The following is a 54,424-nucleotide window of genomic DNA, read 5'->3' as shown; positions in this document are numbered from 1 at the left end:
CGACGCCGTACGACCCGCGGTCGGTGGCCAGACCGGGCAGCGCGCGGGCGGGTCCGGCGGCCACGGGCGGGTGCGGCGGCCGCGGGCGGCTGCGCGGGGCGTCAGCGGGCGGCCGCGGGCGGCTGCGCGGGGCGTCAGCGGGCGGCCGCAGGCGGCTGCGCGGGGCGTCAGCGGGCGGCCGCGCGGGGCACCGGGCGGACCGAGCAGCCCGCGAACGCCGGCATCCCCGAGGGGGTGCCGTTCGGTCGCGCTGGCGCGGCTGGTCGCCGAGCGCGGGTCCCGCGACGCGGGCGCGCGTCGCGCGCGGCCCGCGCCGGCGCCGTGCGACCCGCGGTCGGCGGTCGGAACGGACGCACCGGTGCGGGTGCAGCGCGCAGACGGTGCGGGCACCGCGCGGGCGTCAGCGGGCGGCCGAGCCCTCGACGTAGTCCGAGTCGGACGGCTTGACCCACGCGAAGAGCTTGCGCAGCTCGCGGCCGACGGGCTCGATGGGGTGGTTCTGGCCCTTCTCGCGCAGCTCCTTGAACTCCGGCGCGCCGGCGTCCTGGTCGTTGATGAACCGCTCGGCGAAGGCGCCGTTCTGGATGTCGGCGAGAACCGCACCCATGTTGGCCTTGACGTCGGGCGTGATCACGCGGGGGCCAGACACGTAGTCGCCGTACTCGGCGGTGTCGGAGACGGACCAGCGCTGCTTGGTGATGCCGCCCTCGAAGATGAGGTCGACGATGAGCTTGAGCTCGTGCAGCACCTCGAAGTACGCGACCTCGGGCTGGTAACCCGCCTCGGTCAGGGTCTCGAAGCCGTACTGGATGAGCTGCGAGACGCCACCGCACAGGACGGCCTGCTCGCCGAACAGGTCGGTCTCGGTCTCCTCGGTGAACGTCGTCTTGATGCCGGCGGCGCGCAGGCCCCCGATCGCCTTGGCGTAGGAGAGCGCGAGCGCCCACGCGGAGCCCGAGGCGTCCTGCTCGACGGCGACGATCACGGGCACGCCGCGACCGTCCACGTACTCGCGGCGCACCAGGTGGCCGGGGCCCTTGGGGGCGACCATGAACACGTCGTGCTCGGCGGCCGGCTTGATGTAGCCGAAGCGGATGTTGAAGCCGTGGCCGAACACCAGCGCGGCGCCGGGCTGCAGGTTGGGCTCGATCTCGTCGCGGTAGACGATGCGCTGCACCTGGTCGGGCGCGAGGATCACGACGACCTCGGCGCCGGCGACGGCCTCGGCCACCGTGGCGACCTTGAGGCCCTCGTTCTCGGCCTTGGTGCGCGAGGCGGAGCCCTCGCGCAGGCCGACGGTCACGTCGACACCGGAGTCGCGCAGGTTGAGCGAGTGCGCGTGCCCCTGGCTGCCGTAGCCGATGACGGCGACCTTCTTGGACTGGATCAGCGACAGGTCGGCATCGTCGTCGTAGAACAGCTCAGCCACGGTGGAACTCCTTAGGTGATGTGGGTGTGCGAGACAAGGGGTATCAGGCGGAGCGCGTGACGCGCTCGAGCGCCCGGTCCGTGATCGAGCGGGAGCCGCGACCGATGGCGACCGTGCCGGACTGCACGATCTCACGGACGCCGAACGGCTCAAGGGCCGCGAGCAGGGCCTCGAGCTTGCCCGGGGAGCCGGTCGCCTCGATGACGACCGAGTCGGGGACCACGTCGACGACGTGCGCCCGGAACAGGTTGACGATCTCCAGGACGCCGGTGCGCTGCGACGCGTCGGCGCGCACCTTCACCAGCAGCAGCTCGCGCTGCACGGAGGCGCTGTCCTCGAGCTCGACGATCTTGATGACGTTGATCAGCTTGTTCAGCTGCTTGGTCACCTGCTCGAGGGGCAGCTCGTCGACGTCCACGACGACCGTGATCCGGGAGATCTCGTCGTGCTCCGTCGGACCGACCGCCAGGGAGTGGATGTTGAACGAGCGCCGGGCGAACAGGCCGGCGACGCGCGTGAGCACGCCGGGCTTGTTCTCGACGAGCACCGACAGTGTGTGACGGCTCATCTGGATCAGTCCTCCCGGTCCCACGCCGGGCTGATGCCCCGGGCGTACTCGATCTTGTCGTTGCTGCCGCCCGCGGCGATCATCGGCCAGACCATGGCGTCGCGCGAGACCGTGAAGTCCACGACGACCGGCTGGTCGTCGATCTCCAGGGCGCGCTTGATGGTGGCGTCGACGTCCGCCTTGCTCTCGCACCGCAGCCCGACGGCCCCGTACGCGTCCGCGAGCTTGACGAAGTCGGGCACCCGCCGCGTCCCGTGCCCCGTGTGCAGGTCGGTGTTCGAGTAGCGCTCCTCGTAGAAGAGGGTCTGCCACTGCCGGACCATGCCGAGCGAGGAGTTGTTGATCACCGCGACCTTGATCGGGATGTCGTTGATCGTGCAGGTGGCGAGCTCCTGGTTGGTCATCTGGAAGCAGCCGTCACCGTCGATCGCCCACACCGTGCGGTCCGGCTCGCCCACCTTCGCGCCCATGGCGGCAGGGACCGAGTAGCCCATGGTGCCCAGGCCGCCGGAGTTGAGCCACGCGTTGGGGCGCTCGTACCGGATGAACTGCGCAGCCCACATCTGGTGCTGGCCGACGCCCGCGACGTAGGTGGCGTCGGGTCCGCTGAGCGCGCCGATCCGCGAGATGACGTGCTGCGGGGCGAGCAGGCCGTCGGACGGCTCGTCGAAGCCCAGCGGGAAGGCCTCGCGCAGGTCGTCGAGCATCCGCCACCAGCCCTCGAGGTCGGGCTTGCCGTGCTGCCCGTGCTCGCGCGCGAGCTCCGGCAGCAGGTCGGCCAGGACCTCGCGCAGGTCACCGACGATCGGCACGTCCGCCGTGCGGTTCTTGCTGATCTCCGCCGGGTCGATGTCGGCGTGGACGATCGCGGCGTCGGGAGCGAAGCTCGACAGCAGGCCGGTGACACGGTCGTCGAACCGCGCGCCCAGCGCGACCACGAGGTCGGCCTTCTGCAGCGCGGCCACGGCCGGCACGGTCCCGTGCATGCCCGGCATCCCCAGGTGCTGCGGGTGGGAGTCGGGCAGCGCGCCGCGCGCCATGAGCGTGGTGACGACGGGAGCGCCGGACGCGTCGACGAGCGCGCGCAGCTGCGCGGAGGCGCGGGCGCGGATCACGCCGCCGCCCACGTACAGGACGGGCCGACGGGCCGTCGCGAGCAGCCGCGCCGCCTCGCGGATCTGCTTGGCGTGCGGCTTGGTGACCGGGTGGTAGCCCGGGAGCGCGATCTCCTGCGGCCAGGTGAACGTGGTCTGCGACTGCATGGCGGACTTCGCGATGTCTACGAGCACCGGGCCGGGACGGCCGGTCGAGGCGATGTGGAACGCCTCGGCGATCACGCGCGGGATGTCGTCGGGGTTCGTCACCAGGTAGTTGTGCTTGGTCACCGGCAGCGTGATGCCGACGATGTCGGCCTCCTGGAACGCGTCCGTGCCGATGAGCGACGCGCCCACCTGGCCGGTGATGGCGACGAGCGGCACCGAGTCCATGTGCGCGTCCGCGATCGGGGTCACCAGGTTGGTCGCCCCCGGACCCGAGGTGGCCATGCAGACGCCGACCCTGCCGGTCGCGGCGGCGTAGCCAGCGGCGGCGTGCCCGCCGCCCTGCTCGTGCCGCACCAGGATGTGGCGCACCCGGGTGGAGTCCATGAGCGGGTCGTACGTGGGCAGGATGGCGCCGCCCGGGATGCCGAAGACGACCTCGGCACCGACCTCCTCGAGCGAGCGGACGATCGACTGCGCGCCGGTGACCTGCTCACTGACGGAGCTGGTGACGGGGGCGGCGACGGAGCGCGAGCCGACTGCGGCGGGACCGTGGGCGGGCGGCGCGGGCGTGCGCGGCGGTGCCGGGTGGGGACCGGTAGCCATCGTTGTTCTCTCCCTGCGTGCGGTGGTGCTGCGGGGTCATGCATGTGCCGGACAACAGAAAACCCCTCGAGGCCGCATGGCCTGACGAGGGGTGAGCGCGCTGACGAGGCCTGTGCGGATGGCCTCAGCCGGCGCGCTCAGGAAGTACTACGAGGAGGATCGTCTGCACGTGAGCGAGGTTACGCCTCCGTAGGCTGGGTGTCACGCCGTCTCACATCGTGGTTCACACGCCCATCCTGTGGAACGCGCACGCGTCAGGAGACGTCGCGGCGCCGGAACACGACGAGCCCGACCCCGGCCACGACGGCCGCGACGACGAGCAGGACGACCCCGCCCTGCGCCGCGCCCACGACGTGCTCGACGGAGCGGCAGTCGTCGACGGCGATGCACTCGTCGACCACGTAGGAGGCGTGGCCGTGCACCCACGCTTGGGCGTTGAAGCCCAGGCTCACCGGCCGGAGCGTCGGGGAGACCTCGCCCAGCACCAGCTCGATCGAGACGACCCACCACACGAGCACGCCGAAGACCGCCGCGGCATGACGCAGGGAGAACGCGAGGGCGGCGGCGATCGATGCGACCACGACGGCGAGCGCCACCTGCCGCGCTCCCGTTGCCAGCAGGTCGCCCCACAGGACCACGTCGCCGACGGACTGGCCCGAGGCGGCGTGCACGGCCGTGATCGCGAGGACCACCGCGACCCAGCCGCCGGCGGCGAACACCGCCGCCGCGGCCATCGCGGCGATCGTCTTGCTCGCGAACACCGCGCTGCGCCGCGGCACGAAGGTGAGCCACAGACCCATCGAGCCGGTGGAGAACTCTGCCGTCACGAAGCTCGTGGCCGCCATGATCGCCGCGACGACCAGCGCGCCGGTCAGACCGTCGACGGCCGAGGTGACCGCGTCCGCGAAGGTCCGCGGCGGCACGAGGTACTCCTCGAGCCGAGGCGTCGGCAGCGCGTGGCACGTCAGCGTCGAGTCCGGATCCTTCTCGAGCACCTTCGCCAGCGCCTCGCGGCACTGCGTCTGGATCGGCCCGTCCGGGGCGTACGCCTCGACGTCGGACTCGTAGGCCTCCCTCGCCGCGGCGACCGTGGCGGCCGACGGCGGGCGGGTGTCGTGCCACGCCTCGATCGCGAAGCCGACGGCCACCAGCAGCAGCAGGCCCGCGACCAGCCACGAGAAGGCGCGGCTGCGGAACCGGAACAGCTCGACGCCGACGAGCCTCACGGCGCGACCACAGCGCCGCGGTCCGAGCCGGTGAGCTGCAGGAACACGGACTCCAGGTCGGGTCGGACCAGCGCGAGCTCCGACGGGTGCACGCCGCCGGCGGCGAGCACCTGACTGACCACGGAGGGGTCGGGCGCGCCGTCCACGACCAGCACGTCACCGTCCTGGCGGACGCCCCATCCCTGCGCGCTCAGCAGCCCGACGGCGACCGCCGGCTGCGACACACGCACCCGCACGCTGGATGCCGCGGAGGCGCCGACGAGCTCGGCGACCGGTCCCGACGCCACCAGCCGCCCGCGCACCACGATCGACGCGGTGTCGGCCACCTGCTCGACCTCGCCCAGCGCGTGGCTGGAGACGAGCACGGTCCGGCCCTGGTCCGCGAGGTCCCGCATCGTCCGGCGCACGTCGTGGATGCCCTCGGGGTCGAGGCCGTTCGTCGGCTCGTCGAAGATGAGCAGACGGGGGTCCTTCAGCAGCGTGGCCGCGATCGCGAGGCGCTGCCGCATCCCCAGCGCGTACTTGCGCACGGCGTCACCGCCGCGTGCACCGAGACCCACCTGGTCGAGCAGCGCATCCACCGCTCGCTCGCTCCCCCCGATCCCACGGGCGAGCAGGAGAAGGTTGCGGCGCCCGGAGAAGGCGGGGAAGAAGCGGGGCTGCTCGACGATCGCCCCGACGCCGGCCACGGCACGCTCGAGCCCGTCCGGGAAGTCGTGCCCGAGCACGCGGATGCTGCCCGAGTCCGGGCGCACGAGGCCGAGGAGCATCCGGATGGTCGTCGTCTTGCCGGCGCCGTTGGGGCCGAGGAAGGCGTGCACACCACCGACGGGCACGTCGAGGTCGAGACCCTCGACCGCGACGACCTCACGGAGCGTGAACGACCGGTACGTCTTGCGCAGCGCTCGCGTGCGGATCGCAGGCTCTGTCGTCACGCGCGCGGGCTCCTTCGGCAGCGCGGTCGCCGGACGCTCCCGCCTGCACCAGCCATCGGCACGCGGCCGGGTGAGGTTGAGCAGACGTGCTGATCAGCGCCCTTCGACCGGGTCCATGTCGAAGCCGGGCAGCCCGTCGATGCTCACGCGGTTCTTCTGCCGCCGGTAGTCGGCCCGGCCCTCGACGCCCTTGCGCTCCATGTACGGCGGGAGCAGGTCCCGCTCCCCCTCGTAGCTCATGAGCGGCACGCCGTAGCCGCAGGAGTCCGACACGCGTTCGACGTCGACGGCGATCACCGCGCGCGTGCCCTTGTTCTCGGGGAGTTCGGCCGGGAACAGCTCCAGCAGGTCGTCAAAGCCCTCGTCGTACAGCGTCACGAACCGTCCACGCCCGTGCAGCCGCACGATGTTCGGCGGGCCGTCGAAGGCGCAGAACATGATCGTGATGCGGCCGTTGTCCCGCAGGTGGGCGATGGTCTCCGAGCCGCTCGCGGTGAGGTCGACGTAGGCGACCGTGTGCTCGTCGATCACGACGAACGACCCCGGGATGCCCTTGGGTGACACGTTGACATGGCCGTCGGCGCCGCTCGGTGCGGTCGCGACGAAGAACATCGGCTGCTTCTCGACGAAGGCCCGCAGGCGACCGTCGATCGACTCGTGCACCTTTCCCATGCGTCGCACGCTAGCCCTGCATCGCCCGGTCCGGCTCGGTGATTCGCAGCGTGGGCAGGTGGCGTCGCCGGATCAGCCATTCGGCGACCACCAGGTTGGGGAGCCAGCACAGGAACGGCACCGCGGCGTAGGCGTTGTCGAACGCCGTGTCCACCCCGGACGGCCCCGACGTGAACGGCGCCTGCACGGCGACCAGCACTCCCGTCCATGCGCGCAGCGTCACGGCGGCGTACGTCAGCGCGAAGCTGCGGATCATCCACGCCTGGTGGCCCGCGGCGTCGCCGGCGCGGATGGCGCGGTATCCGCGCCAGGACGTGGCGAGCCACAGCACCGCGAGCGTGCCGAACCCGAAGAGGCCGACCATGCCCGCGGTGTTCACGGGCGCGAGCGCAAGCGCCCCCACCCCCGCGACGCCGACCGCCCCGAGGTAGGTGCGGCCGATCGCGCGGTGCACGGCGGGCCGACGACGACGCAGCCCCGCCCAGAACGAGAACGGCCCCACGAGCAGCGCGACGCCGCCCGCCGCGACGTGCAGGGAGAACGCCAGCAGCACGGGCGCCGGACGCCCTGCGTAGCCGGTCGCGAGCCCGACGTCGTCGGCCGCCAGGGCCCGCAGCGAGCGCATCAGGTAGGGGCTCACGGCGTAGGTGGCGACGGCCAGCGAGGTCAGCGTGACCACGGTCCAGCTGACCCGGTGCCCTCGTCGTCGGGTGCGCTCGGGCGTGGTCCGTGCAGCCGTGGTGGTCATGCGCCCGACGCTAGGGACGGGCGACGAGCTGGTCAGTGCGGCTGCCCCACCGACCTCGCCGTGGGGCAGCCCTACCTCGGCGGAGGCCGTCAGCGCGGACGGATCACGTCAGCACGGCCCCCTTGGAGGCCGACTGGACCAGCTTCGCGTACTTGGCCAGCACGCCGCGGGTGTAGGTGGGCGGCAGCGGTGCCCAGCCCGCGCGGCGGGCGTCGAGCTCGTCGGCCGGCACCAGGATGTCGAGCGTCGCGTTCGCCACGTCGAGGCGGATGCGGTCCCCGTCGCGCACGAACGCGATGGGGCCGGCGTCCACCGCCTCGGGTGCGACGTGCCCGACGCACAGCCCGGTGGTGCCGCCCGAGAAGCGGCCGTCGGTGAGGAGCAGGACGTCCTTGCCGAGCCCCGCGCCCTTGATCGCACCGGTGATCGCGAGCATCTCGCGCATGCCCGGGCCGCCCTTGGGGCCCTCGTAGCGGATGACGACCACGTCGCCCGCGACGATCGTGCCGTCCTCGAGCGCGTCCATCGCCGCGCGCTCCCGGTCGAACACGCGCGCGGTGCCCTCGAAGACGTCGCTGTCGAACCCCGCCGACTTCACCACGGCGCCCTCGGGCGCCAGAGACCCGTGCAGGATCGTGATCCCGCCCGTGCGGTGGATGGGGTTGTCCAGGGCCCGCAGGATCTTGCCGTCCGGGTCGGGGGGGTTCACGTCCGCGAGGTTCTCGGCGATCGTCTTGCCCGTGACCGTGAGGCAGTCACCGTGCAGGAGCCCGGCGTCGAGCAGCGCCTTCATGACCACCGGCACGCCGCCGATGCGGTCGATGTCGTTCATGACGTACCGGCCGAACGGCTTGAGGTCGCCCAGGTGCGGGACCCGCGCCGCGACGCGGGAGAAGTCGGCCAGCGTGAGGTCCACCTCGGCCTCGTGCGCGATGGCGAGCAGGTGCAGCACGGCGTTGGTCGACCCGCCGAACGCCATGACCACGGCGATCGCGTTCTCGAACGCCTCCTTGGTCATGATCTGGCGCGCCGTGATGCCCCGCCGCAGCATCTCCACGACGGCCTCGCCCGACTTGTGCGCGAAGGCGTCGCGGCGGCGGTCGGCCGACGGCGGTGCCGCGGAGCCGGGGATCGACATGCCGATCGCCTCGGCGACCGACGCCATGGTGTTGGCGGTGTACATGCCGCCGCAGGCACCCTCGCCCGGGCAGATCGCGCGCTCGATCCGGTCGACGTCCTCGCGGCTCATGAGCCCGCGCGCGCACGCGCCGACCGCCTCGAACGCGTCGATGATCGTGACGTCCTTCTCGGTGCCGTCCTCGAGCTTGACCCAGCCGGGCGCGATCGAGCCCGCGTAGAGGAACACGCTCGCGAGGTCGAGCCGCGCCGCGGCCATGAGCATGCCGGGCAGGGACTTGTCGCAGCCCGCCAGCAGCACCGACCCGTCGAGCCGCTCCGCCTGCATGACCGTCTCGACCGAGTCGGCGATGATGTCGCGGCTCACGAGCGAGAAGTGCATGCCCTCGTGGCCCATCGAGATGCCGTCGGACACGGAGATGGTGCCGAACTCGAGCGGGTACCCGCCCGCGGCGTGCACGCCGGCCTTCGCGGCCTGCGCGAGGCGCTGCAGCGACAGGTTGCACGGCGTGATCTCGTTCCAGGAGCTCGCGACGCCCACCTGCGGCTTCGCGAAGTCGTCGTCGCCCAGACCGACCGCCCGGAGCATGCCGCGGGACGCGGTCGCCTCCAGGCCGTCGGTGACCGTGCGCGAGCGAGGCTTGATGTCGGGAGTGCGAGCTTCGGTCATGCCCGGAGTCTAGGACCGGGCCAGGTCGCCTGCTCGGCCCGGGCGCAGGTCAGACCGGGCATGATGGCGACACCTACGACGATGTCAGGGAGAGAACCGTGCACGTGCAGATCGACGATGGACCAGCCTTCGCGTTCGCGGAGATCACCTTGGAGCCGGGCGGGTCCGTCCGTGTCGAGTCGGGGGCGATGGCGAGCCAGCGCGGCGACGTCAGGGTCGAGACCTCCACCCGAGGCGGGTTCATGACGGGGCTGCGCCGCGCGTTCGGCGGCGAGAGCTTCTTCGTCAACGACTTCTCGAGCAAGGCGGGCGGGAGCATCGGCGTCGCACCGGCCCTGCCGGGAGACATCGCCCTGGTGAGTCTCCCGGGCGGCGACGAGCTGCTCGTGCAGTCGGGCGGGTGGCTCGCGTCCGACCTGAGCGTCGAGGTCGACTCGTCGTGGGGCGGCGCGAGGGGCTTCTTCTCCGGGGCCGGCCTGATCCTGCTGCGCTGCTCCGGCCAGGGCGACCTGCTGGTCGCCGCGTACGGCGGCATCCGCGGTGCGAGCCTGGCGCCGGGCGAGCGGATGGTGGTCGACACCGGACACGTGGTCGCGTTCGAGAGCACCGTGCAGTACTCGATCCGCAAGGCCGGCACGTGGAAGACGACGTTCCTGGGCGGTGAGGGGCTGGTGGCCGAGTTCGTCGGCCCCGGGCAGGTGTTCATGCAGACGCGCAGCACCGGCGACCTGATCAGCTGGCTGGACGCCCGGCTGCCGCGGCACAGCTCGTCGAACGGCTGACCGCCCGCGCCCCCTGGGAGAGACCCGTCAGCGTCGGCGCAGGAGGGACACGTCGCGCACCGCGCCGCGGTCGGCGGACGTGGCCATCGCGGCGTAGGCCTGCAGCGCCGGGGACACGTAGCGGTCGCGATTCAGCGGCTGCCACGGGTTCTCCGACGCCTCCATCTTGGCCCGACGCTCGGCGAGCACCTCGTCCGGCACGTTGACCCGGATGAGCCGGGTGTCCACGTCGATCTCGATCTCGTCGCCGTCCTCGACGAGGCCGATCGTGCCGCCGGCCGCAGCCTCGGGCGAGATGTGGCCCACGGAGATGCCGCTCGACCCGCCCGAGAACCGGCCGTCGGTGATGAGCGCGCAGACCTTGCCCAGCCCGCGGCCCTTGATGAAGGACGTCGGGTAGAGCATCTCCTGCATGCCGGGACCGCCCGCGGGGCCCTCGTAGCGGACCACGACGACGTGCCCCGGCTGCACCTGCTTGGTCAGGATCTTCTCGACGGCCTCGTCCTGCGACTCGCAGACGAGGGCACGACCCACGAAGTGGAAGACGTCCGGGTCGATGCCCGCCGTCTTGAGCACGGCACCGTCCTCCGCGAGGTTGCCGCGTAGCACGGCGAGCCCGCCCTCGACGGTGTAGGCGTGCGCGAGGTCGCGGATGCACCCGTTCGCGGCGTCCGTGTCCAGGCGGTCCCAGCGGTTCTGCGTCGAGAACGCCTCCGTGGTGCGCACGCCCCCGGGTGCGGCGTGGAACAGCTCGACGGCCCGCTCCGTCGCCTTGCCGCCGCGCACGTCCCAGTCGTCCAGCCAGGCGCGCAGCGTCGGCGTGTGCACGGAGGTCACGTCGTGGTCGAGCAGCCCGGCCCGGTCCAGCTCACCGAGCAGCGCGGGGATGCCGCCCGCGCGGTGCACGTCCTCCATGTGGAAGCTGGGGTGGTTGGGGGCGACCTTGGACAGGCACGGAACCCGGCGCGACAGGTCCTCGATGTCGCTGAGGTCGAAGTCGACCTCGGCCTCCTGGGCCGCGGCGAGGATGTGCAGGACCGTGTTGGTGGAGCCGCCCATGGCCACGTCGAGCGTCATGGCGTTGGCGAAGGCGGCCTTCGTCGCGATGCCGCGCGGTGCCGCCGTGTCGTCCTCGTCCTCGTAGTACCGGCGGGCGAGGTCCACGATCGTGCGGCCGGCCTCGAGGAACAGCTCGCGGCGGGCGGCGTGGGTGGCCAGGGTCGAGCCGTTGCCCGGCAGCGAGAGGCCGAGCGCCTCGGTGAGGCAGTTCATCGAGTTGGCGGTGAACATGCCGGAGCACGACCCGCACGTCGGGCACGCCGACTCCTCGACGGCGGCGAGGGCCTCGTCGCTCACGTTGTCGTCCGCCGAGTAGTTGATGGCGTTGATGAGGTTGAGCGGGGTGGATGCGACGCCGTTCGCGACGATCGCCTTGCCCGCCTCCATGGGCCCGCCGGAGACGAACACCACGGGGATGTTCAGCCGCAGGGCCGCGTTGAGCATGCCCGGCGTGATCTTGTCGCAGTTGGAGATGCAGACCAGGGCGTCCGCGCAGTGCGCGTTGACCATGTACTCGACCGAGTCGGCGATGAGGTCGCGGCTGGGCAGCGAGTAGAGCATCCCCGCATGGCCCATCGCGATGCCGTCGTCGACCGCGATGGTGTTGAACTCCTTGGAGACGCCACCCGCCTCGCGGATGGCCGACGCCACGAGGTCGCCCATGTCCTTGAGGTGCACGTGGCCCGGGACGAACTGCGTGTAGGAGTTCGCGATGGCGATGATCGGCTTGCCGAAGTCCTCCGAGCCCATGCCCGTCGCACGCCACAGGGCACGCGCCCCGGACATGTTGCGGCCATGGGTGGACGTCCGAGAGCGCAGGGGGCGGCTCATACCGGTCAGCTCCTTCGACACGGGAGCAGCCGCACCGCGCGGCTGCCGAGCCAGGCTACGTCCGCGTCCGCGCAGGTCCAGGAGGCGTCCGCCTCTTGGTCCACGGCGCCGCTAGGCGGTGCTCCGCCCCTGCCAGGTGCAGATGCACACCTCGTTGCCCTCGGGGTCGGCCACGATCCAGAACGACGGCGCGGCCTCGTCGCTGACGAGATGCCCGCCGGCCTCGATGACCGCCCGGATCCGGGCCTGGGCGAGGTCGTGCGGAACGGTGATGTCGAAGTGGATCCTGTTGCGCTGCGGGCGCGGCTCGTCCATCTGCTGGAACCACACGGTCGGCCCCACGCCCGCGGGGTCGGACACCTCGCTGCCGTCCGACGAGACGTCGTAGCCGAACACGGCGGCCCAGAACGGCCGCACCGCGGGGATGTCGAGGGCGTCGACCGCGATCTCGAGCATCTCCGAACGCTGCACCGCCGGCTCCATGCCGAGCTCGTCCGCGATCGCCGAGACGGCGCGCGCCAGGTCGATGTCGCGCTGGGTCAGCCGTCCGACGTCATGGCTCGACGTCGTCACGGTGACCTGCCCCCACCGCAGCAGCACGTCCGGGTGGTGGTTGGCCTCGTCAGCCACCTCCGCGATCCGCGCCACGAACGCCGCACCCGTCGCGAAGTCGGGTCCCGTGAACGTCGCCCGCAGCGTGCGCAGCAGCACGCGCCAGTGTCGCGGGTCGACCGCGGCGGTCACGTCGGAGTCGGACAGCGTCTGCTCGGCCATGCGCCCCAGCCTGGCACCGGCGTCCGCGGCCCGCCCGTCAGGCGAGGTGCGCCTTCTCGCCCGCACTCTCCGCGCCCTCGCGGATGTGTCGCGTGACCCACGGCGCGAGAGCGAACATCACGAGCGCGAACAGGAGCGCGACGATACCGATCCCGCCGAAGTACGCGGCGTCGTCCACGTCCTCCGTGGCCTGCACCAGCTGCGCCGTGATGGCGTTGCCCGCACTCGTGGCCAGGAACCACAGCGCCATGGCCTGGCCGCGGAACGCCTTGGGCGCGAGCAGCGTGGTCGCCGCCAGCCCCACGGGCGACAGGCACAGCTCGCCGAGCGTCTGGACCAGGTAGACCACGACGAGCACCCACCAGGGCGACTTGCCGTCGCCCGCGTGCCAGGCGGCAGCGCCGAGGAACACGAAGCTCAGCGCCACCAGGGTCAGGCCGATCGCGAACTTCACCGCGGTGGGCGGACGGTCGTCGAGCCGCAGCCAGAGCCACGCGAACACCGGCGCGAGCAGGATGATGAACGCCGGGTTGAGCGACTGGTAGAAGACCGTCGAGATGGTGATCCCGCCGACCGTGCGGTCCGTGCTGTCCTCGGCGAACGAGGTGAGCGTGCTGCCCGCCTGCTCGAAGATCATCCAGAACAGCATCGCGGCCACGAACAGGGGGATGTACGCGCGCAGGCGTGAGCGCTCCCGCGCGGTCACGTTCGGCGAGCGGAACATGACCCAGAAGGTCGCCACGGGGGCGGCGAGCGCGATGTAGGACAGCGCGTCGACGACCGTGTCCGCCGAGAACCCGCCCTCGACCCAGATCGCGACGAGCAGCGCCACCAGGCAGCCGGCGCCCACCAGGGCGAACAGGCGCCGCACCGGCCCGCGGTCGGCGGGCGTCAGCGGGTTGGGCGGCACGTCCCCCGCGCCGCCCAGGAGCGAGCGGCCGAGGACGAAGAAGACGAGGGCGATGCCCATGCCGATCGCCGCGACGAGGAACCCGGCGTGGTACCCCCACGCCTCCCGCACGGCCCCCACGGCGAACGGGGCCGCGAGCGAGCCGATGTTGATGCCCATGTAGAAGATCGAGAAGGCCGAGTCGCGGCGCGGGTCGTCGCGCGCGTACAGCTCGCCCACCATCGAGGACACGTTGGGCTTGAGCAGCCCGGTGCCGAGCGCCACGAGCACGATGCCCGCGAACGAGAACCCGGCACTCGGGATCGACAGGAGCACGTGGCCCGCGGCGATCACCACGCCGCCGTAGAGGACCGAGCGCCGCGCGCCGATCACCCGGTCGGCGAGCCAGCCACCCAGCACCGAGACCAGGTAGACCGAGGCGCCGTACGCGGCGACGAGCGCCTCGCCGGTCGTCGTGCCGAAACCGAGCCCGCCGTTCGCCACCGTGTCCGTGATGTACAGCAGCAGGATGGCGCGCATGCCGTAGTAGCTGAACCGCTCCCACAGCTCGGTGCCGGAGAGCGTGAACAGCCCGAGCGGGTGCCCGAAGAAGGCGTGGTCGCGGGGCACCACGGAGCCGGTCATCACCCCTGCGGCACGGTCCGACTCGTCAGGTGGGGCCATCGCCCCATCGTGGCCGGTCGTGGCTCGCTCCGCCACCACGAGTCGCCGGGCCCCGACGGACCACCTACCGTGACGCCGTGACGAGCGTGCACTGGTTCCGCCGCGACCTGCGGCTCGCGGACAACCCCGCGCTGGTCGCGGCCGTCCAGCGCGCCCGCGCCGCCGACGACGAGGTGGTCGCCCTGTTCGTCGTCGACCCGCTGCTCTGGCGCAGCGCGGGCGGGCCGCGGCTCGCCTACCTCGCGGCCTCCCTGCGCGCCCTGGACGCCGAGCTCGGCGGCCGGCTCGTCGTGCGGACCGGCGCAGCGGCCGACGTGGTCCCGCGCCTCGCGGCCGAGGTGGGCGCCGACTCGGTGCACGTCACGGCGGCCACCGAGCCGTACGGCCGCCGACGGGACGCCGCGGTGGCCCGAGCGCTCGGCGACGTCGACCTGGTACCCACGGGCTCGCCGTACGCGGTGGCGCCCGGCCGGCTGACGAGCGGCGCCGGTACGCCCTTCCAGGTGTTCACGCCGTTCCGCCGGGCGTGGCTCGACCACGGCTGGGCCGCACCCGCGCCGCGGCCGCGCTCCGTCCCGTGGGCCACGCTGCCCTCGGACGGCGTGCCCGCGGCGCCGCACACCGACGTCGACCTGCCCGCGGCCGGCGAGCACGCCGCGCGAGACCGGTGGCGGCGCTTCGTCGACGACGACCTGGCCCGCTACGGCACGGACCGCGACCGCCCCGACCTCGACGGCACGTCCGCCATGTCGATCCCGCTCAAGTACGGCGAGGTCCACCCGCGCACCCTGCTCGCGGACCTCAGCAGCCACCGCCACGACTCGGCGGGGACGTTCCGCTCGGAGCTCGCGTGGCGGGAGTTCCATGCCGACGTTCTCTGGCACCACCCCGGGGCCGCGCGGACGTCCCTGCGACCGGTGGTGCCCGACGACTCGTGGGCGCGCGGCGCGGCGGCGGACGCCGCGTTCGACGCCTGGCGGGACGGCCGCACCGGCTACCCCCTCGTCGACGCGGGCATGCGCCAGCTGCGCGCGATCGGCTGGATGCACAACCGGGTGCGCATGGTGGTCGCGTCGTTCCTGGTCAAGGACCTGCACCTCGAGTGGCAGCGAGGCGCGGCGCACTTCATGGAGTGGCTGGTGGACGGCGACGTGCCGCAGAACCAGCTGAACTGGCAGTGGGTGGCCGGTACCGGACGCGACGCCGCGCCCTACTTCCGCGTCTTCAACCCGGTGCTGCAGGGCGAGAAGTTCGACCCCGAGGGCTCCTACGTGCGGCGGTGGGTGCCGGAGCTGCGCTCGGTACCCGGCCGAGCCGTGCACCAGCCGTGGCGCCTCGGTGCGGACGCGGCTCCGGGGTATCCCGCGCGCATCGTCGACCACAAGGCCGAGCGGACCGCTGCTCTCGAGGCGTACCAGCGCGGCAGGTGAGAACGGGACGAACGTCCCTGGGGTCTTCACCAAACGCGCACAAAGGTGGAACCACGACGTCGACGACGACGCCGCACCGCCCTCGAAGAAAGTGCGACCATGACCGCCGTCCTTGCTCCCGAAAGCACCGCCACCACCGCATCGTCCGTCGTGACGTCGAGCCGGGCGCGGATCGCGCTCGCGCTCGCCCGCCTGGCCACGGGATTCATCTTCCTGTGGGCCTTCCTCGACAAGACCTTCGGCCTCCACTACAGCACCGGCGCCGCCGTGGCCGAGGGCGAGCCGAGCCTCTCGTGGATCGACGGCGGCACGCCGAGCCAGGGCTTCCTGAAGTTCGGCACCACCGGCCCCCTCAAGGACTTCTTCGGCGACATCGCCAGCCCCGCCACCGACTGGCTGTTCATGCTGGGCATGCTGGGCGTGGGCCTCGCGGTGATGCTCGGCATCGGCCTGCGCGTGTCTGCCGTGGCCGGCTCGCTCATCATGGCGCTCATGTGGCTCGCCGAGTGGCCCCTGCAGCAGGGCTCGACCAACCCGCTGATCGACTACCACGTGATCTACGCGCTGGTGCTGATCATCGCCGCGCTGACCTTCGCCGGTGACACGTGGGGGCTGGGCAAGTGGTGGGCGAACCTGCCCATCGTGCAGAAGTACACCTGGCTCCGCTGACCAGCGACCTCGACGAACGGCGCGTGACCCGCTGCGGGCCACGCGCCGTTCGTCGAGCACGCGCGGCTCAGGTCAGCTGGCCGGCGCGGTACTCGTCCTCGAGGATCGCCATGATGATGGCGTCGCAGTAGCCGTCCCCGTCCCGGTACGCGTCCCGCTTGCGGCCCTCCACGCGGAAGCCGAGGTTCTCGTAGAGGGACTTCGCCCGCGCGTTGATGCTCAGCACGTCCAGCTCGACGCGGTGCAGGCCGATGCCGTCGAACGCGAAGCCCAGCACGAGCTGGATCCCCTCGGTTCCGTATCCGCGCCCGCGGTACGTCGGCCCCATGGAGAGCCTGAGGTTCGCCGAGCGGACCACCTCGTCGACCTCGTTGAGCACGATCTCGCCCCGGAACGCGTCGTCACCGTTGGCGGTGACCGCGAAGTCGTAGCGGCCCTCGGCCGTCGCCAGGCCGGCGCACCAGGCGTCGACCTCCTCGCGCGTGAACGTCCTGGTCGTGCCCGTCAGGCGGTTGCCCTCGGGGTCCGCGAGCATCTCCCACATGGCCTGCGCGTCGTCGGGCCGGATGGGGCGCAGCGTGATCATCTCGCCCTGCAGCGTCGGCTTCTCCACCGGCGTCTCCTCTCGTCCCCACGGACGGTACGGCGCGCGTGTGGCCCCGACGTTACCCGGACGTGTCGGCCGGCCCGCGCCCCCACGCCGCCCCGCCGCCGCCCCGCCGTTGCGCTGCTGGCGGCCCGGCGGGGCCGGGCCGCCAGCGAGCGTCAGCCCTGGGTGCGCTCGAGCACCAGCTCGCGCACGCGGCCGGCGTCCGCCTGCCCGCGCGTGGCCTTCATGACGGCGCCGATGATGGCGCCCACCGGGCCCAGGTTCCCGGAGCGGATCTTGTCCGCCGCGTCGGGCTGCGACGCCAGCGCGGCGTCGATGGCCTCCAGGAGCGGACCGTCGTCGGAGACGACCTCGAGCCCGCGAGCGACCACGACGGCCTCGGGCTCACCCTCCCCGGCGAGCACGCCCTCGAGCACCTGGCGCGCGAGCTTGTCGTTGATCCGGCCGCTGTCCACGAGCGACTGCAGCGCAGCGATCTGCGCGGGAGTGATCGGCAGGTCGCCCAGCTCGACCTCCTGCTGCTTGGCCGTGCGGGCCAGCTCGCCCATCCACCACTTGCGCGCCGCAGCGGGCGAGGCGCCCGCCGCGACGGTGGCCTCGATGAGCTCCACCGCGCCGGCGTTGACGACGTCGCGCATCTCGGCGTCCGCGTAACCCCACTCGCCCTGCAGGCGACGACGGCGGGCGGCCGGGAGCTCGGGGAGCGCCGCGCGGATCTCCTCGATCCATGCCCGGTCGGGGACGATCGGCGCGAGATCGGGCTCGGGGAAGTAGCGGTAGTCCTCCGCGTCGGACTTCACGCGCCCGGCCGTCGTGGTGCCCGTGTCCTCGTGCCAGTGCCGGGTCTCCTGCGTGACCGAGCCGCCCGCGTCGAGCACGGCCGCCTGACGGCTGATCTCGTAGCGGACCGCGCGCTCGACCGAACGGAACGAGTTGACGTTCTTGGTCTCGGTGCGGGTGCCCAGCGGGGACTCCGGCGTGTCCCGCAGCGAGACGTTCACGTCGGCGCGCACGTTGCCCCGCTCCATGCGGGCCTCGGACACCTCGAGCGCCCGGAACAGGTCGCGCAGCGTCTGGACGTAGGCGCGTGCGACCTCCGGTGCCCGCTCCCCCGCACCCAGGATGGGGCGCGTGACGATCTCCACGAGCGGGATGCCGGCGCGGTTGTAGTCCACCAGCGAGTACTCCGCGCCGTGGATGCGGCCCGTCGAGCCGCCCACGTGGGTGTTCTTGCCCGCGTCCTCCTCCATGTGCGCGCGCTCGATGTCGACGCGGAACACGGTGCCGTCCTCGAGCTCCACGTCCACGTACCCGTCGTACGCGATGGGCTCGTCGTACTGCGACGTCTGGAAGTTCTTCGGTACGTCCGGGTAGAAGTAGTTCTTGCGCGCGAACCGGCAGCTCTCCGCGATGGAGCAGTTGAGCGCGAGCCCGATGCGGATCGCGTACTCCACCGCCCGCTCGTTGACGACGGGCAGCGCCCCGGGCAGGCCCAGGGAGACCGGCGTGACCGAGGTGTTGGGCTCCTCGCCGAAGCCCGCGGGGGCGCCGTCGAACATCTTCGTGGCGGTGCCGAGCTCGACGTGCACCTCGATCCCGATCACCGGGTCGAAGCGGGCGACGGCCTCGTCGTAGTCCACGAGGTCCACCAGGGCGGCGCTCATCGGGTCTCCAGTTCCGGGGCGCGGCCCAGCAGCGGGCCGCCCCACTCGTTCTCCAGCAGGGCCTCGAGCGCGGCGCCCACCCGGTAGAGGCGGTCGTCCGCCTTCGCCGGGGCCAGCACCTGGAAGCCGACGGGCAGGCCGTCGTCGGACAGGCCGCTCGGCAGCGACAGGCCGGGGACGCCGGCCAGGTTGGCGGGGATCGTCGCGACGTCGTTGAGGTACATCGCGAGCGGGTCGTCGAGCTTCTCGCCGAGCTTGAACGCCGTGGTCGGCGCGGTGGGCGACACGAGCACGTCGGCCTTCTCGAATGCGGCGGCGAAGTCGCGCTGGATGAGCGTGCGGACCTTCTGGGCCGAGCCGTAGTAGGCGTCGTAGTAGCCGGCCGACAGCGCGTACGTGCCGAGGATGATGCGGCGCTTGACCTCGTCGCCGAAGCCCTGGCCACGCGTCGCGGACATCACGCGCTCGGCCGTCGGGTTGTCGTCGGGGATGACCCGCAGGCCGAACCGCATGCCGTCGAACTTGGCGAGGTTGCTCGACGCCTCCGCGGGGAGGATCAGGTAGTACGCCGCGAGCGCGTAGGTGAAGCGCGGGCAGGAGACCTCGACGATCTCTGCGCCGGCGCCGCGGAGCAGCTCGAGCGACTCCTCGAAGCGGGCCAGCACGCCCGGCTGGTAGCCCTCCCCCTGCAGCTCGGTGATCACGCCGACGCGCACGCCCGAGAGGTCCGCGGCCGCACCCAGGCGGGCCGCTGCCACGAGCGCGGGCAGCGGCTCGGCGAGGCTCGTCGAGTCGCGGGGGTCGTGGCCGCCGATCAGCTCGTGCAGCAGCGCGGAGTCGAGCACCGTACGGGTGACGGGTCCCGCCTGGTCGAGCGACGAGGCGAGGGCGATGAGCCCGTACCGGGAGACGCCGCCGTACGTGGGCTTGACGCCGACCGTGCCGGTGACGGCCGCGGGCTGGCGGATCGAGCCGCCGGTGTCCGTGCCGATCGCCAGAGGGGCCTCGTACGCGGCCACGGCCGCGGCCGAACCACCGCCGGACCCACCGGGGATGCGGTCGAGGTCCCACGGGTTGTGGGTGTTGCCGTACGCCGAGTGCTCGGTGCTCGACCCCATGGCGAACTCGTCCATGTTGGTCTTGCCGAGGATGGGCAGACCAGCCGCCTTGATCTTCTCGACGAGCGTCGCGTCGTACGGCGGCACCCAGCCCTCGAGGATCTTCGAGCCGGCCGTGGTGGGCAGGCCCTGCGTCACGACGACGTCCTTGACGGCGATCGGCACGCCGGCGAGCGCGTGCAGCTGCTCGCCCGCGGCGCGGCGCGCGTCGACGTCCGCGGCGGTCGCGAGCGCCTCGTCCGTGCTGACGTGCAGGAACGCGTGCACCGCACCCTCGACGGCCGCGATGCGGTCCAGGTGGGCCTGCGTCGCCTCGACGCTCGACGTCTCGCCCGAGCTCAGCGCGTCCGCGAGCGCGGCGGCGCTCAGCCGCGTCAGGTCGCTCACGAGTCCTCCCCCAGGATCTGCGGCACCAGGAACTTGCCGTCCTGCGCCGCGGGGGCCGAGGCGAGCACGGCGTCACGGTCCACCGGCGCCACGGGCACGTCGGTGCGGAAGACGTTCGACAGGGGCAGGGGGTGGCTGGTGGCCGGCACGTCCGGCGTGGCGATCTCGCTCACGCGCGCGACCGACTCGACGATGACGTCGAGCTCACCGGCGAGCCGGTCCAGCTCGGCGGAGGTCAGGTCGATCCGGGCCAGCCCCGCCACGCGCGCGACCTCGTCGCGGGAGAGGGAGGACATGCGCCCGAGTCTAGTGCGGTGCCCGCACCGCCTCGTCGACCGCCGCGGTGACGAGCGACAGCAGCGCCAGGGCGTACGCGTCCTCGGCCGTGTCGGAGCCGAACGCCTGCGCCGGCCGGCCCGCGACCTCGATCACCACCTGGAACGAGCCGTCGAGGGACCGGGCGAGCGACCGGAACGTCCCTCCGAGCTTCTCGCGCAGCTGGTCTTCGCGCGGCAGCCACAGGGCGTCCTCCTGCGCGACCGAGTCCAGCGCCCACTCGGTGGTCCCGTTGAAGCCGAGGACCGTGCCCGTGTCGTAGGCGTGCGCCTCGATGGTCATCTCGCTGATCGTGAAGACGTCGTCGTCGAGCCCGTCGACGAGCACCCGGAACCGGTCCCCGGACGCCGGGGTCCACCGCAGACCGGCGGACCGCAGCAGCAGGGCCAGGTCGGTGGAGATCATCGCGTCAGTATCCCCCCGCTCCACCTCAGCGGCACATGCCGGGTGTTGCGGGGGAAGCTCCGGTGGCCGGCCGCGCCGCGGGTCCGGCGCCCCCTCAAGCGCTCCCTGCGGCGCGGCCGGCCACCGGCGTTCAGCGCGCGCTGAACGCCGCGTCGAACGCCGCGGCCGGGGCCGCGAACGCGTTGCGACGCACGAACTCCAGCGCCTCGGCCGCGCCCAGCAGCCGGTCCATCCCGGCGTCCTCCCACTCCACCGAGATGGGGCCGTCGTACCCGATGGCGTTCAGCGCCCGGAACGACGCCTCCCACGGCACGTCCCCGCGACCGGTCGACACGAAGTCCCACCCGCGGTGTTGGTCGGCCCAGGCCAGGTGCGAGGAGAGCCGCCCGTTGCGTCCGTTGCCCAGCCGCAGCTTCACGTCCTTGCAGTCCACGTGGTAGATCCGGTCCGCGAAGTCGCCGATGAAGTCCACCGGGTCCAGCTGCTGCCAGATGAAGTGGCTCGGGTCCCAGTTCAGGCCGAAGGCCTCGCGGTGCCCGATCGCCTCGAGCGTGCGCACCGTGGTCCAGTAGTCGTACGCGATCTCGCTCGGGTGCACCTCGTGCGCGAACCGCACGCCCACCTCGTCGAAGACGTCCAGGATGGGGTTCCACCGGGCGGCGAAGTCCTGGTAGCCCGCGTCCACCGCGGCCTGCGAGACGGGCGGGAACATCGCGACGTACTTCCAGATGCTCGACCCGGTGAAGCCCACGACGGTCTTCACGCCGAGCTTGGCCGCGAGCCGGGCGGTGTGCTGCATCTCGGTCGCGGCGCGCTGCCGGACGCCTTCGGGGTCGCCGTCGCCCCAGACCACGTCGGGGAGGATGTCGCGGTGCCGCTGGTCGATCGGGTCGTCGCACACCGCCTGGCCCTTGAGGTGGTTGGAGATCGCCCAGACCTTGAGGCCGTGGCGCTCCAGGATCTCGAGCCGGCCGGCCACGTACTCCTCGTCGTCCCAGCGCCACGGGTCCAGGTGGTCGCCCCAGCAGGCGATCTCCAGGCCGTCGTAGCCCCAGCCCGCCGCGAGCCGCGCGACCTCCTCGAACGGCAGGTCCGCCCACTGGCCGGTGAACAGGGTGATGGGTCGTGCCATGGTCAGCTCTCCTTGCCGGTGGGGGTCCAGGTGGACTGCGCCTGCGCCGAGCGTTCCACGGCGTCGAGCACGCGCTGCACGGCGAGCCCGTCCGCGAACGTCGGCGTGGGCGCGACGCCCGAGGCGATGCCGCCCACGAGGTCGACGACCTGGTGCGTGAACGCGTGCTCGTAGCCGAGGCCGTGCCCCGCGGGCCACCACGCGCCCACGTACGGGTGCTCGGGCTCGGTCACCACGATGCGGCGGAACCCGGCGGTGCCGGCCGGCTCGGCGGCGTCGAAGAAGTGCAGGACGTTCATGTCCTCGAAGTCGAAGGCCAGCGAGCCCGCCGAGCCGTTGATCTCGAGCCGGATCGCGTTCTTGCGGCCGTACGCGAACCGGGTGGCCTCGAACGTCGCGAGCGCGCCGCCCGACATCCGGCCCAGGAAGATCGCGGCGTCGTCGACCGTCACGGGCCCGGTGCGCTCGGCGTCACCCGACCCGCTCAGCCCGCTGAAGGACGAGGCCACGGGCCGCTCGTGCACGAACGTCTCGAGCACCGCCGACACGCCCGTGACGTGCTCGCCCGTGATGAACTGCGCGAGGTCGACGATGTGCGCGCCGATGTCCCCGAGCGCACCCGAGCCCGCCTTCTGCTTGTCGAGCCGCCACGACAGCGGCGCCTGCGGGTCGGCGATCCAGTCCTGCAGGTACTGCGCGCGCACGTGCCGCACGATGCCGATGCGGCCGTCGGCCACGAGCTGGCGAGCCAGCTGGATGGCGGGCACGCGCCGGTAGGTGAAGCCGACCATCGCGATGCCCGACGCCTGCTCCGCGGCAGCGACCATCGCCTCGGCCTCGGCCACCGAGTTGGCGAGCGGCTTCTCGCACAGCACGTGGCGGCCCGCCTCGAGCGCCGCGATGGCGATCTCGGCGTGCGTGTCGCCGGGGGTGCAGATGTCCACCAGGTCGACGTCGTCGCGGACGACGAGCGCCTTCCAGTCCGTCTCGACGTCCCGCCACCCCTGCACGTCGGCTGCGGCGCGGACGGCGGACTCGGTGCGGCCGGCGACGACGGCCATGTCGACCGTCATCGGCAGGTCGAAGAAGCGGGGCGCGTTGCGCCAGGCCTGGGCGTGCGCGACGCCCATGAAGGCGTAGCCCACCATCCCCACGCCGAGGCGCGGGCGGTCGTTCGTTGTGGTCATCGGGTGCCTCCTCGTGGTGACCGGACCGGACGGGCCGCAGGGCTGCGGCGGCCCGTCCGGCGGGGGTGTCAGGACACGAAGGCCGTCGGCAGGTACTTGTCGACGTTCTCCTTGGTCACCACGGGGGCGTACAGCTGGACCTTGCGCGGCACCTCGACCTCGACCAGGTCGCTCATCGCCTTGCCCTGCACGAGCAGTCGGGCGAGCTTGATGCCGTCGGCGGCCTGGGTGGAGGGGTAGATGACCGTGGCCTTCAGGACGGTGTTGTCCGCCTTGATCGCGTCCATGACGTTCTTGGAGCCGGCGCCGCCGACCATGAAGAACTCGTCACGCCCCGCCTCCTCGATGGCGGCGAGGACGCCGACGCCCTGGTCGTCGTCGTGGTTCCAGATGGCGTCGAGCTTGGGCGCCGCCTGCAGCAGGCTCGCGGCCGCGTCGTTGCCACCCTGGACCGTGAAGTTGGCGGCCACGCGGTTGGAGACCTTCAGGCCGCACTGACCGAGCGCGTCCGCGAAGCCCTTGCTGCGGTCCTGCGTCAGCGGCAGCGAGTCGATGCCGGCGATCTCGGCGACCTTCGCGTCCGTCTTGCCGCCCAGCTGGTCGCAGATGTAGGCGCCGGCGCTGACGCCCATGCCGTAGTTGTCACCGAGCACGGTCGTGCGGGCGGCGTTCGGGTCCGAGAACTCACGGTCCACGTTGACGACGACGATGCCGGCCTTCATCGCCTTGTTGGCGACCTCGGTGAGCGCCGCGCCGTCGAACGGCAGCAGCACGATGGCGTCGACCTTGTCGTTGATGAACTGCTCGATCTGGCTGATCTGCACGTTGACGTCGTTGGTGCCCTCGGCCTGCTTGAGCTCGACGTCGGAGTACTTCTTCGCCTCGGCGACGGCGCCCTTGGTGATGGCACCCATCCAGCCGTGGTCGGCGGCCGGGGCCGAGAAGCCGATGACGACCTTGTCGCCGGGCTCGTCGTTGCCCGAGGTGCCACCGGGCTGGGCCGCGGGGGCCGAGGTGCTGGGCTCGTCCTCGGGGGCGTTCGACGTGCAGCCGGTGAGGACGAGGGTGAAGGCGGCGGCGGTACCGGCGATGGCGAGCCAGCGACGGCGCAGGGGTGCTGCGGACATGGCGATCCTCCTTGATCGGGTGGAGCTGAGCGGGTGGAGCCGGGTGGGGTTGTGAAGCCTGGTGAGCCGGGTCAGGTGCCCGCGCGGGAGCGCTCGGCGATGCGCTGCTGGAGCATCACGGCGACGACGATGATCACGCCCTTGGCCACGTTCTGCGCCGAGCTGGAGACGTTGTTCTGCGTGAACACGTTGTTGAGCGTGGTGAAGATCAGCACGCCGAGGACGGTGCCGACGATGGTGCCGCGGCCACCCGCCAGGAGCGTGCCGCCGACGACGACCGCCGCGATGGCGTCGAGCTCGTAGAACTGGCCGTTGGTGGAGCTGCCGGCCGTGGTGCGAGCGAGCATCAGGACACCGGCGATACCGGCCGCGAGGCCCGCGAGCGCGTACAGGTACATCGTGTGGCGCTTGACGTTGATGCCGGCCAGACGGGCGGCCTCTGGGTTGCCGCCCACCGCGATGGTCCGGCGCCCGAACGTGGTGCGGTTGAGCAGGATCCAGCCGAGGACGGCGACGATCGCGAACGTCCACACGATCTTCGGCACGCCCAGCACGTCGGCGCGGAAGAACGCGATGAACTCCGGGACCTTGACGGTCTGCGTCTGGCGGTTCGCGATGATCTCGGCCAGACCTCGCGCCGCGACCAGCATGGCCAGCGTGGCGATGAACGCCACGACCTTGCCGTACGCGATCAGCACGCCGTTGACGACGCCCGCGACCAGGCCGACCGCGAGCGCGGTGAAGACCATGACGATCCAGTGCGTGTCCTGGGCCATGGTCTGCGTCGCGACCGTGGTGGCCCACACGGAGGCGAGGCCGAGCACCGAGCCGACGGACAGGTCGATGCCGCCGCCGGTGATGACGAAGGTCATCCCGATGCTCAGCACGCCGAGCACGGCGGCCAGGCGCAGGATCGTGAGCGTGTTGTCGATGCTCAGGAACCGGTCGCCGGCGGTGATGACGCCGACGACGCCCAGCAGGACCAGCGCGATCACGAGGCCGAGGTTGCGGCCCGAGGACCCCTTCAGGGGCGACCAGCGGTTGCCTCCGCCCTCAGCGGCCGCGGCCGACGCCTTCTCGACCCGGGCGGACTCGTCCGCGTCGGGCACAGGGGCGGTGACGTCATGCTCGCTCACGCGGCACTTCCTTCCATGACGAGGTCGAGCACGCGGTGCTCGTCGATCTCGGACGACGGTCCCTCGTGGACCACGCGCCCTTCGGACACCACGAGGACGCGGTCGGCCAGGCCGAGCACCTCCTCGATCTCGCTCGAGACCACGACGACGGCCGTGCCCTTCGCGGTCAGCTCGGCGATGAGGGCGTAGATCTCGGCGCGCGCGCCGACGTCGACGCCACGGGTCGGCTCGTCGACCAGCAGCACGCGGCAGCCGTGCACCAGCCACCGCGCCAGCAGCACCTTCTGCTGGTTCCCGCCGGACAGCGTGCGCGCGGCGCGGTTGGCGTCGGCGGGCCGCACGTCCAGCGCGGTGATCTGCTCGCGCGCCTCGCGCTTCTCGGCGCCCTCGTCGAGGAACCCCCCGTTGGCCGTGCGTGCGAACGTGGACAGCGTGATGTTGCGGTAGACCGGCTCGTCGAGCAGCAGGCCCTGGCTCTTGCGCTCCTCGGGGCACAGCCCGACGCCCGCGCGCACGGCGTCCGGCACCGATCCCGCCCGCAGCGTCCTGCCCGCGATCTCGACGCTGCCCGCGGTGGCCTTGCGCGCGCCGAAGATCGTCTCGACGATCTCCGAGCGCCCCGAGCCCACCAGCCCGGCGAGCCCGACCACCTCGCCCGCCCGCACCTCGAAGCTCACGTCCTCGAACGAGCCGCGCAGGCCCAGCTTGTCGACGCGCACCAGCGTGGGCGCGTCGGCCGGCACGGCCGGACGCCTCGGAATCGCGAACTCCACGTTGCGACCGGTCATGAGGCGGATCAGCTCGGCGGTCGGGGTGTCGGCGACGGCGAGCCCGCTCGCGACGGTCCGGCCGTCCTTGAGCACCGTGATGCGGTCGCCGATCTGGCGGATCTCCTCGAGGCGGTGGGAGATGTAGACCACCGCGACGCCCTGCGCCGTGAGGTCGCGGACCACCCGGAAGAGGTTGGCGACCTCCTCGGAGTCGAGGACGGCCGACGGCTCGTCCATGACGATCACCCGGGCGTCGTGCGACAGGGCCCTCGCCATGCTGACGATCTGCTTGCCCGCGGCGGACAGCGTCCCCACCTCGCGGTGCGGGGAGATGCCGCCGTGGCCGAGGCGGGCGAGCAGCTTGCGCGTGTTCTGCGTGGCCGCGCGGCGCTGGGAGAAGCCGCCCTTGGCGAGCTCGTGGCCGAGGTAGATGTTCTCCGCGACCGACAGGCCGTCGACGACGTCGAGCTCCTGGTACATCGTGGCGACGCCGAGCTTGAGGCCGGCCACCGGGCTCGCGATGGTCACGGGCTCGCCGTCGATGAGGATCTGGCCCTCGTCGGGCTGGTGGGCACCGGCGAGGACCTTGATGAGCGTGGACTTGCCGGCGCCGTTCTGCCCGAGCAGGCAGTGCACCTCGCCCGCGCGGACGTCGAGGTCCACGCCGTCGAGGGCTCGTGCGCCGGGGAACTGCTTGACGATGCCGTGCATCGTGAGCAGAGCGGCGGGTGTCTGGGGGTCGTCACTGACCATGCGAACGAAACTAGGACGACTTATGTCGAGCGTCAAGCAAAAGTTGCCACGGATATGGCAGAGTTATGCGAACGTGATCTGCACAAGCCTGCTGCCGGCACGGACGAGCGTCGTGCAGGGGACGCCGGAACGGGGTGGTTCACTGTGCGCATGGACGAGCTGACCAAGTTCGCCCCGAAGCCGACGGGTGCCGGGGAGATGTTCCAGCTCCTCCGGGACGGCACGCCGCGCACGCGTGCCGACCTCGCCACGCTCACCGGCCAGGCGCGCTCCACGATCGCCGCCCGCGTGGACCTGCTGCTCGCCTCGGGTTTCGTGACCCCTGCCGGCGAGGCCAACTCGACCGGGGGCCGCCCGCCGGCGACGTTCCGGTTCAACCCGGCCGCGCGCGTGGTGCTGGCCGTCGACCTCGGCGCCACCCACTCGCGCCTCGCGCTGACCGACCTCGCCGGCGAGGTCCTCGCGGAGCATGCGGAGCAGATCGCGATCGCGGAGGGGCCCGAGCCCGTCCTCGACCGCGTGGTGGAGCTCGCGCACCAGCTCCTGGCCTCGGCCGACCGGCCCGAGTCCGACCTGGTCAGCGTCGGCATGGGGCTGCCCGGACCGGTCGAGCACTCCACCGGGCGACCCATCAACCCGCCGATCATGCCGGGCTGGGACGACGCCGACGTGCCGGGCCTCCTCAGCCGGCGGCTGCACGTCCCGGTGCTGGTGGACAACGACGTCAACATCATGGCGCTGGGCGAGCACACGTCGCAGTGGCCCGAGGTCGACCACCTGCTGTTCGTCAAGGTCGCCACGGGGATCGGCGCGGGCATCATCTCCGACGGCGCCATCCGGCGCGGCGCCCAAGGCTCGGCGGGCGACCTCGGCCACATCGCGGTACCGGGCGGCCTGGACCTGCCGTGCCGCTGCGGCAACACCGGGTGCCTCGAGGCCGTCGCCTCGGGTCCCGCGATCGCGTCGGCACTCAGCGCGCTCGGCACGGACGCGAGCACGGGAGCGGACGTCGTCGCGCTGGTGCGGGCCGGCGACCTGGACGCGAGCCGCGAGGTGCGCGAGGCCGGGCGGCACATCGGTGGCGTGCTGGCCGCGTGCGTGAGCATGCTCAACCCGTCGGTCATCGTCATCGGCGGTCAGGTCGCCGAGGCCGGCGAGCACCTCATCGCCGGGATCCGCGAGGTGGTCTACCGCCGGTCGCTACCGTTGGCCACGCAGCACCTGCGCATCGTCGCGTCCAGGACCAAGGGGCGCGCCGGCGTGCTCGGGGCGAGCGCCATGGCGGCGGAGCACGTGCTCTCCGCGGCGGCGATCGACGCCCACATCGCTTGACCCCGCCCGGCCCGACCCGTGCCAGACCATCCAGGAGGACACCGTGACCCGTCGAGCACTCGTGGTGCGCGGAGGTTGGGACGGCCACGCCCCGGAAGAGGCGGCCGACCTGTTCGTCCCGTTCCTGCGCGAGCACGACTTCGACGTGACCGTCGAGGGGTCGCTGGAGGTCTACGCCGACGCCGAGTTCATGGCGGCGACCGACCTCGTCGTCCAGTGCTGGACGATGGGCGACATCCTGGCCGACGAGCTGCGCGGGCTGCGCACGGCCGTCGCCGCCGGCACGGGCCTCGCGGGCTGGCACGGCGGCATCGTGGACTCCTTCCGCATCGCCACCGACTACCTGCAGCTGGTGGGCGCGCAGTTCGTCGCGCACCCACGCGGGATCGTCGACCACACGATCACGGTCACGCGTCCGGACCACTCGATCGTCGAGGGCATCCACGACTTCGCGCTCCACTCGGAGCAGTACTGGCTGCTCACCGACCCGCTCAACGAGGTGCTCGCCACCACCACGATCACCCCCGGTCCCGGCGACGAGTGGCACGCGCCCGTCACCTCGCCCGCGGTGTGGACGCGGCGCTGGGGGTCCGGGCGCGTGTTCGTCGCGACGCCGGGGCACCAGCTCGCCGACCTGGAGGTCCCGCAGGTGCGCACGATCGTGGAGCGCGGGATGCTCTGGGCCGCCCGCTAGGACGGCGCCACGTCGGCGCTGCCGATCGTCGTCGCGTCAACGCTGCCGGTAGCGGTAGGCGTCGGCCGGCTGGAAGCCGAGCGCGGCGTACAGCCGGGCCGCGATGACGTTGTGCGACTCGACCTGCAGGAAGGCCCGGCGGGCACCGCGGGACCGCGCGACCTCGAGGGCGCGCAGGGTCAGCTCACGGCCCAGCCCGTGCCGGCGGGCGTCGGGCCGCACCACGAGGCAGGACAGCGCGGCCCAGTCCTCGCTGTAGGCGACCCGGATGACTCCGGCGGCATGGCCGTCCACGGCTGCGGCGAGGTAGTCCGCGGGCGCACCGAGCAGCACCTGACGCGCGAGCGCGCGGTCGGCGTCCGCCTTCTTGGCGCCGAGCCAGGTCGAGAGCCAGGCGTCGTCGGGCGCCGCGGCCGAGACGACGTGCAGGTGCGGCCGCTCCGCCGCGGGCGCCTGCGCCAGGTCACGCACCAGCACGTCGGTCTCCGACGCGACCTCGTACCCGCGGGCCTCGAGCTCGGCCTCCACGTCTCTGTCCGCACGCCCGACCCGCACGATGCTGGGAAGACCGGCGGCCGCGTAGACGGCCTCGACCTCGTCGAGCGCCGCACCCACGCCCCGGGACCCGCTCCCGAGCGGGATCGCGCTGTTCGCCCGGCGCGTCACCCCGGCGGACACCCCCACCCGCCAGCCGGCCTCCGTCACGTGCACCCGCGCCGGCGGCCAGGTGGCCTGCTCGACGAGCACCCCGGGCGGCTCGGGCGGGGTCCACGTGTGCACCCGCAGGTGGATCTCGACGTGCCCCCAGTCGCGGTGCGGCTGGGCGACGAAGCCGAGCCGGGCGTACACGCGCTGCGCCGTCTGCATCGCGTCGAGCGTCGAGAGCACCAGCCGCCGTGCGCCCACCACCACGCAGTGACGCATCGCGGCACGCACCAGGTCCTCGGCGATGCCGCGACGCCGCGCCTCCGGGGCGACGGCCAGCATGCGCAGCTCGAGCTCGCCCGGCTCGGCGACCTCCGCGTAGGAGGTGCCGTACGGCGCGAGGGTCACGGTGCCCACGACGACCGACGCGCCGTCCGTCCCCTCGACGGTGGCGACCAGCAGCGTGGCCTCGACGGCCCGCCGCTGCGCGTCACGCAGCTCGAGCGCGTAGTCCTCGTCGGGCGCTACCAGACGGTCGGCGAGGTACGCCTCGGCCGTCAGCGCGCCCGCGTCGGCGACCTGGCTCCCGGTGGCGACCGAGACGACCGGAGCGGCCGCGCTCATGCGGGCTCCTCGGCCGGCGCCACACCCGCGGGTCCGCGCGCGAGGAGCGCCTCGAAGCCGGCCTCGTCGAGGATCCGCAGGCCCAGCTCGCGTGCCTTGGTCTCCTTGGAGCCGGCGTTCTCCCCCACCACCACGAAGTCGGTCTTCTTCGAGACGCTGCCCGACGCCTTGCCGCCGCGGCTCAGGATCGCCTCCTTCGCCTCGTCGCGGCTGAACCTCTCGAGCCCGCCGGTCACCACGACGGTGAGCCCCTCGAGGGTGCGCTCCTGCCCCTCGGCCGCCTCGTCGCGCATGCGCACCCCGGCCGCCGCCCAGCGGTCGACGACGTCCGCGTGCCACGGCTCGGCGAACCAGTCGCGCAGGGACTGCGCGATCGTGGGACCGACGCCCTCCACGCCGGACAGGCGCGCGTCGTCGTCCAGGGCAGCGCGCAGCGCCTCCATCGAGCGGAACTCCTGGGCGAGCGCACGGGCCGCCGTGGGTCCCACGTTGCGGATGCTCAGCGCCACGAGCACGCGCCAGAGGTCCTTCTCCTTGGCGAGCTCGAGCTCGTCGAGCAGCGTGCGTGCGGCCTCGGAAGGCCCCCACGACGCGAGCTCGCGCCCCTCCTCCGCCGCCTGCGCGCGCTGCGCCCTCGTCCACGTGAGCCGCCGCCGGAACGGGCTCCGGCGGCGGACGTTGCCGTCCTCGTCCTCGCGCGGCAGGCCGGTCTCCGGGTCGCGCACGACGACCTCGATCTCACCGAGCCGTGCCAGGCTCCGCTCGCGCACGGCGGCGCGCTCCTCCTCGGGGGCGTCGGGGCCGTACCCGACCAGGTCGAACAGGTCGGCCTCGGTGCGCAGGGGTGGCGTGCGGGGCACGTCGGGCTGCGTGAGGGCGGCCGCCGTCACCTCGCCGAGCGCCTCGATGTCCAGGGCTCCTCGCGACCCGATGTGCTCCACCCGGCCGCGCACCTGCGCGGGGCAGGACTCCGCGTTCGGGCAGCGCAGGTCCACGTCGCCCTCCCGCATGGGGCGCAGCGGCGTGCCGCACTCGGGGCAGTCGGCCGGCATGTGCCACTCGGACCGCGGGTAGCCGTCCTGTCTCAGCGCGTCGACGGCTCCCACGATCTCGGGGATCACGTCACCCGCCTTGCGCAGCACCACGACGTCGCCCACCAGCACGCCCTTGACCTTGACCACGTCCTGGTTGTGCAGCGTGGCCTGGCGGACGGTGGAACCGCTGACGAACACGGGCTCCATGACGGCGAACGGCGTCGCCCGCCCGGTCCGGCCGATGCCGACCTCGATGGCGAGCAGGCGGGTGTTGACCTCCTCCGGCGGGTACTTGTAGGCGATGGCCCACCGCGGTGCGCGGCTGGTGGAGCCGAGCCGGCGCTGGAGGACGATCTCGTCGATCTTGACGACGATCCCGTCGATCTCGTGCTCGACGTCGTGCCGGTGCTCGCCGTAGTACGCGATCATCTCGCGCACGCCGTCCAGTCCTTCGACCACGCGCGTGTGCCCGGAGACGGGGACGCCCCAGCCCGCGAGCAGCTCGTAGACCTGTGACTGCCGTTCGATCCCGGAACCGCGGCTGGCCGGCCACCGCAGCGCTCCGATGCCGTGCGCGTACATCCGCAGGTCGCGGCCGGCCGTGACCCGGGGGTCCTTCTGCCGCAGCGATCCGGCCGCCGCGTTGCGCGGGTTGGCGAACGCCGGCCGGCCCGCGGCCACCTGCGCCTCGTTGAGCGCGGTGAAGGCCTCCACCGGGAAGAAGATCTCGCCCCGGATCTCGATGAGGTCGGGGTGACCCGCCGGGTCGCCCGCGAGCCGGTCCGGGATGGTGGCGATGGTGCGGACGTTGAGGGTCACGTCCTCGCCCGTGCGGCCGTCGCCGCGCGTCACGGCCCGCACCAGGCGGCCCTGCTCGTACAGCAGCGCGATGGCGAGGCCGTCGATCTTGAGCTCGCACAGATAGTGCGGCTGGGCGCTGGTCTCGAGGTCACGGTGTGCGCGCTCCGCCCAGGTGGCGACCTCCTCGACCGAGAACGCGTTGTCGAGCGAGAGCATGCGCTCGACGTGGTCCACCGACGTGAACTCGGTGGAGAACGTGCCGCCCACGCGCTGCGTCGGCGAGTCGGGCGTGCGCAGCCCGGGGTGCGCCTCCTCGATCGCCTCGAGCTCGCGCAGCCGCAGGTCGTACTCCGCGTCCGACGAGGTGGGCGCGTCACGCACGTAGTACGCGAACTGGTCGGCGCGGATCTGCTCGGCGAGCTCCGTCCACCGTCGGCGGGACTCGGCGGGGATCTCTGGCGCGTCGCTCACCTGCACATCATCGCCCGCACCGCCCACACGCGCGCCGCGTCAGCGCGGGACGCGCCGCCGCCTCTGGACCAGCAGCAGGGTCACGGTCCCGATCACCCCGCCGACGACGAGCACCGTGCCGACCGCCGTCGTCGCCGTCGACGCCTGCGCCACGACGACGTCCTCGCGCACGCCGTCCACCTCCCACGAGCAGACCGAGCGCGCGGGCAGGATCTCGTAGTGCACGCGCGCGCCGGCCCGCGGCGCACCCTCCGCGCCGTACGCCACGAGGCAGGGCTCGGTGCCCTCGTCCGTCACCGCCAGCGTCGTCCGGGCGACCGACAGCCAGCCCACGACGAGCACCGCGATGCCGATGAGCGCGGCGAGGGTGGAGACCAGCATCGCGGCTGCCGTCCGGATGGTCCTGCTGCGCTGGCCAGCCGCCGCGGCGTCCGCCTCCGGCGCGCCCGAGCGGAGGGGTTCGGGGGTCGTCACGCGTCACTCCGTTCGATCACGAGCCGTGCGCACCGCACGGCACCCGCGAGCGCGGCACGCGCGTCGTCGGGCGAGGCCTGCGCGGGCGGGTCGCCCGCCAGCACCACCACGTCGGCCAGGCCGGCCGCCGGCAGGCCCAGGGACGACCAGGGGCGGGTGAGCACGTCGGCCTGGCCGACGACGTCGGGCCCCGCGCACTGCGAGGAGGCCTGGGACGGCACCTCGGCCCACAGCCGCATGCCGCCCTCCACCGCCTCGGCGACGCGCTCCCACCCCGGCTCGTCCAGCCCGGCGACAGCGAGCCCGAACGCGTCGGCGCCGGTGGACCGCAGCGCCGCCAGCGAGGACCACGCGGTCCCGCCGTGCACCGCGACGACGCCCGCGCCGCCGGCGCGCGCACCGGAGACCGCGACGGCCAACCGCTCGGCCGCGTCCGGCACGGCCACCCGCCGGAGCGCCGCGTAGCCCGAGAACGTCGGCAGCACCCCCGCCAGCACCTGCGCCAGCAGCGGCTCGTGCAGCAGCACCTGCACCGAGGCGCCGGGGACCGCACGGCGGAGCGCCAGCAGCCGCTCCGCGAGCCCGGCCGCGAACGACTCGGCGAGCTCGCGCACCGCACCGGTGTCCGAGAGGACCCGGTCCCCGCGGGCGAGGTAGACCGACGCCGCCAGCGTGAGGGGCCCCAGGACGGGGAGGACCAGCGGTCCGGCGTAGCCGTGGGCGGCGACCGCGAGCGCGTCGAGATCCTCGCGCGCGTAGGCCTGCACCCGACCGAGGTCCGAGCCGGGACGGTCGGCGAGCTTCCACCCGTGCGGCCCGAGCTCGACGGGAAGCTCCACCAGGACGCCCGCAGCCGTCCCGACGCGGTCACCCCACGGTCCGCGCGCCGGCAGGGTCGGCACGAACGGCAGGCCGACGACGCCGTCCGGCAGGTCGACCAGGTCACCGACCACCACGCTGGCGGCCTCGAGCGCATCCGAGCCGGGCCACAGGCCCGTACCGCTGACCCGGGTCACCGGGCCGCCACGGGCGCGCGGCGCGATGCGGTCACGGTCGCCTGCCCGAGCACGCGCGTGCCGTCGTAGAGCACGAGCGACTGCCCGGGAGCGACGCCGCGCAGCCCGGTGCGCAGGCTCACCTCGACGCTGTCCCCCGAGACGCGGGCCCGTGCCGCGACGGGCGCCCCGTGCGCCCGGACCTGGACGGAGCACTCGAGGTCGCTCCCGGGCGTCGAGAACCACACCGCGCGGTCGGCGCTCACCACGTCGACGAGCAGCTCGTCCGCGGACCCGACCACCACGCGGTTGTCCACCGGCTCGATCGACAGCACGTAGCGCGGCCTGCCGTCGGCGGCCGGCCGGCCGAGCGAGAGCCCCCGGCGCTGCCCCACGGTGTAGGCGTAGGCGCCGTCGTGCTCCCCCACCACCGTGCCGGCGCTGTCCACGATCTCGCCGGGCTGCGAGCCGAGCCGCGAGCGCAGGAAGCCCTGGGTGTCGCCGTCGGCCACGAAGCAGATGTCGTACGAGTCGGGCTTGGCCGACACCGAGAGCCCGCGTGCCGCGGCCTCCACGCGCGTCACGTCCTTGGACGCGACGTCACCCAGCGGGAACAGCGACCGGGCGAGGCGGTCGGGGCCCATGACGGCCAGCACGTACGACTGGTCCTTGGCGGCGTCGAGCGCCCGGTGCAGCTCGCGCGTGCCGTCCGACCGCACCACCACGCGCGCGTAGTGGCCGGTGCACACCGCGTCGAAGCCGAGGGCGACGGCCTTGTCGAGCAGCGCCGCGAACTTGATGTGCTCGTTGCACCGCACGCACGGGTTGGGCGTGCGGCCCGCCTCGTACTCGGACAGGAAGTCGGCGACCACCGTCTGCTCGAACTGCTCCGACAGGTCCCACACGTAGTACGGGATGCCCAGCACGTCCGCGGCGCGGCGCGCGTCGCCCGCGTCCTCGATCGAGCAGCATCCCCGCGAGCCGGTGCGGAACTGGTCCCGCGTGCGGGAGAGCGCCATGTGCACGCCGACCACGTCGTGCCCGGCATCGACCGCACGCGCGGCGGCCACCGCGGAGTCCACCCCGCCGGACAGAGCTGCGAGGACGCGCATCAGCGCACCCCCGCGAGGCCCGCGGCGCGGGCGCGGTCCACGACGGCCGGGAGCGCCTCGAGCAGCGCGGACACGTCGTCGGCCGTGGAGGTGTGGCCGAGCGAGAACCGCAGCGCCCCGCGGGCCGCGTGCTCCTCGACGCCCATCGCGAGGAGCACGTGGGACGGGCGGGGCACGCCCGCCTGGCAGGCCGACCCGGTGGAGGCCTCGACGCCGGCCGAGTCCAGCAGGTAGAGCAACGAGTCCCCCTCGCAGCCGGGGAACGTGAAGTGCGCGTTGAACGGGAGGCGGCGCGCGGTGTCGGCCGGGCCGCGCAGCACGGCGTCCGGCACGGCCCCGAGGACGCCCGCCACGAGCGTGTCGCGCAGGGCTGCGACGCGCGGTGCCGTCGTCGGGCGCGCCGCGACGGCCTCCGCGACCGCGGCCGCGAACGAGGCCAGCAGCGGCGCGTCGAGGGTCCCCGACCGCACGCCGCGCTCCTGCCCGCCGCCGTGCTGCACGGGCATGAGCTCGAGCCCGCGGCGCGCGAGCAGCGCTCCCGTGCCGCCCGGGCCACCCAGCTTGTGCCCGCTCACCGTGAGCGCGTCGAGGCCGGACGCCGCGAAGTCGACCGGCACCTGCCCGACCGCCTGGACGGCATCGGCGTGCACGGGCACGCCGTGCCGGCGCGCGAGCGAGACGACCTCCTGGATCGGCTGCAGCGCACCGACCTCGTTGTTGGCCCACATGACCGACAGCAGCGCGGCCTGCGCCCCGTGCGCCTCGAGCTCGGCCGCGAGCGCGTCGAGGTCCAGGACGCCGTCGCCGTCGACGGGCAGGAGCACCAGCTCGGCACCCGTGTGCTCCGCCATCCAGAACGCGGGGTCGAGCACGGCGTGGTGCTCCACCGCGGAGACCAGGATGCGGCGGCGGTCGGGGTCGTGGCGGCGGCGGGCCCAGAACAGCCCCTTGACCGCGAGGTTGTCGGCCTCGGTCCCGCCCGAGGTCCACAGCACGTCGGAGGGCCGCGCACCGAGCGCCGCGGCGACCGTCTCGCGCGACTCCTCCACCACGCGGCGGGCCGCCCGGCCCGACGCGTGCAGCGACGACGGGTTCCCCGTGCGTGCGAGCTCGTCGGTCAGCGCGCGGACCGCGCCCGGCAGCATGGGCGTGGTCGCCGCATGGTCCAGGTAGACGGTCACGGGCCAAGTCTACGAACTGGGCCGGGTGGGCTCGTCACACGGCGCCCGCGACCTGGCAGGATGTGCGCGTGACTGCCGACGACGTCATCGCGTTACCGGTCGCGTTCAGTGGGCAGCGGCTCGACTGGCGCGATCTGCCGCGGCACGTCCGCACGCGGATCGCCGAGCTGGCCGGTGCGCAGGTCACCGCCGAGATCAGCGCCACCAGCGGGTTCTCCCCCGGGTTCGCGGCCGTGCTCGAGCTCGCGGACGGTCGCGGGGTCTTCGTCAAGGCCGTCTCCAGCGAGCAGAACCCCGTGTCGCCGGACCTCGCCCGCGCGGAGGCACGCGTCGCCGCGTGCCTCCCCCCGCAGGTGCCGGCCCCGGCGCTGCAGTGGTCCTCCGACGACGGCGACTGGGTCATCCTCGGATTCGACGTCGTGCACGGCCGCTCCCCGGCCCTGCCGTGGCAGCCGGACGAGCTCGACGCGGTGCTCGCCGCGGTCGCGGACCTGTCGCGCGTCGCCCCGCTGCCCGGGCACACGCTGCCGCGCACCGAGGACCAGCTGGCCCAGGACTTCACCGGCTGGCGCAAGATCGCCGCCATGGACCCGGCCGAGCAGGACCGGGGCGAGGCGGCCGGTGGCGAGGTGGGCCGGTGGGCGCGGCAGCACCTGGACCTGCTGCAGGGCTGCGAGCAGGCCTCGCTGCGCGCGGTCGCGGGCACGAGCCTGGTGCACGGCGACCTGCGGGCGGACAACGTCCTCATCGACCCGGACCACCGCCGGGTCTGGCTCATCGACTGGCCCCACGCGAGCGTGGGGGCACCCTGGCTCGACGTCGCGTTCATGCTCCCCAGCGTCGCGCTGCAGGACGGCGGTGACCCGGCCACGATCTTCCGCAGCCAGCCGGCGTCCGAGGGCGTGTCCGACGACGAGCTGCGCGCCGGCCTGGCCGGGCTCGCGGGCTACTTCGTGTGGAGCTCGCTCCAGCCGCCGCCGCCGGGGATCCCCAACCTGCGCCGCTTCCAGGCCGCGCAGGGCATGGCCACCCTGCGCTGGTTCCGCACGCTGACCTAGACCTGCTTGAGGCGGCGCAGCTCCTGCGTGAGCTGGGGAAGCACGGCGTTGAGGTCACCCACCACGCCGAAGTCGGCGATCTCGAAGATGGGCGCGTCCGGGTCGGAGTTGATCGCCACGATGGTGCCCGACGCCTGCATGCCGCCACGGTGGTGCACGGCACCGGACACGCCGACGCCGATATAGAGCCGCGGCGACACGGTGACCCCGGTCTGGCCGATCTGCGCGTCGTGGCCGATCCAGCCCTCGTCGGTGGCCACGCGCGTCGCGCCGACGGCACCGCCCAGCACGTCGGCGAGCTCCTCGACGAGCGTGAAGTCACCCTCGGTGCCGCGGCCACCCGCGACGACCACGTGCGCGCTGCCCAGGTCGGGTCGGCCGCTGTCCGGCCGCTCGGACCGCTCGACCAGGACCACCCGGCGGGCGGCCGCGCTCGCCGTCACGGCGTGCTCGACGACGTCCGGGACACCGGCGCCCTCGGCCGGCGACACGGCCACGGAGTTGGCCTTGAGCGTGACGACCGCGAGCGGGGCGGTGACGGCGCACCGCGTGTTCCAGGTCCCGGCGAACACGGTCTTGCTCGCCACGAGCCGGCCGTCCTCGACGACGAGGCCGTCCGCGTCGGTGACCACGCCCGCGCCGGTGAGGATCGCGAGGCGGGCCGCGACCTCCTTGTTCTCGAACGTCGAGGTGGCCAGCAGCACGCCGGCGCCGGTGGCGTCGAGCAGGCTCGCGACCGCCTCGGCGAGCACGGCGCTCAGGTGCAGGTCGGCGTCGGCGGACACCCGGTGCACGCGCGAGACGCCCAGCGCGCCCAGCTCGGCGAGCGCTCCCGGGTCGAGCTCGGCGCCGTCGGCGGCCCACACGCCGTGGACGGCCCCGCCCAGCCCGCGGGCGATCGTGACGAGCTCGCGCACGGGCGCGCGCAGGGTGCCGTCGGCGGTGTGGTCGAGCAGGACCAGGGAGTCGGTCACGGGAGGCGTCCTTCGATGGCGGCGTGGTGGCGGCGTGGTGGCGGCCTGCGGGCGGGCGCTGCGCGGGTCAGGCGAGCTGGTTCTCGACGAGGTAGGCGGCGAGCTGCGTGCCCGCGTCCCCCTGGTCGTTGATGAGCACTCGGTCCTCGCGCGCGGGCCGTGCGGCGGCCTCGACCACCTGCGTGCGCGCACCGGCCAGACCCACGTCGGACGCGGCGAGGCCCAGGTCCGAGAGCGTGAGCGTCGTGACCGGCTTCTTGCGGGCGGCCATGATGCCCTTGAAGTTGGGGTAGCGCGGCTCGTTGGCCTGGTCGGTCACGGACACGAGCGCCGGCAGCGCGGCCTCCAGCACCTCGCTGGCGTGGTCGAGGTTGCGGCGGACTCGCACGGTCGTGCCGTCCAGGCTGACCTCCGCCGCGAGCGGGAGGGCGGGGACGTCGAGGAGCGCGGCGAGCGCGGTCGGCAGCAGCGACGTCAGGCCGTCCAGGCCGGCCATGCCCGTCACGACGAGGTCCACGGGTGCGTCGGCACCGATCCGCGTGATCGCGGCCGCGAGCACGCGGGCCGTGCCCACGGCGTCCGAGCCGGCGATGGCGTCGTCGAGCACGTGGACGGCCTCGTCGGCGCCCATCTGCAGGCCCTTGCGCACCGCGTCCACGGCGTCGTCGGGACCGACGGTGAGAGCCACGACCTCGCCACCCGACGCCTCCGCGAGGGTGAGGGCGGCCTCGAGGGCGTTCTCGTCGAGCTCGTTGAGCGTGCCGTCACCGCCGTCCCGCACCACGCGACCGTCGGCACCGAGGGTGCGGTCCGACTGGATGTCCGGGACGTGCTTGACGCAGACGACGATTCTCACGCGGGGAACGTTACCCCGGCCGTGCCGCACCGCGGGGGCCGGTGTTCGTCAGGCGAAACCGGGCAGGAGGCGGTGCAGCGCCCGCCCGTCCTCCATGATGTTGCCGTGACGACCCGCCAAGCACGCCGCCGCCCCTTCCCGCTCGGGGTCCACGTCACGGACGACGGCATCGAGGTCGCGGTCCTCGCCACGCACGCCCAGGCCGTGGACCTGTGCCTGTTCGACGAGGAGGGCAACGAGCGCCGGGTCCGGCTGGACGGTCCCGTCCAGGGCCTGTTCACCGCCGAGGTGCCCGGCGTGCGCGCGGGCCAGCGTTACGGCTTCCGCGCGCACGGCGTCTGGGACCCCGAGGCCGGGCTGCGGCACAACCCGGCCAAGCTCCTGGTCGACCCGTACGCCCGGGGCCACGTCGGTGCGATGTCGTACGGGCCCGAGACCTACGGGCACGTCGTGGCTGACGACCTGACGGGCAACCCGTACGGGCCGGCCGACGAGCGCGACTCCGCGGGCCATGTGCCGTACTCGGTGGTCGTGGACACGCGCGACCTCGCCGGTCCCGACCCCGCCGCCAACCGACCGTGGATGCCGTGGGACCGCACGGTCATCTACGAGGCGCACGTGCGCGGCCTGACCATGCTCAACGAGCAGGTCCCGGCCGAGCACCGGGGCACCTACGCGGGGCTGGCGCACCCGGCCGTGGTCGAGCACCTGCTCCGGCTCGGCGTCACGACGCTCGAGCTCCTCCCGATCCACGCCTCGGCGGACGAGCCGCACCTCGTCGCGAAGGGCCTGAGCAACTACTGGGGCTACTCGACCCTCGGCTTCTTCGCGCCGCACGCCGCGTACGCCACGGCAGCCGCGCAGCAGGCGGGGCCGGCCGCGGTGCTCGCCGAGGTCCGGTCGGCGGTCCACGCGCTGCACGAGGCGGGCATCGAGGTGGTCCTCGACGTCGTCTACAACCACACCACCGAGGGCGGCCTGCCGGGTCAGCACGTCTCGTGGCGGGGGCTCGACTCGACCATGTACTACGTGCACGACGGCGGCGTGCCCGCGGCGCTCGCCGACGTCACCGGCACGGGCAACACGCTCGACTTCCGGCGTGCCCCCGTGGTCCGGATGACGCTGGACTCGCTGCGCTACTGGGCGACCGTGGTGGGGGTGGACGGTTTCCGGTTCGACCTGGCCGTGACCCTCGCGCGCGACGCGGACGGCTTCACCCCGAGCCACCCGCTGCTCGTCGCGGCCGCGGCCTCACCGAGCCTCGACGGGCTGAAGTTCATCGCGGAGCCCTGGGACGTCGGGCCGGGCGGCTGGCGCACGGGGCAGTTCCCGCTGCCGTTCGCCGAGTGGAACGACCGGTTCCGCAACGCGACCCGCTCCTTCTGGCTGGCCGACCTGGCGCGCGCCGCCCACGGCCTGCCCGGGCACCGCGTGCGCGACCTCGCGACGCGGCTCTCCGGCTCGGTCGACCTGTTCGGCTTCAGCGACCCGCCGCTGGTGCGCGGGCCGGTCGCGTCGGTGAACTTCGTGACCGCCCACGACGGCTTCACACTCGCCGACCTCGTGTCGTACGACCACAAGCACAACGCCGACAACGGCGAGAACAACCGCGACGGGAGCGACGACAACCGCTCGTGGAACCACGGCGTCGAGGGGCCCGTGAACCCGGACTCCCCTGCGGCCGACATCGCGCCGCTGCGGCGCCGGTCGATCCGCAACTTGTTCGCCACCCTGGCGCTGTCGGCCGGCACGCCCATGATCACGGCCGGCGACGAGATGGGCCGCACCCAGCGCGGCAACAACAACGCGTACTGCCAGGACAACGAGATCTCGTGGATGAGCTGGGACCTGAGCGCGCGGCGCGAGGACCTGCTGGCGACGGCACGCTTCCTCCTGGCGCTGCGCCGCGACCACCCGGCGCTGCGCTCGCCCCGCTTCTACACGGGGCGGCCGGTGACGCCGGGCGGCAGGCCCGACCTGTCGTGGTTCGACGCGACGGGCACCGCCTTCGACCACGCGCGCTGGCACGATCCGTCGATCCGGACGCTCCAGATGCTGCGGGCCACGGAGGACGACGTGGTCCTGCTCGTGATCAGCGGCTCGCTCGAGCCGGTCGACGTGACGCTGTGCGGCAAGCCGGGCGATCGCTGGGAGCTGGCGTGGGACTCGGTCTGGGAGCACCCCGGCGAGCAGCGCGCCGCCGCGATCGGGGGTGCACTGCACGCGGCGGCCGGCGACGTCGCGCCGCTCGAGCCGCTGAGCATGCGCGTCTACCTCCTGGCCTGACGGCGCCCCGCCCCGGGAGGGGCTACCTGGACGGGCGTCCAGTCGCGTACCGTGACGACATGACGCTCCCCCACGATGTCGTGGTCGTCGGCGCCGGCCTCGCCGGCCTGGTCGCCACCGCCGAGCTCACCGCGGCCGGCCACCACGTGACCCTGCTCGACGCCGAGCCCGCCCAGTCGCTGGGCGGTCAGGCCTTCTGGTCGTTCGGTGGGCTCTTCCTGGTCGACTCGCCGGAGCAGCGCCGGCTGAACGTCCGTGACAGCGCCGAGCTCGCGCTCGCCGACTGGTTCGGCTCCGCCGACTTCGCGACCGACGGCAGCGACCGCTGGGGCCGCGCGTGGGCGGAGGGCTTCGTCGACTTCGCGGCGGGCGACCTGCGCCCGTGGCTGCACGCCAAGGGCGTGCGCTGGTTCCCGCTCGTGCAGTGGGCCGAGCGCGGCGGCTACCTCGCGGACGGCCACGGCAACTCGGTGCCCCGGTTCCACGTCACGTGGGGCACCGGTCCGGGCATCCTCGAGCCCTTCGTGCGCTCGCTGCTCGACGCACGGGCGGCCGGCCTGGTGGACGTGCGGTTCCGGCACCGGGTCACGTCGCTCGGGACCACGGATGGCCGGGTCACGGGCGTGCGCGGTGACATCCTGGCGCCCGACGGCGTGCCGCGCGCCGTGCGGTCCTCGCGCGACGTCGTGGCCCCGTTCGAGCTGGCGGCCGGCTCCGTGGTGCTCGCCACCGGAGGCGTCGGCGCCAACCACGAGCTCGTCCGGTCGCTGTGGCCGTCCTCGGCAGGCCGCCTCCCGGCCCGGATGCTGTCCGGCGTCCCCGACCACGTCGACGGCTCCGGCATCGAGGCGGCGCGCTCGGCCGGCGCCGCGGTGGTGCACGAGGACCGGATGTGGCACTACCCCGAGGGCATCAGCGACCACACTCCGGTGTGGTCGCGGCACGGCATCCGCATCCTGCCGGGGCCCTCGTCGCTGTGGCTCGACGCCGACGGCCACCGCTTCCCGGTGCCGCTGTTCCCGGGCTTCGACTCCCTCGGCGCCCTGCAGCACATCACGGCCCGGGGAGACGACCACTCGTGGTTCGTGCTCGACAAGACGATCCTCGGCACCGAGTTCGCCCTCTCCGGCTCCGAGCAGAACCCGGACCTGACCGGCCGGGACATCCCCGCGCTCCTGCAGCGCGTGCTCCCCGGCGCGGTCGGCCCGGTCGAGGCGTTCGCCGAGAGGTCGGACGAGTTCCTGTGGGCCGACACGCCGCACGAGCTCGCCGCCAAGATGAACGCGCTGACGGGTACGGCCCGCATCGACGGCGACGCGCTCGAGAGGCTCATCGTGGAGCGCGACCGGCAGGTCGAGTCGGGCCTCGGCAAGGACCTGCAGGTCATCGCGACCGCCCGGGCGCGCGAGTACGTCGTCGACCGCCTCATCCGCGTCGCGAAGCCGCACCGCCTGCTGGACCCCGAGCACGGCCCCCTCCTGGCGGTGCGCCTGTCGGTGCTCACGCGCAAGACCCTCGGCGGCCTGCACACCGACCTCGAGGGGCGCGTCCTGCGGGCGGACGGCGAGGTGCTGCCCGGGCTGTGGGCCGTGGGTGAGGCGTCGGGCTTCGGCGGCGGCGGCGTCCACGGGCACCGGGCGCTCGAGGGCACCTTCCTCGGCGGCTGCCTGTTCACCGGCAGGACCACCGGACGGGCGCTCGCCGGCACGCTCGCGTAGGTCGTCGCACCCGGTCCCCGGGGCGTTGCAGATGCTGGGTGGGGGCGCCTGCGGATAGGTTCGGGACTGTGACGACTACCCCCGCGAGCCCCGGCCGCGGCCAGCGCTCGACCGGCCGCCGCAAGCCCGCCACCTCGACCTCGACGACGGCGGCAGCGACCACGCCGGCCGCCTCCCCCGTGGTCTCGGCGACCGTCCCCGCAGCGGCGACCCCGAACGCCCCGGCAGCGGCAGCGGCGACCCCGACCGCCCCGGCCGAGGCCCCCCGACGCGCGGCACCCACCGCCCCCATCGGGCGGATCCCGGTCGTCGACGTCTTCCCCGTCGCCGAGGCCGGTCGGTTCCCGGCCAAGGCGGTCGCGGGCGAGGCCTTCCCGGTCCGCGCGACGGTCTTCCGCGAGGGCCACGACGCCGTCGCGGCGACCGCGGTGCTCGTCGACCCGGACGGGCGCGACCACTCGCACGCCCTCATGGTCGACATCGCGCCCGGGCTCGACCGCTACGAGGCCAGGCTGTCCCCGGACCGCGAGGGCCTGTGGTCCTTCCGCGTCGAGGGCTGGTCGGACCCCTGGGCCACCTGGGTGCACGACGCGACCATCAAGATCGCGGCGGGCGTGGACGTCGAGCTCATGCTTACCGAGGGCGCGCTGCTGCTCGCCCGGGCCGCCGACCGCGACGAGGTGCCGGCGGAGGACGCCGCCGTGCTGCGCGACGCCGGTTCCACCCTGCACGACGTCCACCTCTCCCCGGACGAGCGGCTCGACGTCGCCCTCGCCGACCGCGTGCGCGACGTCCTCGCTCGCACGCCCCTGCGCGACCTGGTCAGCCCGTCCCCGTCCTACCCGCTCGTCGTCGACCGGCCGCTCGCCCTGGCCGGCGCGTGGTACGAGCTGTTCCCGCGCTCGCACGGCGCGCGGTACGACGAGTACACGGGCCGATGGGTGTCGGGCACGCTGCGCACGGCCGCCGACGAGCTGCCGCGCATCGCGGGGATGGGCTTCGACGTCGTCTACCTCACGCCCATCCACCCCATCGGCTCCAGCAACCGCAAGGGCCGCAACAACTCGCTGCTCACCGAGCCCGGCGACCCGGGCTCGCCCTACGCGATCGGCTCGGCCGACGGCGGGCACGACGCGATCGAGCCGACGCTCGGCACGTTCGACGACTTCGACGCCTTCGTCGCGCGAGCCCGGGAGCTGCGCCTGGAGGTGGCGCTCGACATCGCGCTGCAGTGCTCGCCCGACCACCCGTGGGTCACCGAGCACCCGGACTGGTTCACGACGCGCGCGGACGGCAGCATCGCGTACGCGGAGAACCCGCCGAAGAAGTACCAGGACATCTACCCCCTGAACTTCGACAACGACCCGGTCGGCATCGCGACCGAGATCCGGCGCGTGCTGCAGGTGTGGATCGACCACGGCGTCACGCTGTTCCGCGTCGACAACCCGCACACCAAGCCGCTCGACTTCTGGCAGTGGCTGCTCGCCGACGTCCGCAAGGACCACCCCGAGGTCATCTTCCTGTCCGAGGCGTTCACGCGTCCCGCGATGATGGCGACGCTCGCCAAGGTCGGCTTCCACCAGTCGTACACGTACTTCACCTGGCGGAACACCAAGGAGGAGCTCGAAGAGTACCTGGCCGAGGTCTCGGGCGACCAGGGCGCGTGGATGCGGCCCAGCTTCTGGCCGACGACGCACGACATCCTGCCGCCCTACCTGCAGGCCTCGGGCGGGCCGGGCTTCGCCGTGCGTGCCGTGCTGGCGGCGACCGGCAGCCCCACCTGGGGCATCTACTCCGGCTACGAGCTGGTCGAGAACGTGCCGCGGCCCGGCGTCGAGGAGCAGATCGACAACGAGAAGTACGAGTTCAAGCCGCGCGACTGGTCCCAGGCCGAGCACCTCGGCATCGCGCTGCTGCTCGGCAACCTCAACGCCATCCGCCGCGGCCACCCGGCGCTGCGCCAGCTGCGCAACCTGCGCGTGCACCCCACCAGCGACGACGCGACCGTGGCCTTCTCCAAGCACCTGGACGCCCAGCACTCGCCGACGGGTCGGGCGGACACCGTGCTCGTCGTGGTGAACCTCGACCCGTGGAACGCTCGCGAGGGCACGGTCGAGATCGACCTCGCCGCGCTCGGCCTGCCGGAGCAGGTCACGGCTCGCGACCTGCTGACGCACGAGGAGTGGACGTGGGGCTCGTCGGCGTTCGTCCGACTCGACCCCGCCGTCCGCCCCGCCCACATCCTCTCGCTGGAGACGCCGTGACCATCGAGCCCGAGGCCCGGACCTCGTCGCTGCCCCGCGTGCGCGAGCCTGCGCCCACGACCGCGCAGATCACGCTGCCGCCCAGCCGCCAGCCCCAGGTGCCGCCGGTCGGCGCCAGCGGGCTGTCGGACGACCCCGACTGGTACCGCAAGGCCGTCTTCTACGAGGTCATGCTGCGGTGCTTCTCCGACTCGTCGGGGCACGGCAGCGGCGACCTGCGCGGGCTCATCAACCGCCTCGACTACCTGCAGTGGCTGGGCATCGACTGCCTGTGGCTGCCGCCGTTCTACCCGAGCCCGCTGCGGGACGGCGGCTACGACGTGGCGGACTACACGGCCATCGCCGCGCAGTACGGCACGATCGCCGACTTCACCGAGCTGATCGAGGAGGCGCACGCCCGCGGCATGCGCCTGGTCGTCGACCTGGTGATGAACCACACCAGCGACCAGCACCCCTGGTTCCAAGCCTCGCGGTCCGACCCCGAGGGGCCGTACGGGGACTTCTACGTGTGGTCCGACGAGAACACGCGCTACCAGGACGCGCGCATCATCTTCGTCGACACCGAGACCTCCAACTGGACCTTCGACCCGGTGCGCCGCCAGTACTTCTGGCACCGGTTCTTCAGCCACCAGCCCGACCTGAACTTCGACAACCCGCGCGTGGTCGACGCGATGCTCGACGTCGGCCGCTTCTGGCTCAACCTGGGCGTCGACGGCTTCCGGCTCGACGCGGTCCCCTACCTGTTCGAGGCGGAGGGCACCAACTGCGAGAACCTGCCCGAGACGCACGCCTTCCTGCGCAAGGTCCGCTCCATGCTGGACGAGGAGTACCCGGGCCGGATCATGCTCGCGGAGGCCAACCAGTGGCCTGAGGAGGTCGTGCACTACTTCGGGACCGAGGAGGAGCCCGAGTGCCACATGTGCTTCCACTTCCCGGTGATGCCGCGCATCTTCTTCTCGATCCGTGACCAGCGCGCCGCTCCCATCGTCGACATCATGGCGGACACGCCCGCCATCCCCCGCGGCGGCCAGTGGAGCACGTTCCTGCGCAACCACGACGAGCTCACGCTCGAGATGGTCTCCACCGAGGAGCGCGCGGCGATGTACGGGTGGTACGCGCCCGACTCGCGCATGCGCGCCAACGTGGGTATCCGTCGCCGGCTCGCCCCGCTGCTCGACAACTCCCGCAAGGAGATCGAGCTCGCGCACGCGTTGCTGCTGAGCCTGCCGGGCAGCCCCTGCCTCTACTACGGCGACGAGATCGGCATGGGCGACAACATCTGGCTGCCCGACCGTGACGCCGTCCGCACCCCCATGCAGTGGACGCCCGACCGCAACGCCGGCTTCTCGACCGCCGACCCCGGCAAGCTCTACCTGCCGGTCGTGCAGTCCCTCGTCTACCACTACGGGCACACGAACGTGGAGGCCCAGCTCGCCCAGCCCAGCAGCCTGCTGCACTGGGTGCGCGGCATGCTGAGCGTGCGCCGCGCGCACCCGGCGCTCGGCATGGGCGACTTCGAGGTGCTGGACTGCGACAACGAGTCGGTGCTGGCGTTCTGCCGGCACACCGAGGACGAGTCGCTCCTGGTGCTCGCCAACCTGGCGTCCACGGCTCGCCACGCCACGGTGAAGCTGCCGGAGCAGGCCGGCCGCCCGCTGCGCGACGTGTTCGGCGGCGCACGGTTCGGCACGGTGAGCGAGGACGGGACGGCCAGCTTCACGCTGGGCTCGCGCGAGTTCTTCTGGCTCGCCCTCGAAGAGCCGCCGGAGCTCGGATGACGCTCGTCGCCCAGCCCGGCACGGCGCTCGACGAGGCGCTGCTGCGGGTCCTCGCTCCATGGCTTCCGGCCCGTCGCTGGTTCCCCGCCAAGGGCGCGTCGGCCGACCTCACGCTCGAGGGCGTGCTGCCGCTCGCCGAGACGGTGCGCATCCTGCTGGTGCGGGCGCGCGCCGGCTCGATCGACGCCCTGCTGCAGGTGCCGCTGGTGCTCGGCCCTGGTCCCGGCGAGCTCATCGGCGACCTGGACGGCCAGGACGTGCGGGACGGCGCGGCCGACCCGAGGTTCCTGCGCGCCTGGCTCGACGCGGCCGACGGCCCGGGCACCGACGCCGACCCGGCGGCCGCACGGATGATCACCGGCGAGCAGTCGAACACGTCCGTCATTCTCGGCGACGTGGCGATCCTCAAGGTGCTGCGCGCGCTGCACCCGGGCGAGAACCCCGACGTCGACGTGCCGCGGCGGCTGGTCGAGGAGGGGTGGACGCACGTGCCCGCCCCGCTGGCTTGGCTCGAGGGCGCGTGGGTGAGCGCCGACGGCGTGTCCCACCGCGGCTACCTCGGCGCGATGAGCGCGTTCGTCGCCGGCGCGGAGGACGGCTTCGAGCTGGCGTGCGCCTACGCGGGGCGCGGCGAGTCGTTCGCCGACCTCGCCCGTGAGCTCGGCTCCGTCACCGCGACCATGCACACCGCCCTGGCCCACGCGTTCCCGCGCCTGGAGGCGACCGACGGGCCCGCGCTCGTCGCCGACGGGATCGCGCAGCGGTTCTCCTGGGCCACCTCGGCCGTCCCGCAGCTGGCGGCCTACGCCGCGGGCGTCGAGAACGTCCTGGCCGACGTGCGCCACCTCGAGGCCACGCCGGCGCGCCAGCGCGTGCACGGCGACCTGCACCTCGGCCAGGTGCTGCGCGCGCAGGACCGCTGGTTCGTCACCGACTTCGAGGGCGAGCCTCTCGCGCCCCTCGAGCAGCGCACGCGCCCCGACCTCGCGGTGCGGGACGTCGCCGGGCTGCTCCGCTCGATCGACTACGCGGCGGCGGTGGGCGGCCTGACGGGCGAGGCGGCGACGGCGTGGGCCGACGAGTCACGCGCCGCGCTGCGCTCGGGCTACTCCGCGTCGGCCGACGAGCACACCGAGGTGCTCACGCGCGCGCTCGAGCTGGACAAGACGCTGTACGAGGCCGTGTACGAGTCGCGCAACCGGCCGTCATGGCTGCCCATCCCGCTGGCCGCGCTCGACCGGCTGGTGGGCTGACATGTCCTAGTCCAGCTCGTCCGCCCACGGCGGGTTGGCACCGCTGCGCGAGACCGTGATCGCCGCCGCGCGCACGCAGCGGTCCAGGATGTCCGCCAGGGTGCCGGCGTCGAGGTCACGCAGCGCCTGGCGGTCACCGGCCACCGCGGCGCCGACCAGACCGTCGATGAGCGCGCCCATGAACGTGTCACCCGCCCCGACGGTGTCGACGACGTCGACCCTGGGCGCCGTCACCGTCGCGGATCCCCCGGGACGCAAGGCGATCGCCCCGTCGCCGCCGGTGGTCACCACCACGAGGGCCGGCCCGAGCGCGAGCCACTCGGCGGCGGCGTCCATCGGGTCCAGCTCGGGGTGGAACCACGCGAGGTCCTCGTCGCTGACCTTGACGACGTCCGCGAGCGCGACGAGCTCGCGCACGCGCGCAGCCGCCTGCCGCGGGTCCCCCATCAGGGCGGGCCGTGCATTCGGGTCGTAGCTGATCGTCGCGGTCGGCCGCAGGCGTGCGACGAGGTCGGCCACCTGCCGCCCGCCCGGGTCCAGCACGGCAGAGATCGAGCCGATGTGCAGCACGTCCGCGGGCTGCACGGCCACGTCGCCCAGGTCCCACGAGAGGTCGAACTCGTAGGTCGCCGCGCCGGTCGCGTCGAGGGTGGCCTGCGCGGTCGAGGTGCGCTCGGCGGGCGCGACCTGGACCTCCACGTGCGACTCCTCGAGCCACGCGCGGATCCCGGCGCCGCGCTCGTCGTCACCGAAGGACGTGAGCAGCCGCGGCGCCCGCCCGAGCCGGCCCAGCGTCAGGGCGACGTTGGCGGGGCTCCCGCCGGGGTGCTCGACGACGGTGCCGTCCGCGCGCCGCACGATGTCGACGAGCGCCTCACCCACCACCAGGACGCTCATGCCACGAGCCCCTCGGCCACGGCGCGACCGATCGCGGGCGCGAGAGGCAGGCGCGGGATCAGCACCGACTGCACCGCGTGGTACAGATCGGCCTTGCCCGGCCAGACGGTGGCGGTGGGCACGTTGTCGCCGTCGAGCTGGTGGCGCCACGACCCGCGCTCACGGTCGATGACAAACTCCTCGGCGTAGTCCCACCACTGCTGGTAGGAGTCCGCGAAGCGTCGCTCCCCCGTGCGCCGGTACAGCGCGGCCGCCGCGGCCGTGGCCTCGGCCACCACCCAGTGCATGCGGTCGCGCACCACCGGCGTGCCCGACCAGTCGGTGGTGTAGACGAAGCCGGGTGCGCCGTCCGCCGCCCAGCCGTCCTCGACGGCGCGGTCGAACAGCGCGGTCGCGCCGGCGGCCCCGCCTCCGGTGACGTCGCCGCCCGCCGCCTCGACGTGCAGCAGCAGGCGCGCCCACTCGAGGCCGTGGCCGATCGTGGCGCCGTAGGGCTTGAACTTGTCGCCCGGCTTGTCGGCGTTGAGCTCCGGCTGCGGCACCCAGTCGGCGTCGTAGTGCTCGGGGATGCGCCACTCGTTGGCGGACGCGTGCCGCACCACGTTCGTGCAGATCCGCACGGCACGCTCGAGCCATGCGGCGTCGTCGGTGACGTCGTAGGCGGCGAGCATCGCCTCGACCGTGTGCATGTTGCCGTTCACCCCGCGGTAGGGATCGATGGTGGTGAACGCCCGGTCCCAGCCGTCGACGCACATGCCCGCCTCGTCGTCCCAGAATCGGGTGAGCAGCGTCTCGAGCGCCTCGTCGAGCAGCGCGCGCGCCCCGGGCCGGTCGGCGAGGGTGGCCGTCGAGGCGGCGAGCACCACGAACGCGTGGTCGTAGCACGCCTTGGCGCCGTCGTCGGCGCCCGGCCCGGCGTCGGCGTACCAGCCGCCGTTGTCGTCGTCGTGCAGCGGACCGGTGAGGCCGGCGAGCGCGGCGTCCGCGATGGCCGAGGCACCGGGAACGCCGAGCATCGTCGCGAGCGAGTAGACGTGCGCCGTCCGTGCGGTGATCCAGGTCTGGACCGGCTGCGTGGCGTCGGGGTGGCCGTCGTCGTCGAGCCACGCGGCGCCGCCGCCCTGCACGGGCAGCTCCGCACCGAAGGCCAGCAGCCTCGAGAGCTCGCGACCCAGCCAGTCGTGATGGGTGGGCAGGTCCGGCCAGGCGATCACGCTTCTCCTCCAGTGGCGATCCGCACGCGGCGTGGTGCACCGCGCGGTGATCCGGTCCGTCGCCATGACGGACCGGTCGGTGAGGCGGCCAGCGCCCCGCTCGACTGCGGCGTCGGCCCCGGGGCGGGGCATGACATCGCTGTCATCGATGATAGCGGCGCTCCGGGCCCACGCGGACACCGGTTCGCGGCCGCGTCAGGCGGCCCGATGGCCGTTCCGCCCAGCCTAGGGTCCAGCGCGGCGCTGGTGCAGCGCCTCGCTGGACCGGGTTCGCTGCGGGCAGCCGGGGCCTGATCTGGCGTCCGACGTGCGGCAACACCCGCCCGGTCCGGCGCGTGCCGGTGCAGGCTGGGCCCGTCAGTGGTTGGGTAGAGGGATGAGCCCGGTCGCATCGTCCCCGGTCCCCGTCGACTCCGACACCCTGCGCGCCGTGGCACACGGCGCCTGGTTCGACCCGCACTCGGTGCTCGGGCCGCACGTCGGCGAGGGCGGCGTCACCATCCGCGCCCTCAAGCCGATGGCCGAGGCGGTCGTCGCGCGCACCGCCACGGGCACCTACGACCTGACGCACGAGCAGGACGGCGTGTGGGTCACCGTGCTGCCAGGCACCGACGTCCCCGACTACCGCCTCGATGTCACCTACGGCGGGTCCAAGACGGAGGTCGACGACCCCTACCGCTTCCTCCCCTCCGTCCAGGAGCTCGACCGGCACCTCATCCGCGAGGGCCGCCACGAGCAGCTCTGGACCGTGCTCGGCGCGAACGTCCGCCGGTACCCGGGGCAGCTCGGCGACGTCGAGGGCACCTCCTTCGCGGTGTGGGCGCCCAACGCGCGCGCCGTCCGGGTGATCGGCGACTTCAACTACTGGCAGGGCGCCACCCACGCCATGCGCTCGCTGGGCGACAGCGGCGTGTGGGAGCTCTTCGTTCCCGGTATCGGGGCCGGCACGCGCTACAAGTTCGAGATCCTGGCGCCCGACGGTTCGTGGCGCCAGAAGGCCGACCCGATGGCCCGCGGCACCGAGGTGCCCCCCGCGACGGGTTCGGTCGTCGTCGAGTCGGCCTACACCTGGTCCGACGACGCGTGGATGCAGGCCCGGGCCACCCGCAACCCGCACACCGAGGCGCTCAGCGTCTATGAGGTGCACCTGGGCTCGTGGCGTCCGGGGCTCTCCTACCGGGACCTGGCCCACCAGCTCACGGAGTACGTGATCGACCTCGGCTTCACGCACGTCGAGCTCCTGCCGGTGGCCGAGCACCCGTACGGCCCGTCGTGGGGCTACCAGGTGACGTCGTACTACGCGCCGTCGTCGCGGTTCGGCCACCCGGACGACCTGCGCTATCTCATCGACTGCCTCCACCGCGCGGGGATCGGCGTCATCGTCGACTGGGTCCCCGGTCACTTCCCCAAGGACGAGTGGGCGCTCGCGCAGTTCGACGGCACCGCGCTGTACGAGCACCCCGATCCGCTGCTGGGCGAGCAGCCCGACTGGGGCACGTACATCTTCAACTTCGGCCGGTCCGAGGTCCGCAACTTCCTGGTCGCCAACGCCACCTACTGGCTCGAGGAGTTCCATGTCGACGCGCTGCGCGTCGACGCCGTCGCCTCGATGCTCTACCTGGACTACTCGCGCAAGGAGGGCCAGTGGCGCCCCAACCGCTACGGCGGACGCGAGAACCTGGACGCGATCTCGTTCCTGCAGGAGGCGAACGCGACGGCCTACCGCCGCAACCCCGGCACCATGATGATCGCCGAGGAGTCCACCGCGTGGCCCGGTGTCACGGCACCCACGGACTACAACGGCCTCGGCTTCGGGCTCAAGTGGAACATGGGCTGGATGAACGACACCCTGCGCTACCTGGCGGAGGAGCCCGTCCACCGGCGCTACCACCACGGCGAGATCACGTTCTCGATGGTCTACGCCTACTCCGAGCGCTACATCCTGCCCATCAGCCACGACGAGGTGGTGCACGGCAAGGGCTCGCTGTACGGCCGCATGCCCGGAGACCACTGGCAGAAGCTCGCCGGCGTCCGCACCCTGCTCGCCTACCAGTGGACCCACCCCGGCAAGCAGCTCCTGTTCATGGGGCAGGAGTTCGCCCAGCAGAACGAGTGGAACGAGGGGAACGGGCTCGAGTGGTGGGCGCTCGACGACCCGGGTCACCAGGGCGTGCTGCACTCCCTGCGGGACCTCAACGCCGTCTACCGCGCGACCCCCGCCCTCTGGCAGCTCGACCACACGGCCGAGGGCTTCGAGTGGATCGACTCCGACGACGCCGACCGCAACACGCTCGCCTACATCCGCCACGGCGTCGACACCCCGGACGCGGTCGTGGTGGTCAACTTCGCCGGCGTGCCGCACGAGAACTACCGGCTCGCGCTCCCCCACGGCGGGCGCTGGACGGAGGCCTTCAACTCCGACGCGGAGATGTACGGCGGCTCGGGAGTCGGCAACCTCGGCGCGATCGACGCCCTGCCGGACCCGCACTACGGCAGGCCCTACTCGGCGTCGGTGCGCATCCCGCCCCTCGGGACGGTCATCTTCACCGCCCCGACCAGCACGCCGCCGCCCGACCTGTTCTGAGCTGAGGAGGAGCGCACCGCGCCGAGCCAGGGCGCGGGCACCGTGGCGCCACCGCGGCCAGGAGAGTTCAGGACTGTCCTCGGAGCTCGGCGTCGTGCGCGCACACGCACGCCTTCTCGTCGCGTACTTGCCGCCGGCTGCCGCGGGTCGCGAGCCGCACGACCACCACGATGAATCCGGCGACGAACGCGAGCCAGACGACTGTCAGAACGACGTCGAGGGCAGTCGGCACGAGCGGGTTGTCCATGTCGCTGAGGGTAGCGGTCCACCTCAGCGGTGCGACCCCGATGCGTGTCGACTCCCCGTCGCCATTTGTCCATGAGGCGTGGGCAGGTGATCCCTGCGCGTCCAGTCGACCGCCTACAGGCGTCCGCGGGCCCCCTTGCGTGCGACGCGCGAGCTGCATGGCTCGCGACTCACCCTGCCCCTTGGACAGGTCTCGGGGTGCAGCTGGGCGTCCCGGGGAACGCCGCGCGCGAACCGAAGGGCAGCTCTCTCGAGTAGCAGCGCCACGACCGCGCGCACGACCAGGAGCGCCGTCCGCACAGACGCCCACCAGAAGTGCGCCCAGACGGCGGCCGCTCCGAACGCCAGGCCGACGACCAACGCGGCCCAACCAGTGAGCAGTACGACATCGCCGTCCTTCACACCAAAGACACGGCCGACCATGTCGTGATTCATCGTCAGGTCCTCCCCATCGAGGGACGCGGCCCGGTGAGAGAGCGGGCGCCGCCCGTCCTGGCATCGATCGGCGGAAAGCGTGGCGCTTTCCGCCGACTACCCGCTCGAGCATGCACGGAGACCGTCGGGGCCAGGGACTCGCTTCGGCTGTGTCGGCCGACATGCCGGGAGACGGCGCGCGAGAGCGCCAGCTGACCCGCGGGAGTTGGCGGTCGATCGTCCACCTCCCGACACCGGTCAACGGGTGCCCGCCCTCGATTCGGCACGACATTCGGGAAGCCATGAACGGCACTACCCACCATCGACCGAAGGGGAAAGCCAAGAACGGCACTACCCGCCATCGTGCGGAGCGGGAAGCCAAGAACGGCGCTCACCGCGACTGTCCGGAAACAGAAATAGCCACCCCCGTGGGGGTGGCTATTTCTGAATGATGTCCGGCGGCGTCCTACTCTCCCACACCCTGGCGAGTGCAGTACCATCGGCGCTGAGGGGCTTAGCTTCCGGG

The 54,424-nt window shown here is 73.0% G+C and carries 44 protein-coding genes and 1 rRNA gene; 12 read left to right on the top strand and 33 right to left on the bottom strand.

The window, feature by feature from the left end:
• Positions 1 to 400: 400 nt before the first annotated feature.
• From ilvC to ilvD (QRT05_RS13795), 8 genes are all read right to left on the bottom strand, one after another.
• Entirely contained in the window at positions 401 to 1,429 is a 1,029-nt protein-coding gene (gene ilvC / locus QRT05_RS13830; RefSeq protein WP_289447912.1) for a ketol-acid reductoisomerase, read from the bottom strand.
• Positions 1,430 to 1,472: 43 nt separating this feature from the next.
• Positions 1,473 to 1,997 (bottom strand): acetolactate synthase small subunit, encoded by a 525-nt coding sequence (gene ilvN / locus QRT05_RS13825; protein ID WP_289447911.1) that lies wholly within the window; start codon positions 1,995 to 1,997, stop codon positions 1,473 to 1,475.
• 5 nt (positions 1,998 to 2,002) lie between these two features.
• Positions 2,003 to 3,862 (bottom strand): acetolactate synthase large subunit, encoded by a 1,860-nt coding sequence (locus QRT05_RS13820; RefSeq protein ID WP_289447910.1) that lies wholly within the window; start codon positions 3,860 to 3,862, stop codon positions 2,003 to 2,005.
• A gap of 254 nt (positions 3,863 to 4,116) precedes the next feature.
• A complete protein-coding gene (locus QRT05_RS13815; protein WP_289447909.1) occupies positions 4,117 to 5,088 on the bottom strand; it encodes an ABC transporter permease subunit in 972 nt (323 codons plus the stop codon).
• On the bottom strand, positions 5,085 to 6,023 hold the full coding sequence (locus QRT05_RS13810) for an ABC transporter ATP-binding protein (RefSeq protein WP_289447908.1): 939 nt from the start codon (positions 6,021 to 6,023) through the stop codon (positions 5,085 to 5,087). Before QRT05_RS13810 ends, QRT05_RS13815 begins: the two co-directional genes overlap by 4 nt.
• Before the next feature lie 93 nt (positions 6,024 to 6,116).
• Entirely contained in the window at positions 6,117 to 6,695 is a 579-nt protein-coding gene (locus tag QRT05_RS13805) for a pyridoxamine 5'-phosphate oxidase family protein (protein WP_289447907.1), read from the bottom strand.
• A 10-nt stretch (positions 6,696 to 6,705) separates the two neighbouring features.
• Positions 6,706 to 7,443: a DUF2306 domain-containing protein gene (locus QRT05_RS13800; protein WP_289447906.1), complete on the bottom strand. Its 738-nt coding sequence runs from the start codon at positions 7,441 to 7,443 to the stop codon at positions 6,706 to 6,708.
• 103 nt (positions 7,444 to 7,546) lie between these two features.
• Positions 7,547 to 9,250 (bottom strand): dihydroxy-acid dehydratase, encoded by a 1,704-nt coding sequence (gene ilvD, locus QRT05_RS13795; protein ID WP_289447905.1) that lies wholly within the window; start codon positions 9,248 to 9,250, stop codon positions 7,547 to 7,549.
• A gap of 98 nt (positions 9,251 to 9,348) precedes the next feature.
• On the opposite strand from ilvD (QRT05_RS13795), the gene QRT05_RS13790 reads away from it, so the two are divergent.
• A complete protein-coding gene (locus QRT05_RS13790) occupies positions 9,349 to 10,032 on the top strand; it encodes a TIGR00266 family protein (RefSeq protein ID WP_289447904.1) in 684 nt (227 codons plus the stop codon).
• Between the two features lie 27 nt (positions 10,033 to 10,059).
• On the opposite strand, the gene ilvD (QRT05_RS13785) is transcribed toward QRT05_RS13790, so the two are convergent.
• From ilvD (QRT05_RS13785) to QRT05_RS13775, 3 genes are all read right to left on the bottom strand, one after another.
• Positions 10,060 to 11,922, bottom strand: a complete 1,863-nt coding sequence (ilvD, locus tag QRT05_RS13785) for a dihydroxy-acid dehydratase (protein ID WP_289447903.1) — start codon at positions 11,920 to 11,922, stop codon at positions 10,060 to 10,062.
• A gap of 111 nt (positions 11,923 to 12,033) precedes the next feature.
• Positions 12,034 to 12,696 (bottom strand): VOC family protein, encoded by a 663-nt coding sequence (locus QRT05_RS13780; RefSeq protein WP_289447902.1) that lies wholly within the window; start codon positions 12,694 to 12,696, stop codon positions 12,034 to 12,036.
• Between the two features lie 37 nt (positions 12,697 to 12,733).
• Positions 12,734 to 14,269 (bottom strand): peptide MFS transporter, encoded by a 1,536-nt coding sequence (locus tag QRT05_RS13775; RefSeq protein ID WP_289447901.1) that lies wholly within the window; start codon positions 14,267 to 14,269, stop codon positions 12,734 to 12,736.
• Positions 14,270 to 14,346: 77 nt separating this feature from the next.
• Between QRT05_RS13775 and QRT05_RS13770 the strand changes: the two genes are divergently transcribed.
• Together QRT05_RS13770 and QRT05_RS13765 are read left to right on the top strand one after the other, a co-directional pair.
• Positions 14,347 to 15,699 (top strand): cryptochrome/photolyase family protein, encoded by a 1,353-nt coding sequence (locus QRT05_RS13770; RefSeq protein ID WP_289447900.1) that lies wholly within the window; start codon positions 14,347 to 14,349, stop codon positions 15,697 to 15,699.
• Positions 15,700 to 15,798: 99 nt separating this feature from the next.
• Positions 15,799 to 16,368 carry a DoxX family protein gene (locus QRT05_RS13765; RefSeq protein ID WP_289447899.1) on the top strand — a complete coding sequence of 190 codons (570 nt, stop codon included), beginning with the start codon at positions 15,799 to 15,801 and terminating at the stop codon, positions 16,366 to 16,368.
• 67 nt (positions 16,369 to 16,435) lie between these two features.
• Here QRT05_RS13765 and QRT05_RS13760 read toward each other — a convergent pair whose 3' ends face one another.
• The 10 genes from QRT05_RS13760 to QRT05_RS13715 form a co-directional block, all read right to left on the bottom strand.
• Complete coding sequence (locus QRT05_RS13760) at positions 16,436 to 16,981, bottom strand: GNAT family N-acetyltransferase (RefSeq protein ID WP_289447898.1); 546 nt, start codon at positions 16,979 to 16,981, stop codon at positions 16,436 to 16,438.
• 152 nt (positions 16,982 to 17,133) lie between these two features.
• Complete coding sequence (gene gatB / locus QRT05_RS13755) at positions 17,134 to 18,642, bottom strand: Asp-tRNA(Asn)/Glu-tRNA(Gln) amidotransferase subunit GatB (protein WP_289447897.1); 1,509 nt, start codon at positions 18,640 to 18,642, stop codon at positions 17,134 to 17,136.
• Positions 18,639 to 20,147 (bottom strand): Asp-tRNA(Asn)/Glu-tRNA(Gln) amidotransferase subunit GatA, encoded by a 1,509-nt coding sequence (gatA, locus tag QRT05_RS13750; RefSeq protein WP_289447896.1) that lies wholly within the window; start codon positions 20,145 to 20,147, stop codon positions 18,639 to 18,641. The genes gatB and gatA overlap by 4 nt, the downstream gene beginning before the upstream one ends.
• Positions 20,144 to 20,443, bottom strand: coding sequence for an Asp-tRNA(Asn)/Glu-tRNA(Gln) amidotransferase subunit GatC (gatC, locus tag QRT05_RS13745; RefSeq protein WP_289447895.1), 300 nt, complete (start codon positions 20,441 to 20,443; stop codon positions 20,144 to 20,146). The genes gatA and gatC overlap by 4 nt, the downstream gene beginning before the upstream one ends.
• Before the next feature lie 10 nt (positions 20,444 to 20,453).
• Positions 20,454 to 20,888 (bottom strand): pilus assembly protein CpaE, encoded by a 435-nt coding sequence (locus tag QRT05_RS13740; protein ID WP_289447894.1) that lies wholly within the window; start codon positions 20,886 to 20,888, stop codon positions 20,454 to 20,456.
• A 130-nt stretch (positions 20,889 to 21,018) separates the two neighbouring features.
• Entirely contained in the window at positions 21,019 to 22,020 is a 1,002-nt protein-coding gene (locus QRT05_RS13735) for a sugar phosphate isomerase/epimerase family protein (protein ID WP_289447893.1), read from the bottom strand.
• Between the two features lie 2 nt (positions 22,021 to 22,022).
• On the bottom strand, positions 22,023 to 23,207 hold the full coding sequence (locus QRT05_RS13730) for a Gfo/Idh/MocA family protein (RefSeq protein ID WP_289447892.1): 1,185 nt from the start codon (positions 23,205 to 23,207) through the stop codon (positions 22,023 to 22,025).
• Between the two features lie 68 nt (positions 23,208 to 23,275).
• Positions 23,276 to 24,334: a substrate-binding domain-containing protein gene (locus tag QRT05_RS13725; RefSeq protein WP_289447891.1), complete on the bottom strand. Its 1,059-nt coding sequence runs from the start codon at positions 24,332 to 24,334 to the stop codon at positions 23,276 to 23,278.
• 71 nt (positions 24,335 to 24,405) lie between these two features.
• On the bottom strand, positions 24,406 to 25,470 hold the full coding sequence (locus QRT05_RS13720; protein ID WP_289447890.1) for an ABC transporter permease: 1,065 nt from the start codon (positions 25,468 to 25,470) through the stop codon (positions 24,406 to 24,408).
• Positions 25,467 to 26,993 (bottom strand): sugar ABC transporter ATP-binding protein, encoded by a 1,527-nt coding sequence (locus tag QRT05_RS13715; protein WP_289447889.1) that lies wholly within the window; start codon positions 26,991 to 26,993, stop codon positions 25,467 to 25,469. Before QRT05_RS13715 ends, QRT05_RS13720 begins: the two co-directional genes overlap by 4 nt.
• Before the next feature lie 150 nt (positions 26,994 to 27,143).
• On the opposite strand from QRT05_RS13715, the gene QRT05_RS13710 reads away from it, so the two are divergent.
• Positions 27,144 to 28,325 (top strand): ROK family protein, encoded by a 1,182-nt coding sequence (locus QRT05_RS13710; RefSeq protein ID WP_289447888.1) that lies wholly within the window; start codon positions 27,144 to 27,146, stop codon positions 28,323 to 28,325.
• A gap of 43 nt (positions 28,326 to 28,368) precedes the next feature.
• Positions 28,369 to 29,019 carry a ThuA domain-containing protein gene (locus tag QRT05_RS13705; protein ID WP_289447887.1) on the top strand — a complete coding sequence of 217 codons (651 nt, stop codon included), beginning with the start codon at positions 28,369 to 28,371 and terminating at the stop codon, positions 29,017 to 29,019.
• 36 nt (positions 29,020 to 29,055) lie between these two features.
• Here the strand turns inward: QRT05_RS13705 and QRT05_RS13700 are convergent, their stop codons facing one another.
• The 6 genes from QRT05_RS13700 to QRT05_RS13675 are packed head-to-tail and all read right to left on the bottom strand — an operon-like array spanning position 29,056 to position 36,356.
• Positions 29,056 to 30,288 (bottom strand): GNAT family N-acetyltransferase, encoded by a 1,233-nt coding sequence (locus tag QRT05_RS13700; RefSeq protein WP_289447886.1) that lies wholly within the window; start codon positions 30,286 to 30,288, stop codon positions 29,056 to 29,058.
• Complete coding sequence (gene ligA / locus QRT05_RS13695) at positions 30,285 to 32,594, bottom strand: NAD-dependent DNA ligase LigA (RefSeq protein ID WP_289447885.1); 2,310 nt, start codon at positions 32,592 to 32,594, stop codon at positions 30,285 to 30,287. Before ligA ends, QRT05_RS13700 begins: the two co-directional genes overlap by 4 nt.
• Before the next feature lie 39 nt (positions 32,595 to 32,633).
• Positions 32,634 to 33,068, bottom strand: a complete 435-nt coding sequence (locus QRT05_RS13690) for a hypothetical protein (RefSeq protein ID WP_289447884.1) — start codon at positions 33,066 to 33,068, stop codon at positions 32,634 to 32,636.
• Positions 33,065 to 34,084 carry a uroporphyrinogen decarboxylase/cobalamine-independent methonine synthase family protein gene (locus QRT05_RS13685; RefSeq protein WP_289447883.1) on the bottom strand — a complete coding sequence of 340 codons (1,020 nt, stop codon included), beginning with the start codon at positions 34,082 to 34,084 and terminating at the stop codon, positions 33,065 to 33,067. The genes QRT05_RS13690 and QRT05_RS13685 overlap by 4 nt, the downstream gene beginning before the upstream one ends.
• Entirely contained in the window at positions 34,081 to 35,175 is a 1,095-nt protein-coding gene (mnmA, locus tag QRT05_RS13680; RefSeq protein WP_289447882.1) for a tRNA 2-thiouridine(34) synthase MnmA, read from the bottom strand. Before mnmA ends, QRT05_RS13685 begins: the two co-directional genes overlap by 4 nt.
• The gene (locus QRT05_RS13675; RefSeq protein ID WP_289447881.1) at positions 35,175 to 36,356 is read right to left on the bottom strand and encodes a cysteine desulfurase family protein; all 1,182 of its coding nucleotides are present in this window, start codon (positions 36,354 to 36,356) and stop codon (positions 35,175 to 35,177) included. Before QRT05_RS13675 ends, mnmA begins: the two co-directional genes overlap by 1 nt.
• A 68-nt stretch (positions 36,357 to 36,424) precedes the next feature.
• On the opposite strand from QRT05_RS13675, the gene QRT05_RS13670 reads away from it, so the two are divergent.
• Positions 36,425 to 37,414 (top strand): phosphotransferase family protein, encoded by a 990-nt coding sequence (locus tag QRT05_RS13670; protein WP_289447880.1) that lies wholly within the window; start codon positions 36,425 to 36,427, stop codon positions 37,412 to 37,414.
• On the opposite strand, the gene QRT05_RS13665 is transcribed toward QRT05_RS13670, so the two are convergent.
• Complete coding sequence (locus tag QRT05_RS13665) at positions 37,411 to 38,388, bottom strand: electron transfer flavoprotein subunit alpha/FixB family protein (protein ID WP_289447879.1); 978 nt, start codon at positions 38,386 to 38,388, stop codon at positions 37,411 to 37,413. The genes QRT05_RS13670 and QRT05_RS13665 overlap by 4 nt on opposite strands.
• 67 nt (positions 38,389 to 38,455) lie before the next feature.
• Positions 38,456 to 39,244: an electron transfer flavoprotein subunit beta/FixA family protein gene (locus QRT05_RS13660; protein WP_289447878.1), complete on the bottom strand. Its 789-nt coding sequence runs from the start codon at positions 39,242 to 39,244 to the stop codon at positions 38,456 to 38,458.
• Between the two features lie 105 nt (positions 39,245 to 39,349).
• Here QRT05_RS13660 and glgX point away from each other — a divergent pair, with 105 nt between their 5' ends.
• From glgX to QRT05_RS13635, 5 genes are all read left to right on the top strand, one after another.
• Entirely contained in the window at positions 39,350 to 41,530 is a 2,181-nt protein-coding gene (gene glgX / locus QRT05_RS13655) for a glycogen debranching protein GlgX (RefSeq protein ID WP_289447877.1), read from the top strand.
• 59 nt (positions 41,531 to 41,589) lie between these two features.
• Positions 41,590 to 43,248 carry an FAD-binding dehydrogenase gene (locus QRT05_RS13650; RefSeq protein WP_289447876.1) on the top strand — a complete coding sequence of 553 codons (1,659 nt, stop codon included), beginning with the start codon at positions 41,590 to 41,592 and terminating at the stop codon, positions 43,246 to 43,248.
• 179 nt (positions 43,249 to 43,427) lie between these two features.
• Positions 43,428 to 45,512, top strand: coding sequence for an alpha-1,4-glucan--maltose-1-phosphate maltosyltransferase (locus QRT05_RS13645; protein ID WP_407650368.1), 2,085 nt, complete (start codon positions 43,428 to 43,430; stop codon positions 45,510 to 45,512).
• The gene (treS, locus tag QRT05_RS13640) at positions 45,509 to 47,290 is read left to right on the top strand and encodes a maltose alpha-D-glucosyltransferase (RefSeq protein WP_407650353.1); all 1,782 of its coding nucleotides are present in this window, start codon (positions 45,509 to 45,511) and stop codon (positions 47,288 to 47,290) included. Before QRT05_RS13645 ends, treS begins: the two co-directional genes overlap by 4 nt.
• Positions 47,287 to 48,543, top strand: coding sequence for a maltokinase N-terminal cap-like domain-containing protein (locus QRT05_RS13635; RefSeq protein ID WP_289447875.1), 1,257 nt, complete (start codon positions 47,287 to 47,289; stop codon positions 48,541 to 48,543). The genes treS and QRT05_RS13635 overlap by 4 nt, the downstream gene beginning before the upstream one ends.
• Positions 48,544 to 48,549: 6 nt before the next feature.
• Here QRT05_RS13635 and QRT05_RS13630 read toward each other — a convergent pair whose 3' ends face one another.
• Both QRT05_RS13630 and QRT05_RS13625 read right to left on the bottom strand, forming a co-directional pair.
• Positions 48,550 to 49,440: a carbohydrate kinase family protein gene (locus QRT05_RS13630; RefSeq protein ID WP_289447874.1), complete on the bottom strand. Its 891-nt coding sequence runs from the start codon at positions 49,438 to 49,440 to the stop codon at positions 48,550 to 48,552.
• On the bottom strand, positions 49,437 to 50,654 hold the full coding sequence (locus QRT05_RS13625) for an AGE family epimerase/isomerase (RefSeq protein ID WP_289447873.1): 1,218 nt from the start codon (positions 50,652 to 50,654) through the stop codon (positions 49,437 to 49,439). The genes QRT05_RS13630 and QRT05_RS13625 overlap by 4 nt, the downstream gene beginning before the upstream one ends.
• A gap of 376 nt (positions 50,655 to 51,030) precedes the next feature.
• Here QRT05_RS13625 and glgB point away from each other — a divergent pair, with 376 nt between their 5' ends.
• Complete coding sequence (gene glgB / locus QRT05_RS13620) at positions 51,031 to 53,238, top strand: 1,4-alpha-glucan branching protein GlgB (protein ID WP_289447872.1); 2,208 nt, start codon at positions 51,031 to 51,033, stop codon at positions 53,236 to 53,238.
• Between the two features lie 67 nt (positions 53,239 to 53,305).
• Here the strand turns inward: glgB and QRT05_RS13615 are convergent, their stop codons facing one another.
• Complete coding sequence (locus tag QRT05_RS13615) at positions 53,306 to 53,485, bottom strand: hypothetical protein (protein WP_289447871.1); 180 nt, start codon at positions 53,483 to 53,485, stop codon at positions 53,306 to 53,308.
• 866 nt (positions 53,486 to 54,351) lie between these two features.
• Positions 54,352 to 54,424 (bottom strand): 5S ribosomal RNA (gene rrf / locus QRT05_RS15575); the annotation flags it as partial.

The sequence above is a fragment of the Cellulomonas edaphi genome, assembly GCF_030362815.1.
Lineage (GTDB): Bacteria > Actinomycetota > Actinomycetes > Actinomycetales > Cellulomonadaceae > Cellulomonas > Cellulomonas edaphi.
This window is presented reverse-complemented; position numbering and strand designations above follow the sequence as displayed.

Coding starts and splice junctions, on each gene's coding strand:
- ilvN (WP_289447911.1), bottom strand. CDS start 1,997: ATGAGCCGTCACACACTGTCGGTGCTCGTCGAGAACAAGCCCGGCGTG.
- QRT05_RS13820 (WP_289447910.1), bottom strand. CDS start 3,862: ATGGCTACCGGTCCCCACCCGGCACCGCCGCGCACGCCCGCGCCGCCC.
- QRT05_RS13805 (WP_289447907.1), bottom strand. CDS start 6,695: ATGGGAAAGGTGCACGAGTCGATCGACGGTCGCCTGCGGGCCTTCGTC.
- QRT05_RS13800 (WP_289447906.1), bottom strand. CDS start 7,443: ATGACCACCACGGCTGCACGGACCACGCCCGAGCGCACCCGACGACGA.
- ilvD (WP_289447905.1), bottom strand. CDS start 9,250: ATGACCGAAGCTCGCACTCCCGACATCAAGCCTCGCTCGCGCACGGTC.
- ilvD (WP_289447903.1), bottom strand. CDS start 11,922: ATGAGCCGCCCCCTGCGCTCTCGGACGTCCACCCATGGCCGCAACATG.
- QRT05_RS13780 (WP_289447902.1), bottom strand. CDS start 12,696: ATGGCCGAGCAGACGCTGTCCGACTCCGACGTGACCGCCGCGGTCGAC.
- QRT05_RS13775 (WP_289447901.1), bottom strand. CDS start 14,269: ATGGCCCCACCTGACGAGTCGGACCGTGCCGCAGGGGTGATGACCGGC.
- QRT05_RS13765 (WP_289447899.1), top strand. CDS start 15,799: ATGACCGCCGTCCTTGCTCCCGAAAGCACCGCCACCACCGCATCGTCC.
- gatB (WP_289447897.1), bottom strand. CDS start 18,642: ATGAGCGCCGCCCTGGTGGACCTCGTGGACTACGACGAGGCCGTCGCC.
- gatC (WP_289447895.1), bottom strand. CDS start 20,443: ATGTCCTCCCTCTCCCGCGACGAGGTCGCGCGCGTGGCGGGGCTGGCC.
- QRT05_RS13740 (WP_289447894.1), bottom strand. CDS start 20,888: ATGATCTCCACCGACCTGGCCCTGCTGCTGCGGTCCGCCGGTCTGCGG.
- QRT05_RS13735 (WP_289447893.1), bottom strand. CDS start 22,020: ATGGCACGACCCATCACCCTGTTCACCGGCCAGTGGGCGGACCTGCCG.
- QRT05_RS13730 (WP_289447892.1), bottom strand. CDS start 23,207: ATGACCACAACGAACGACCGCCCGCGCCTCGGCGTGGGGATGGTGGGC.
- QRT05_RS13725 (WP_289447891.1), bottom strand. CDS start 24,334: ATGTCCGCAGCACCCCTGCGCCGTCGCTGGCTCGCCATCGCCGGTACC.
- QRT05_RS13715 (WP_289447889.1), bottom strand. CDS start 26,993: ATGGTCAGTGACGACCCCCAGACACCCGCCGCTCTGCTCACGATGCAC.
- QRT05_RS13710 (WP_289447888.1), top strand. CDS start 27,144: ATGGACGAGCTGACCAAGTTCGCCCCGAAGCCGACGGGTGCCGGGGAG.
- QRT05_RS13700 (WP_289447886.1), bottom strand. CDS start 30,288: ATGAGCGCGGCCGCTCCGGTCGTCTCGGTCGCCACCGGGAGCCAGGTC.
- mnmA (WP_289447882.1), bottom strand. CDS start 35,175: ATGCGCGTCCTCGCAGCTCTGTCCGGCGGGGTGGACTCCGCGGTGGCC.
- QRT05_RS13650 (WP_289447876.1), top strand. CDS start 41,590: ATGACGCTCCCCCACGATGTCGTGGTCGTCGGCGCCGGCCTCGCCGGC.
- QRT05_RS13635 (WP_289447875.1), top strand. CDS start 47,287: ATGACGCTCGTCGCCCAGCCCGGCACGGCGCTCGACGAGGCGCTGCTG.
- QRT05_RS13630 (WP_289447874.1), bottom strand. CDS start 49,440: ATGAGCGTCCTGGTGGTGGGTGAGGCGCTCGTCGACATCGTGCGGCGC.
- glgB (WP_289447872.1), top strand. CDS start 51,031: ATGAGCCCGGTCGCATCGTCCCCGGTCCCCGTCGACTCCGACACCCTG.
- QRT05_RS13615 (WP_289447871.1), bottom strand. CDS start 53,485: ATGGACAACCCGCTCGTGCCGACTGCCCTCGACGTCGTTCTGACAGTC.